Source organism: Leisingera sp. CC-HEC093, assembly GCF_059429195.1.
Genome location: NZ_JCAIJR010000001.1, coordinates 503,069 through 557,189, shown reverse-complemented (window position 1 = coordinate 557,189; position 54,121 = coordinate 503,069). Strand labels below are relative to the sequence as shown.

58 protein-coding genes and 1 pseudogene (2 of these 59 cut by a window edge) are annotated in these 54,121 nt (G+C 62.5%); 37 read left to right on the top strand and 22 right to left on the bottom strand.

Features of this window, described 5'->3' with window-relative positions; genetic code table 11:
• The 4 genes in view from AC5STB_RS02735 to AC5STB_RS02720 are tightly spaced (at most 58 nt apart) and all read left to right on the top strand, a layout consistent with a single transcriptional unit that may run on beyond the window.
• Positions 1-142, top strand: partial view of a PAAR domain-containing protein gene (locus AC5STB_RS02735; protein WP_495441455.1) — the 3' portion only. 116 nt of this gene lie to the left of the window's left edge; the window shows 142 of its 258 coding nt (coding positions 117-258); its start codon lies beyond the left edge, outside the window; the stop codon is at positions 140-142.
• 58 nt (positions 143-200) lie between these two features.
• Positions 201-1,301, top strand: a complete 1,101-nt coding sequence (locus AC5STB_RS02730; protein WP_495441453.1) for a DUF4123 domain-containing protein — start codon at positions 201-203, stop codon at positions 1,299-1,301.
• On the top strand, positions 1,298-2,215 hold the full coding sequence (locus tag AC5STB_RS02725) for a hypothetical protein (protein ID WP_495441452.1): 918 nt from the start codon (positions 1,298-1,300) through the stop codon (positions 2,213-2,215). Before AC5STB_RS02730 ends, AC5STB_RS02725 begins: the two co-directional genes overlap by 4 nt.
• 39 nt (positions 2,216-2,254) lie before the next feature.
• Positions 2,255-3,661, top strand: a complete 1,407-nt coding sequence (locus AC5STB_RS02720; RefSeq protein ID WP_495441451.1) for an esterase/lipase family protein — start codon at positions 2,255-2,257, stop codon at positions 3,659-3,661.
• 782 nt (positions 3,662-4,443) lie between these two features.
• Here AC5STB_RS02720 and AC5STB_RS02715 read toward each other — a convergent pair.
• Both AC5STB_RS02715 and AC5STB_RS02710 read right to left on the bottom strand, forming a co-directional pair.
• Positions 4,444-5,055, bottom strand: a complete 612-nt coding sequence (locus tag AC5STB_RS02715; RefSeq protein ID WP_495441450.1) for a hypothetical protein — start codon at positions 5,053-5,055, stop codon at positions 4,444-4,446.
• A 66-nt stretch (positions 5,056-5,121) separates the two neighbouring features.
• Positions 5,122-6,081 (bottom strand): L-malyl-CoA/beta-methylmalyl-CoA lyase, encoded by a 960-nt coding sequence (locus tag AC5STB_RS02710; protein WP_495441449.1) that lies wholly within the window; start codon positions 6,079-6,081, stop codon positions 5,122-5,124.
• A gap of 175 nt (positions 6,082-6,256) precedes the next feature.
• Between AC5STB_RS02710 and AC5STB_RS02705 the strand changes: the two genes are divergently transcribed.
• The 5 genes from AC5STB_RS02705 (at position 6,257) to AC5STB_RS02685 (ending at position 11,194) form a co-directional block, all read left to right on the top strand.
• Entirely contained in the window at positions 6,257-7,528 is a 1,272-nt protein-coding gene (locus AC5STB_RS02705; RefSeq protein ID WP_495441448.1) for an MFS transporter, read from the top strand.
• Positions 7,529-7,638: 110 nt separating this feature from the next.
• On the top strand, positions 7,639-8,640 hold the full coding sequence (gene dgcN / locus AC5STB_RS02700) for an N-acetyltransferase DgcN (RefSeq protein ID WP_495441447.1): 1,002 nt from the start codon (positions 7,639-7,641) through the stop codon (positions 8,638-8,640).
• Positions 8,641-8,793: 153 nt separating this feature from the next.
• Positions 8,794-9,759, top strand: coding sequence for an N-acetyl-D-Glu racemase DgcA (dgcA, locus tag AC5STB_RS02695; RefSeq protein WP_495441445.1), 966 nt, complete (start codon positions 8,794-8,796; stop codon positions 9,757-9,759).
• A gap of 10 nt (positions 9,760-9,769) precedes the next feature.
• The gene (locus AC5STB_RS02690) at positions 9,770-10,630 is read left to right on the top strand and encodes a D-amino-acid transaminase (RefSeq protein ID WP_495441444.1); all 861 of its coding nucleotides are present in this window, start codon (positions 9,770-9,772) and stop codon (positions 10,628-10,630) included.
• 327 nt (positions 10,631-10,957) lie between these two features.
• On the top strand, positions 10,958-11,194 hold the full coding sequence (locus tag AC5STB_RS02685; protein ID WP_495441443.1) for a hypothetical protein: 237 nt from the start codon (positions 10,958-10,960) through the stop codon (positions 11,192-11,194).
• Positions 11,195-11,715: 521 nt separating this feature from the next.
• On the opposite strand, the gene AC5STB_RS02680 is transcribed toward AC5STB_RS02685, so the two are convergent.
• Positions 11,716-12,525: a dienelactone hydrolase family protein gene (locus tag AC5STB_RS02680; RefSeq protein WP_495441442.1), complete on the bottom strand. Its 810-nt coding sequence runs from the start codon at positions 12,523-12,525 to the stop codon at positions 11,716-11,718.
• Positions 12,526-12,633: 108 nt separating this feature from the next.
• Here AC5STB_RS02680 and AC5STB_RS02675 point away from each other — a divergent pair, with 108 nt between their 5' ends.
• Positions 12,634-13,122 carry a winged helix-turn-helix transcriptional regulator gene (locus AC5STB_RS02675; protein WP_495441441.1) on the top strand — a complete coding sequence of 163 codons (489 nt, stop codon included), beginning with the start codon at positions 12,634-12,636 and terminating at the stop codon, positions 13,120-13,122.
• Between the two features lie 103 nt (positions 13,123-13,225).
• Here AC5STB_RS02675 and AC5STB_RS02670 read toward each other — a convergent pair whose 3' ends face one another.
• From AC5STB_RS02670 to AC5STB_RS02660, 3 genes are all read right to left on the bottom strand, one after another.
• Entirely contained in the window at positions 13,226-13,540 is a 315-nt protein-coding gene (locus AC5STB_RS02670; RefSeq protein WP_495441440.1) for a DUF1244 domain-containing protein, read from the bottom strand.
• A gap of 74 nt (positions 13,541-13,614) precedes the next feature.
• Positions 13,615-13,854, bottom strand: coding sequence for a DUF6868 family protein (locus AC5STB_RS02665; RefSeq protein ID WP_495441439.1), 240 nt, complete (start codon positions 13,852-13,854; stop codon positions 13,615-13,617).
• Between the two features lie 95 nt (positions 13,855-13,949).
• Entirely contained in the window at positions 13,950-14,687 is a 738-nt protein-coding gene (locus AC5STB_RS02660; RefSeq protein ID WP_495441438.1) for an N-formylglutamate amidohydrolase, read from the bottom strand.
• A 129-nt stretch (positions 14,688-14,816) separates the two neighbouring features.
• Here AC5STB_RS02660 and pyk point away from each other — a divergent pair, with 129 nt between their 5' ends.
• The 4 genes from pyk (at position 14,817) to rplT (ending at position 17,288) form a co-directional block, all read left to right on the top strand.
• Positions 14,817-16,262, top strand: coding sequence for a pyruvate kinase (gene pyk / locus AC5STB_RS02655; RefSeq protein ID WP_495441437.1), 1,446 nt, complete (start codon positions 14,817-14,819; stop codon positions 16,260-16,262).
• 106 nt (positions 16,263-16,368) lie between these two features.
• The gene (locus tag AC5STB_RS02650; protein ID WP_495441435.1) at positions 16,369-16,590 is read left to right on the top strand and encodes a hypothetical protein; all 222 of its coding nucleotides are present in this window, start codon (positions 16,369-16,371) and stop codon (positions 16,588-16,590) included.
• A gap of 116 nt (positions 16,591-16,706) precedes the next feature.
• Positions 16,707-16,907 carry a 50S ribosomal protein L35 gene (gene rpmI / locus AC5STB_RS02645; RefSeq protein ID WP_366661191.1) on the top strand — a complete coding sequence of 67 codons (201 nt, stop codon included), beginning with the start codon at positions 16,707-16,709 and terminating at the stop codon, positions 16,905-16,907.
• 15 nt (positions 16,908-16,922) lie between these two features.
• Positions 16,923-17,288, top strand: coding sequence for a 50S ribosomal protein L20 (gene rplT / locus AC5STB_RS02640; protein ID WP_008557989.1), 366 nt, complete (start codon positions 16,923-16,925; stop codon positions 17,286-17,288).
• 242 nt (positions 17,289-17,530) lie between these two features.
• On the opposite strand, the gene AC5STB_RS02635 is transcribed toward rplT, so the two are convergent.
• Positions 17,531-18,568 carry a PAS domain-containing sensor histidine kinase gene (locus AC5STB_RS02635; RefSeq protein WP_495441434.1) on the bottom strand — a complete coding sequence of 346 codons (1,038 nt, stop codon included), beginning with the start codon at positions 18,566-18,568 and terminating at the stop codon, positions 17,531-17,533.
• Between the two features lie 167 nt (positions 18,569-18,735).
• Entirely contained in the window at positions 18,736-19,338 is a 603-nt protein-coding gene (locus AC5STB_RS02630) for a pyridoxamine 5'-phosphate oxidase family protein (RefSeq protein WP_495441433.1), read from the bottom strand.
• A gap of 68 nt (positions 19,339-19,406) precedes the next feature.
• Here AC5STB_RS02630 and AC5STB_RS02625 point away from each other — a divergent pair, with 68 nt between their 5' ends.
• From AC5STB_RS02625 to AC5STB_RS02615, 3 genes are all read left to right on the top strand, one after another.
• Positions 19,407-20,174 (top strand): helix-turn-helix domain-containing protein, encoded by a 768-nt coding sequence (locus AC5STB_RS02625; protein ID WP_495441432.1) that lies wholly within the window; start codon positions 19,407-19,409, stop codon positions 20,172-20,174.
• A gap of 97 nt (positions 20,175-20,271) precedes the next feature.
• Positions 20,272-20,532: a hypothetical protein gene (locus AC5STB_RS02620; protein ID WP_495441431.1), complete on the top strand. Its 261-nt coding sequence runs from the start codon at positions 20,272-20,274 to the stop codon at positions 20,530-20,532.
• Complete coding sequence (locus AC5STB_RS02615; RefSeq protein ID WP_495441430.1) at positions 20,520-21,455, top strand: sterol desaturase family protein; 936 nt, start codon at positions 20,520-20,522, stop codon at positions 21,453-21,455. Before AC5STB_RS02620 ends, AC5STB_RS02615 begins: the two co-directional genes overlap by 13 nt.
• A gap of 3 nt (positions 21,456-21,458) precedes the next feature.
• On the opposite strand, the gene AC5STB_RS02610 is transcribed toward AC5STB_RS02615, so the two are convergent.
• Together AC5STB_RS02610 and AC5STB_RS02605 are read right to left on the bottom strand one after the other, a co-directional pair.
• Positions 21,459-21,812, bottom strand: a complete 354-nt coding sequence (locus tag AC5STB_RS02610; protein WP_495441429.1) for a GFA family protein — start codon at positions 21,810-21,812, stop codon at positions 21,459-21,461.
• Positions 21,813-21,905: 93 nt separating this feature from the next.
• Entirely contained in the window at positions 21,906-22,541 is a 636-nt protein-coding gene (locus AC5STB_RS02605) for a DUF1326 domain-containing protein (protein ID WP_495441428.1), read from the bottom strand.
• A 169-nt stretch (positions 22,542-22,710) separates the two neighbouring features.
• Here AC5STB_RS02605 and pheS point away from each other — a divergent pair, with 169 nt between their 5' ends.
• The 4 genes from pheS (at position 22,711) to pheT (ending at position 28,037) form a co-directional block, all read left to right on the top strand.
• Positions 22,711-23,784: a phenylalanine--tRNA ligase subunit alpha gene (gene pheS, locus AC5STB_RS02600; RefSeq protein WP_495441427.1), complete on the top strand. Its 1,074-nt coding sequence runs from the start codon at positions 22,711-22,713 to the stop codon at positions 23,782-23,784.
• A 337-nt stretch (positions 23,785-24,121) separates the two neighbouring features.
• Positions 24,122-24,496, top strand: coding sequence for a hypothetical protein (locus AC5STB_RS02595; RefSeq protein ID WP_495441426.1), 375 nt, complete (start codon positions 24,122-24,124; stop codon positions 24,494-24,496).
• A 239-nt stretch (positions 24,497-24,735) separates the two neighbouring features.
• Complete coding sequence (locus AC5STB_RS02590) at positions 24,736-25,551, top strand: CE1 family esterase (protein ID WP_495441425.1); 816 nt, start codon at positions 24,736-24,738, stop codon at positions 25,549-25,551.
• Positions 25,552-25,640: 89 nt separating this feature from the next.
• Complete coding sequence (pheT, locus tag AC5STB_RS02585) at positions 25,641-28,037, top strand: phenylalanine--tRNA ligase subunit beta (RefSeq protein WP_495441424.1); 2,397 nt, start codon at positions 25,641-25,643, stop codon at positions 28,035-28,037.
• 103 nt (positions 28,038-28,140) lie between these two features.
• Here pheT and AC5STB_RS02580 read toward each other — a convergent pair whose 3' ends face one another.
• Positions 28,141-29,034, bottom strand: coding sequence for a LysR family transcriptional regulator (locus AC5STB_RS02580; RefSeq protein ID WP_495441423.1), 894 nt, complete (start codon positions 29,032-29,034; stop codon positions 28,141-28,143).
• An 87-nt stretch (positions 29,035-29,121) separates the two neighbouring features.
• Between AC5STB_RS02580 and AC5STB_RS02575 the strand changes: the two genes are divergently transcribed.
• The 5 genes from AC5STB_RS02575 (at position 29,122) to AC5STB_RS02555 (ending at position 32,155) form a co-directional block, all read left to right on the top strand.
• Positions 29,122-29,757, top strand: a complete 636-nt coding sequence (locus AC5STB_RS02575; RefSeq protein WP_495441422.1) for a class I SAM-dependent methyltransferase — start codon at positions 29,122-29,124, stop codon at positions 29,755-29,757.
• A gap of 47 nt (positions 29,758-29,804) precedes the next feature.
• Positions 29,805-30,467: a phosphoribosyltransferase gene (locus AC5STB_RS02570; RefSeq protein ID WP_495441421.1), complete on the top strand. Its 663-nt coding sequence runs from the start codon at positions 29,805-29,807 to the stop codon at positions 30,465-30,467.
• On the top strand, positions 30,458-30,907 hold the full coding sequence (locus AC5STB_RS02565) for a YtoQ family protein (protein ID WP_495441420.1): 450 nt from the start codon (positions 30,458-30,460) through the stop codon (positions 30,905-30,907). Before AC5STB_RS02570 ends, AC5STB_RS02565 begins: the two co-directional genes overlap by 10 nt.
• On the top strand, positions 30,904-31,434 hold the full coding sequence (locus tag AC5STB_RS02560; RefSeq protein ID WP_495441419.1) for a GNAT family N-acetyltransferase: 531 nt from the start codon (positions 30,904-30,906) through the stop codon (positions 31,432-31,434). Before AC5STB_RS02565 ends, AC5STB_RS02560 begins: the two co-directional genes overlap by 4 nt.
• Before the next feature lie 184 nt (positions 31,435-31,618).
• Positions 31,619-32,155, top strand: coding sequence for a hypothetical protein (locus AC5STB_RS02555; RefSeq protein WP_495441418.1), 537 nt, complete (start codon positions 31,619-31,621; stop codon positions 32,153-32,155).
• Positions 32,156-32,279: 124 nt separating this feature from the next.
• On the opposite strand, the gene AC5STB_RS02550 is transcribed toward AC5STB_RS02555, so the two are convergent.
• The 4 genes from AC5STB_RS02550 to ald form a co-directional block, all read right to left on the bottom strand.
• Positions 32,280-33,086, bottom strand: coding sequence for a mechanosensitive ion channel family protein (locus AC5STB_RS02550; protein ID WP_495441417.1), 807 nt, complete (start codon positions 33,084-33,086; stop codon positions 32,280-32,282).
• 77 nt (positions 33,087-33,163) lie between these two features.
• Entirely contained in the window at positions 33,164-33,595 is a 432-nt protein-coding gene (gene mscL / locus AC5STB_RS02545) for a large conductance mechanosensitive channel protein MscL (protein ID WP_495441416.1), read from the bottom strand.
• Positions 33,596-33,755: 160 nt separating this feature from the next.
• Positions 33,756-34,352 carry a LysE family translocator gene (locus AC5STB_RS02540; RefSeq protein WP_495441415.1) on the bottom strand — a complete coding sequence of 199 codons (597 nt, stop codon included), beginning with the start codon at positions 34,350-34,352 and terminating at the stop codon, positions 33,756-33,758.
• Between the two features lie 158 nt (positions 34,353-34,510).
• The gene (gene ald / locus AC5STB_RS02535; RefSeq protein WP_495441414.1) at positions 34,511-35,629 is read right to left on the bottom strand and encodes an alanine dehydrogenase; all 1,119 of its coding nucleotides are present in this window, start codon (positions 35,627-35,629) and stop codon (positions 34,511-34,513) included.
• 138 nt (positions 35,630-35,767) lie between these two features.
• Here ald and AC5STB_RS02530 point away from each other — a divergent pair, with 138 nt between their 5' ends.
• Together AC5STB_RS02530 and ppk2 are read left to right on the top strand one after the other, a co-directional pair.
• Positions 35,768-36,226: an Lrp/AsnC family transcriptional regulator gene (locus AC5STB_RS02530; protein WP_495441413.1), complete on the top strand. Its 459-nt coding sequence runs from the start codon at positions 35,768-35,770 to the stop codon at positions 36,224-36,226.
• 356 nt (positions 36,227-36,582) lie between these two features.
• Positions 36,583-37,500 carry a polyphosphate kinase 2 gene (ppk2, locus tag AC5STB_RS02525; RefSeq protein ID WP_495441412.1) on the top strand — a complete coding sequence of 306 codons (918 nt, stop codon included), beginning with the start codon at positions 36,583-36,585 and terminating at the stop codon, positions 37,498-37,500.
• Positions 37,501-37,567: 67 nt separating this feature from the next.
• On the opposite strand, the gene AC5STB_RS02520 is transcribed toward ppk2, so the two are convergent.
• Entirely contained in the window at positions 37,568-38,665 is a 1,098-nt protein-coding gene (locus tag AC5STB_RS02520) for a CAP domain-containing protein (RefSeq protein ID WP_495441411.1), read from the bottom strand.
• Between the two features lie 734 nt (positions 38,666-39,399).
• Positions 39,400-39,606 carry a 30S ribosomal protein S21 gene (gene rpsU / locus AC5STB_RS02515; RefSeq protein WP_005614280.1) on the bottom strand — a complete coding sequence of 69 codons (207 nt, stop codon included), beginning with the start codon at positions 39,604-39,606 and terminating at the stop codon, positions 39,400-39,402.
• Positions 39,607-39,722: 116 nt separating this feature from the next.
• Between rpsU and AC5STB_RS02510 the strand changes: the two genes are divergently transcribed.
• Both AC5STB_RS02510 and AC5STB_RS02505 read left to right on the top strand, forming a co-directional pair.
• Positions 39,723-40,424 carry a COQ9 family protein gene (locus AC5STB_RS02510; protein ID WP_495441410.1) on the top strand — a complete coding sequence of 234 codons (702 nt, stop codon included), beginning with the start codon at positions 39,723-39,725 and terminating at the stop codon, positions 40,422-40,424.
• Between the two features lie 40 nt (positions 40,425-40,464).
• Positions 40,465-40,674: a hypothetical protein gene (locus tag AC5STB_RS02505; RefSeq protein WP_495441409.1), complete on the top strand. Its 210-nt coding sequence runs from the start codon at positions 40,465-40,467 to the stop codon at positions 40,672-40,674.
• A 151-nt stretch (positions 40,675-40,825) separates the two neighbouring features.
• Here AC5STB_RS02505 and hmpA read toward each other — a convergent pair whose 3' ends face one another.
• Complete coding sequence (gene hmpA / locus AC5STB_RS02500; RefSeq protein WP_495441408.1) at positions 40,826-42,016, bottom strand: NO-inducible flavohemoprotein; 1,191 nt, start codon at positions 42,014-42,016, stop codon at positions 40,826-40,828.
• Positions 42,017-42,161: 145 nt separating this feature from the next.
• Between hmpA and AC5STB_RS02495 the strand changes: the two genes are divergently transcribed.
• Together AC5STB_RS02495 and AC5STB_RS02490 are read left to right on the top strand one after the other, a co-directional pair.
• Positions 42,162-42,599: an Rrf2 family transcriptional regulator gene (locus AC5STB_RS02495; RefSeq protein WP_495441407.1), complete on the top strand. Its 438-nt coding sequence runs from the start codon at positions 42,162-42,164 to the stop codon at positions 42,597-42,599.
• Positions 42,600-42,988: 389 nt separating this feature from the next.
• Positions 42,989-44,101: an HPP family protein gene (locus tag AC5STB_RS02490; RefSeq protein ID WP_495441406.1), complete on the top strand. Its 1,113-nt coding sequence runs from the start codon at positions 42,989-42,991 to the stop codon at positions 44,099-44,101.
• Positions 44,102-44,176: 75 nt separating this feature from the next.
• Here AC5STB_RS02490 and AC5STB_RS02485 read toward each other — a convergent pair.
• Positions 44,177-44,500: pseudogene (locus AC5STB_RS02485) on the bottom strand (integrase core domain-containing protein); the annotation flags it as partial.
• A gap of 58 nt (positions 44,501-44,558) precedes the next feature.
• Between AC5STB_RS02485 and AC5STB_RS02480 the strand changes: the two are divergent.
• A protein-coding gene (locus tag AC5STB_RS02480) for an IS3 family transposase (RefSeq protein WP_495441158.1) occupies positions 44,559-45,685 on the top strand; the annotation gives its coding sequence in 2 pieces (ribosomal slippage) (positions 44,559-44,823 and positions 44,823-45,685; 1,128 coding nt in all).
• 118 nt (positions 45,686-45,803) lie between these two features.
• Here AC5STB_RS02480 and AC5STB_RS02475 read toward each other — a convergent pair.
• Positions 45,804-46,109 (bottom strand): ArsR/SmtB family transcription factor, encoded by a 306-nt coding sequence (locus AC5STB_RS02475; RefSeq protein ID WP_495441405.1) that lies wholly within the window; start codon positions 46,107-46,109, stop codon positions 45,804-45,806.
• A 617-nt stretch (positions 46,110-46,726) separates the two neighbouring features.
• Here AC5STB_RS02475 and AC5STB_RS02470 point away from each other — a divergent pair.
• A complete protein-coding gene (locus AC5STB_RS02470; protein ID WP_495444551.1) occupies positions 46,727-49,024 on the top strand; it encodes a DUF1963 domain-containing protein in 2,298 nt (765 codons plus the stop codon).
• Positions 49,025-49,276: 252 nt separating this feature from the next.
• Positions 49,277-50,260, top strand: coding sequence for an NAD(P)H-quinone oxidoreductase (locus AC5STB_RS02465; protein ID WP_495441403.1), 984 nt, complete (start codon positions 49,277-49,279; stop codon positions 50,258-50,260).
• Positions 50,261-50,327: 67 nt separating this feature from the next.
• Here AC5STB_RS02465 and AC5STB_RS02460 read toward each other — a convergent pair whose 3' ends face one another.
• Both AC5STB_RS02460 and AC5STB_RS02455 read right to left on the bottom strand, forming a co-directional pair.
• The gene (locus AC5STB_RS02460; protein ID WP_495441402.1) at positions 50,328-51,185 is read right to left on the bottom strand and encodes a DUF2189 domain-containing protein; all 858 of its coding nucleotides are present in this window, start codon (positions 51,183-51,185) and stop codon (positions 50,328-50,330) included.
• Positions 51,186-51,505: 320 nt separating this feature from the next.
• Positions 51,506-52,153, bottom strand: a complete 648-nt coding sequence (locus AC5STB_RS02455; protein WP_495441401.1) for a ribonuclease T2 family protein — start codon at positions 52,151-52,153, stop codon at positions 51,506-51,508.
• 145 nt (positions 52,154-52,298) lie between these two features.
• Here AC5STB_RS02455 and AC5STB_RS02450 point away from each other — a divergent pair, with 145 nt between their 5' ends.
• A complete protein-coding gene (locus tag AC5STB_RS02450) occupies positions 52,299-53,066 on the top strand; it encodes a DUF1013 domain-containing protein (protein WP_495441400.1) in 768 nt (255 codons plus the stop codon).
• 310 nt (positions 53,067-53,376) lie between these two features.
• Positions 53,377-54,121: the 5' end (the start) of an ATP-binding protein gene (locus tag AC5STB_RS02445; RefSeq protein ID WP_495441399.1), read on the top strand. Its footprint extends 1,394 nt past the window's final position; 745 of the gene's 2,139 nt are visible here — the first part of the coding sequence; its start codon is at positions 53,377-53,379; its stop codon lies beyond the right edge, outside the window.

The window sequence follows — 54,121 nt, the reverse complement described above, 5'->3', positions numbered from 1 at the left end:
CAAGACCAGCTGCGGCGCGGTGATCACCGCCGGGTCGTCCATGTCGACGGACGACGGCCGTCCCATCGCCTACGTGGGCTCCCCGACCTCCATCGGCGGCACCATCACCAGCGGGTCGCCAAACCACAAGGTCATGCCGTGAAGGGGCCCGCTCTCCGCACTGCAGCTGATGCCTCGATGATCAGACTTGGAAACCCGCGATGAACGAACCGCTAAAGCACCCGGACCTTCCGGCAGAAGACGACTACTGGCTGGGCATCGATGCCGCGGGCACAGCCTCCGCGGATCAAAGGCCTTACCTCCATATCGAGGGCATCCCGGGGGTCGCGCCTCTGGATGCTCAATTTGGAGCCTGGCCTCTCAAAACCGTGCCGGATGCCCTGCTTGAACCGCTGTTCGGCCAGCCGGAAGCCGGTCCAGCCGGGGCCGGCGGCAGCGGCGACGCCGATGAACCGGCGCTGTTGAAGACCTATGCTCTGATCGACGCCGCCAAACTGCACGCCGGGTTCGACGAGATCCAGACCTGCGGGCTGCCGTTCCGCTGCCTGTTCCAGGGCGAGGCCGCGGAGGAGCTGAAAGACGCCGCCCCTTATCTGGTCGAACTTGCCCCCGATGCCCGCTTCACCCGCGCCCTGTTCACCCATATCCCCGACGCCCCGGCCCATCTGTCCACCCTGCACCTGTGGCACAGGAACCCCGGCATCTTCCTCCGCTCCAGCGCGGATTTTGACGCGGTTTGGAAACACTTCAGGAAGTTCACCCGCATCCGCGACGAAAACGGAAAGTGGTTCTTCTTCAGGTTCTGGGAGGCTGCAACTGCGCATGCGTTTGCAGCCCAAGCAGACACAATTGAGCTGGCAGAGGCCATGCTGAATGACGGGAGCCGCCTGGGGCAAACATGGATCCTGATCTCGGCAGACACAGGCAAGGCAACCGTATGCAAATATTGCGCGGACCGCGGCGCTATTCCGGCCACGGCGCCAAGGCTGACATCAAAAGTTCTAGCAGCCTTTGACTGTGAAATTGAAGCACAGCAGGACGCACTGGACATCACTGCGGCGCTTGAGCTCGTGCCCTCGGGAACGGTATTGCCGAATAACGAAAGCTTGCGGTCTTCTCTCAGGGCATTGAGAAAAGTTGGCTTTTCCGCTGCCGGCAAACGGCAGCAAGCGCTCGGTCTTTTTGTCCGTGCGTCGCTCAGCGGAATGCACAGGGACGCATCAGAGATATTGCATAAAACGGAGCAAGGCCCGGCAATCCGCCTGTGGCATTTGAAAAATCTGGTTGAGGGAAATGAATGACAATTCAGCGCAGCGTATGGCCGCTTTTTCTGGCCGCGTTCACTCTATTGGGAAGCATGGCAATGGCTGAAACAGGAAAAACAAAAACACACTGCATCGGGCGCCTGCTGGTCGAAGTGCCGGAGGAGTTTGAAGTGCTGCGCCACGATGGAACGGTGCGTGCGCGGAGGGTCGAGCGTATCGGACCGGGGGACGAGCGGGATCTCCAGCATATTACAGCCGATAGAGTACGCGCCTTGCGGAACAAGGAGGTTATCGAGGCCGGCGACCCCAAAATTTTTCTTGGGACGGAAGATCTGAATGGTGTCACCATTATCAAGAGCATTCTGGATACTTCCGTTATGGGCGTACAAATGTCCGAACCCTGGGACGAAGAGGCTTTCGTTCTGTCTGAAGGGGTCATCTTTCGCCTGTCTGGAGTTGCTAGCGAGGAGAGACTTGCCAGCCACCGCCGGAGTTTGAGCTTGGTCGCCAACGCCATTCGTCCCCGGGCACAGGGTGAAATATCCGCTGGCGAGGGCACTTGCCTTGAAAACTCTTTCTTTGCGCTGGCGCCTGGAAACGAGCAAATCGGTGCAACCTTCGTTCACGCCTCCGAACGCGCGATTTTGCTGCGGGTCTCCACTTCGGTTCGCGATCCTGGCAACGGCGCCCTCGATTTCAGCGCCATCCAGGGAACAGACGGCGAACCGGTGCGTATCGCAGGATTTGAAGGCAAGGAGCTGAGGTTGTGGGACGGACCAATAAACCTCTCAGCCATAGTTGGACAGCAACCTGGTCCGGACCGTCCCGGGTACAAAATTACCCTGGAGTATTCTGACAGCCGGAAAGATGCCGGGTCACGGCCCTACACCCGTGAAGAAGCCCGCTCCTTTTGGGAGAGCTTTACCGGCAGCATTCAAGTGAAGAAATGATCAATGGCAAATTCATCTGTTCAAGCATGTCCGCCTCCGGTGGCTTTGCCAATTATCTTTGTGCCTGGCATTATGGGGAGCAGGTTACGCATTACGGGTACAGATACCGTTGTTTGGGAACCGCAGGACAGCCTTCAGAATGCTATGGGACTGGCGCGTAGAGGCCCTATAGGAAAGCGCGAACTTATGATCGGTCCTGATGGAGCGGCTTTCAATCCCAGCTACTTGGAAGTTGATCCCGGCACAATTGGCGGTGCGCTGACACAGGACCGTATCGACAGGGGCTGGGGCGGGCTGATGCAAGGCTCCTATGCAAGCTTCATGATGTGGCTGGATCTGACGGCGGAAACCCCCGCGGCCGGCCAGGTCCCGAAGGGCTGCTTCAACCTGCACTATGAGGCCTGGGCGCACCCTTACAACTGGTCAGACGACAATCTGAATTCAGGCAAAAAACTTGGCGAGACGGTCGATAGGGCAGTTGCGGAGACAGAACAGAAATACCAGGGCACAGATGTTCTTGTTCTGAAGCCTGTCATCGTGACCCACTCCATGGGCGGGCTTGTCTCAAGGGCCTATACCCAAATTCATGGCGGCGCCAGCAAGGTCCATGGCGTCATTCATGGGGCCTTGCCCTGCGAGGGCGCGCCGGCGGCCTACAAGCGCATTGTTGCCGGTTTCGAAGGCAGCGGAGTGCAGGGAACCGTTGAGCGCTGGGTGCTGGGCGCCAATCAGCAGGAAGCCACAGCAACTGCTGCGAATATGCCCGGTGTTCTGGAGCTTCTGCCCAATCAGTTTCACAAAGGCGCCGACGGCCGGACGGACTGGCTGCGTGTCACCAGCAGGACTGGTGCCAATATCTGTTCAAAACCGGCCTCCAATCCCTATGGTGAAATTTATCTCAACCAAAGCGATTGGTGGATGATGATTCATGAGGACTATCTGCGGCCGGGTTCTGATGACACAGAGCATCGGGAAGAGGCTTTCCGTGACTATACGAAACAGCTCCAAACCGCAGCTCGCTTCCACGCCAAGCTCGGCCCCAGTGCATTTCACCCGAACACCCGGATGTTTTACGCCAGCGATACCAGCCACCCGGCCTGGGATCACATCGAATGGAAACAGTCGGGACGGCAAGACACCCCTGCTTCCGATGCGATCAGGCAAAGCGATGGCCGCGGCCAGATCGAATGGGGGCAGTACTTTGTTCACCCTGCGCCGTTGTACGGTGGTACTGCGACCTTTGCTGCCGATACCCGGTACCAGCTCCAGCCGCCGGAAGCCGCCGGTGATGGGACCGTCCATGCCGGCTCCGGCCGCTATGTATCCGGCCCCATGTCAGTCGCGACAAACAGCGGATTTGAACACCAGGCGGCATATGATTTAACCGAAGCCCGCCGCCTGACCGCAGAATGGCTATTTGATATGGTTGAGGAGCAACTCCAATAGCTACAGCGGACCTCAGCCGCCTGCACGCAACGGTGCGCAAAATCACCCCCGGGGTTTGGCATGGGCGGCGGCGGATTCAGCGGCTCGGTTGTCCCGCCAACCAAACACTTCATAAACCCGGGACTTGTGCATCTGGTTCTGGAAGCTCCCCCTGTTTCCGAACAGGACCGCATGTCTGATCTGCGCGTGGATGCGTCTTCTAATGAACGACTACCCTTGCGGAAGTCGACCGGCTCCGAAGCAAGGTAAATCCGGAAGGTGCTGGCGGGAGAAATCATTGTGCCGCCCTCACGGCATGCAAAACTTCCGCCAAATGATCCGCAGGGTAGCCAGGAGGTATCTCGATGGCTGCCGCTCCGATACAGATCCGGCAGGAGGTGCTGCTTGCAGCCTCGGGTCCATTCTCGCGAGGAGACCCGGCCGGCCGCTGGGCCGCCGGAGCAACGACCTGGAAAGAAGCTGGGCTCTTCCCGGAAGTTCGGCCTTCTTGACCCAAAGAGCGACCAGAGATTTGTTGGCTCCGATCTCCTCGGCCGTCTCGCGGCTTCCGGCTCCAGCCAGGATCTTTTGAACAGCCTTGGCGCGGAGCGCATCAGGCCATTTGCGCCGCCCGGATGAGGAAGCGGGGATCGTGAACCCCCACACCTTCACCTCTTCCGGCATCATTCCATCCAGCATCACCAACTCCTTTCTTCAGGTGGTGCCAGTATCTCAAACCCCTTATTTTACTGAAACATGGGGTCTTTGCACCGCTTACCCTCAGGGGGCGGATCTGCCCAGCGTTACCTGTTGTGCAGCAGCGCTCGCACCGCAATCTCCGGCGCGGCCAGAACCGGCACCTCTGTCTGCTCGCGCAACAGCGCCGCCGCCCCGGCCATGGAAGCCTGCGCCAGCACCACGCAGGCAAAACCCATCGCCCCCATCGCCCCCATCGCCCCGGTCGCTTCTTCTGCGATGGCCGCGGCAAATCCGGCGGCATCCCCGGCTTTAAACAGCGGCCAGTGCTGGCCCAGTTCCAGACAGGTGAGTTCGGGATCGCGCGCCCCGAAGGCCCGCCGCAACAGCGCTTCCGACGGGGCCGCAGTGCTCTCCAGGCAATAGACCATAAGCACCGGCCCGCCTATGCGCGCGGCTTCCTGCATCATCGGCCAGTCGATGCGCGTGGCACCGGCTTCCTCAGCCACCGGCCCAAGGGTGGAGCAGGTGCAGACAACCGGACCACGTGCCGCAGCAATTGCAGCGGTGATCTCCGCCTCCAGATCTGCATCAATTCCGCCTCGTGCCCGCTCCAGCCAGCCGGCGTGCACCTGCTGATCCAGATCGGCCTCCGGCGCCAGCGCCCGAAAGGTTTCAACATGCACCGCAGCCGTATGCAGCAAGGTCAAATCCGGCATTCATATCTCCAATCAAAAAGGGCGCCCCGGCGGGACGCCCTTAAAATCTTCCCTCGCGGCCGGGCGTCAGCTGCCCGCGATCAGTTCGGCCTGCGCCACAATCACCTCTGCCTGCTTGATCGAGGCGATGTCGACAAGACGGCCCTTGTAAACGGTGGCCCCGGCGCCGGAGGCCTTGGCCTCTTCCATCGCCGCCAGGATCTCGCGGGCTTCTGCCACCGCTTCATCCGAAGGTGTGAACACCTGGTTGGCCAGAGCGATCTGGCTGGGGTGGATGGCCCATTTGCCGACCATGCCCAAAGTCGCAGAGCGTTTCGCCTGGGCGATGTAACCGTCCTCGTCCGAGAAGTCGCCGAACGGGCCGTCTACCGGCAGGATGCCATGGGTGCGGCAGGCGGCGACGATCGCCGCCTGGGCCCAGTGCCAGGGGTCGGACCAGTGCTTCTGGCCCTCGCGGACCATGTAGTAGTTCTCCTGAGTGCCGCCGATGCCGGTGGTCTGCATCCCCATCGAAGCGGCGAAATCCGCCGCGCCCAGGCTCATCGCCTGCAGCCGGGGGGAGGATTTGGCGATCTCCTCCACATGGGCAATGCCCGCGGCGGATTCGATGATCACCTCAAAGGACACCGGCTTGGTGCGGCCTTTGGCGCGTTCGATGGCAGTCACCAGCGCGTCCACCGCATAGACATCCTCGGCGCAGCCCACCTTGGGGATCATGATCTGGTCGAGCCGCTCACCGGCCTGCTCCAGGATGTCCACCACGTCGCGGTACCAGTAGGGGGTGTCGAGCCCGTTGATCCGCACCGACAGGTATTTGCTGCCCCAGTCAACGCTGTTGATCGCCTCGATCACATTGGCGCGGGCCTGGTCCTTGTCATCCGGTGCCACCGAATCTTCCAGGTCGAGGTTGATGACATCCGCCGCCGAGGCTGCCATCTTCTCGAACAGCTTGACCTTGGAGCCGGGGCCGAACAGCTGGCAGCGGTTGGGGCGCGCCGGGGCGGCGGGCTGGATGCGGAAGCTCATAGGGCAATCCTCCGGGTAATGACGTTTCAATTCTGCTGGTCTGAAGTGTTAGAAAGTTGCGTAGACATGTGCAAGGGAATTTTGCACATGCAGAAAATGCCGCTGCGCTGCGGCGCCGGAAACATTGCCGCAAACAGGCGCGCAAGCACCGCACGCCCATGCGAGCAACCTGGGCATGAGACGTGCATTCATTGAAAACTGGGCCCTGTTTCTGGGCATGCTGATGCTGATGGTGGCCAACGGGCTGCTGGTCACTCTGCTGACAATCCGGGGCGCGGGGCTTGGTTTTTCCGACCTCACCATTTCTATCATGCAGGCGGCCTATCCGGCCGGCGCCCTGCTGGGGACGGTGGTGGCGCCGGGGATGGTGGCTAAGGTCGGCCACATCCGGGCGTTTTCGGCGCTGGCGTCGCTGGTGTCGATCTCGGCGATCCTGCACCTTTTGACCTCAGACCCCTATTCCTGGTCGGCTATGCGGTTCCTGGCCGGGGTCTGTTATCCCGGCATGTATGTGATCACCGAAAGCTGGCTGCAGGCAAAGTCGGAAAACAGCAACCGGGCGCAGATCCTGTCGCTCTATTTCATGATCTGGATGGCAGGCCCGGCCATCGGCACCGCGCTGGTGGCGCTCCCTGACCCCAGCGGCAACCTCTTGTTCGGGGCGGTGTCGATCCTGATCTCCCTGTCGATCGTGCCGCTGCTGCTGTCGGGCATCAAGGCGCCGGAGTATCAAGTACCGGACCGGATGCCGGTGCGCAGGCTGTACCAAGTGTCGCCGATGGCGGTGCTCGGCAATCTGGTCAGTGCAACCGCCGTGGCAGGCTGGTTTATTGCGCTGCCGCTTTATGCGCTGTCGCGTGGCATGAGCCCGGCGGAGGCCTCTGGCGCGCTGGTGGTGGCGATGGTTGTCGGCGCGGTGGTGCAGTATCCCGTGGGCTGGATCAGCGACAAGACCGACCGGCGGCTGGTGCTGATGGGGCTTGGCGTGATCGGGGCTGCCGCCTGCCTTTGGATGCTCGTCACCCCCGCGCCGCAGGCGCTGGTGATCGGCTTTGCGGTGCTCGCAGGCGCCAGCCTGCCGATGTATGCGGTCTGCTCCGCCCACGCCAACGACCAGCTGAACCCCTCGCAGATCGTGCCTGCCAGCGGGGCGATGGTGTTCCTTTTGAACGTCGGCCAGTTCGGCGGCACGCTGGCGGCGCCAAATATGGTCAGCATTGCTGACGGAAATGGCTTGCTCATCCTGCTCGCAGCCCTGTGTTTTATGGTTGCAGGCGTTGCCGCGCTGCGGCGCACGCAGGCCGATGCGCCGGAGGAAACCGGCTCTCAGCAGGCGATTGCGGTGCTAGGCGCGCCCCAAACCGGGGTGCTTCAGGCCGAATCCTGGTTGGAGGAGGAAAATAATGTCAGCAACAGTGACATAATGCAGGAATCTCCGGAAAAGTGACAAAATTGCAGGAGAATCTTGCGCTGCATGGGCGCGCAACGGCGGAATAGGTATGAACTTGTGCGGGAATCTCCGCAAACTCACCGGCAAGAGTGAAGAGGAAACCCGCCATGATCGAAACCCCTTATCTGCTGTTCCTGGGCGACGCGCCCGACATGCTGGCTGCCAAGGTTGCCATCGGCATCCGCGACTGGCGCCCCGACCACGCCGTCGGCCAGATCACCCTGCCGGGCTGCGGCGCCGACCTGGGCCTGACCGAAATGACCTTGGCTGAGGCCAAGGAAGCCGGCGCCAAGACCCTGGTGATTGGCGTTGCCAACCGCGGCGGCGTGATCTCGCCCGCGTGGAAAGAGGTTCTGATCGCGGCGCTGGAAATGGGTTATGACCTGGCCTCCGGCCTGCATAACCTGCTGCGCGACGAAGGCGACCTGGTGGCCGCGGCCCAGACCCACGGCGGCACCCTGCACGACGTGCGCGTGCCCACCGTCGGCTATCCGATTGCAAACGGCAAAAAACGTACCGGCAAGCGTTGCCTGGCGGTTGGCACCGACTGCTCGGTCGGCAAGATGTACACCGCCCTGGCGATGGACGCAGAGATGCAGAAGCGCGGCATGAAGTCGACCTTCCGCGCCACCGGCCAGACCGGCATCCTGATCACCGGCCACGGCGTGCCGCTGGACGCGGTCATTGCTGACTTCATGGCGGGCTCGATCGAGTATCTGACCCCGGACAACGACGACGACCACTGGGACCTGATCGAGGGTCAGGGCTCGCTTTTTCACATTTCCTATTCGGGCGTCACCATGGCGCTGGTGCACGGCGGCCAGCCGGATGCGCTGATCCTGTGCCACGAGCCGACCCGCACCCATATGCGCGGCCTGCCGGACTATGACGTGCCGAGCCTGGAAGAGCTGCGCGAGGTGGCCATGCCGCTGGCGCAGCGGTCCAACCCGGCCTGCCAGATCGTCGGCATCTCGGTGAACACCCAGCACCTGTCCGAGGACGAGGCGGTGAAATACCTGGCCGAGGTCGAAGAGCGCATGGGCCTGCCCGCCGTCGACCCCTACCGTCACGGCGCCGGCCGCCTGGTGGACGCGCTGGCCGCGGTCTGATCTAACAGCCCCCGCCGGAGGTGTTCAGGCGCAGCCTGGGATGCCTCCGGCGGGAGTATTTTTGGAAAGATGAAAAGGCAGGTGCCAGAGATGCCGGGCATCGCGCCAAGGTCGGCCGCTCGCGCGTGCCGGGCCGCAGGAAAGGGCAGTTTCATGAACATCACCGTCACCCCGGACGTCTTCAAACTGGCGCAGGTCTTCACCATCTCGCGCGGTTCGCGCACTGAGGCTAAGGTGCTGACCGTGCGGGTGGAGAAGGACGGCGTCACTGGCTGGGGCGAATGCGTGCCTTATGCCCGCTATAACGAGACACTGGACAGCGTGACCGCCGAGATCGAGGGGTTGCCCGCAGAATTCACCCGCGTAGAGCTGCAATCGCTGCTGCCCGCCGGCGCCGCCCGCAATGCGGTTGATTGCGCGCTGTGGGATTTGGAGGCGAAACAGGCGGGTAAGCGGGTCTGGGAACTGGCGGGGCTGCCGATGCCTGGGCCGGAGATCACCGCCTATACTTTGTCGCTGGACACGCCCGAAAAGATGCAGGCGCAGGCGGCGGAAAACGCGCACCGGCCGCTGCTGAAGATCAAGCTTGGCACACCCGACGACATGCCGCGCCTGGAGGCGGTGCGGGCCGGCGCACCGGATGCCAAGATCATCATCGACGCAAACGAGGGCTGGTCGGCAGCGGTCTACGCCGAGTTGGCGCCGCATCTGGTGCGCCTGGGCGTGGAGCTGGTGGAGCAGCCGCTGCCCGCGGGCGAAGACGCGGCCCTTGTCGGCATGGAGCGCCCGGTGCCGGTCTGCGCCGACGAGAGCTGCCATGACCGCGAAAGCCTGCCGAAGCTCAAAGGCAAGTACGATGTGGTCAACATCAAGCTGGACAAGACCGGCGGCCTGACTGAAGCGCTGAAGCTGCGCGAGCAGGCGCTGGCCGAAGGCTATGAGGTGATGGTCGGCTGCATGGTCGGGTCTTCGCTGGCAATGGCGCCTGCGACGCTTGTGGCGCAGGGTGCGGCGGTAACGGATCTTGACGGGCCGCTGCTTCTGGCCGAAGACCGCGAGGAACCTTTGACATTTGATGCCGACGGCGTGCACCCGCCTGTGGCTGCACTTTGGGGCTGAGGAGAATACCATGACCCGTACCGTATATGTGAATGGCGAATACCTGCCCGAGGGTGAAGCCAAGGTTTCGATCTTTGACCGCGGCTTCCTGTTTGCTGATGCGGTTTATGAGGTGACCTCTGTCCTCGACGGCAAGCTGATCGACTTTGACGGCCACGCCGTGCGCCTGGACCGCTCGCTGAAGGAATTGGACATGGCCTCGCCCTGCTCCAAGGAGGAGCTGTTGGAGATCCACCGCAAGCTGGTGGAACTGAACGGCATTGAGGAAGGCCTGGTGTACCTGCAGGTCTCCCGCGGCTCTGACGGCGACCGGGATTTCGTGTTCCCGTCCGAGGACACCCCGCCGTCTCTGGTGTTGTTCACACAGAACAAGCCCGGCCTGGCCGACAGCCCGGCGGCGCAGAAGGGCGCCAAGGTGATTTCGATTGAGGACATCCGCTGGGGCCGCCGCGACATCAAAACCGTGCAGCTGCTGTACCCGTCAATGGGCAAGATGATGGCCAAGAAGGCCGGTGCCGACGATGCCTGGCTGGTCGAGGACGGTTATGTGACCGAAGGCACCTCCAACAACGCCTACTATGTCAAGAACGGCAAGATCGTGACCCGGCCGCTCAGCAACGATATCCTGCACGGCATTACCCGTGCCGCGGTGCTGCGGCTGGCGGCGGAAGCGCAGATGGAAATCGAGGAACGCCTGTTCACCATCGGGGAAGCCAAGGAGGCGGATGAAGCCTTCACCACCTCTGCCAGCGCCTTTGTGATGCCGGTGGTGGAGATTGATGGCGCGCAGCTGGGTGACGGTACCCCGGGACCGATCGCCAGGCGCCTGCGCGAGATCTACCTGGAGGAAAGCCGCAAGAAAGCGGTCTAAGGCTGCGGGCCGGACCGGATTGCAAGGCCGCCCTTGGAAGGCGGCCTTTTTTTGTTCGAATGAGAAACAATTCCGCCGTGCGGGCCCTGGCAGAAGGGCCTGAAAACCCCGGTGGAAAGGACCGTGAAAGAGCGTATTCTCCTGCCTTGGGCAACAATGACCCCTCGTATCGGCGGACTGTCCCGGAACCCCCCCCGTTTCAGCTCCGGATTTTAACTAATTTTATACAAAATGCGCCTGCAGACGGGTCGATAGGGTACTCTGGGTTCAGTTGATGGGGACGGGCCGGGGGGCCGCAGCCGAAACTTCAGACCTTGGAGGTGCCAGATGGAACAGTGTTATCAGCGGGAGATTGGGGAAGCCGTGAACAGCCGGGCGGGGGAGCCCAGCGATACGGAGATCCTGGCTGCTGTCCGCCAGGTGCTGACGGCTGAGGTGGTGGAGCATCCCGATTGCACCGGGGCGCCTGCCGGCCGGGGGTGGCTGGCAGGCAAGCTCCTGGGGCGGGAGCGCCCGGCATCGGGTGCGCTGGCAGCGCGGTTATTGGGCCGGTTCCGCGGCTAGGCGCGCCGTCCGGGGGGAGCGCGCCCTGCCGTGGAAACGCGGCCTGGGTATTTTCACAAGTGCATTGGTTGGAATGGCCGCCCAGAACGGGCGGCCTTTTTTACGTGTTGCAGTGGGCCGGTTCGGCTGCTGCAAATCCATGACCTTGCCGCCCCGCTGACCCTTGCCTCCTCTTTCGGTCCGCGGTCAGTGGCAGTGCACCCGGCCGGTTGCCGTTTCCATGTGGCAGCACTGGCCCGGAGGTGAGCTTTTTCGGCAGCCTCCGCCGTGCATCACTGTGTCTTGCTGAACAGCAGGTGTTAGCGCTGTTGCCGGGGTTGCAAATACGCTTGCAGGGGCCAGCAAGGCTGCAATGCACAGGGTCGTTCTTAGGGTCATCACTGGAGCTTCCGCTTGGGATGCGATACCGCGGTATTCTCCCTTTGAGCGGGTAGGTCAAGATGGATCTCGCCATTTGCGGGAGCGGTCTTTCGCGGGTGCACCTTCTGGAGAGGCCATTGCCAGCCCGCCGCCCTGTGTGATCAGCCGCCCTCTGTCAGCCGCTGCCTGAAGAACCCCAGGATCTCATCCCGTGCCGCCATTGTCGGGCTGCCTGCCTCATCCACCAGATGCGCGGTCACCACGCTGTGCGGGGTGGGGACGTGTTTGGCAAAAAACGGCGGCACCTCTGTGGTGGCGGCGCTGTCGGGCAGGGTGCGGGCGTCAAAGCGGTCTCCCAGAGCCTCGGCGTAAGCCGCAAAACGCTGGGCCTGGCAGAAGGCGTCGCCCTGGAACCGGTAGGCCAGCACGGTGAGATCTTCGCGCTCCAGCCGCTCGCGCACGGCGCTCAGTTCCTCAGCTGGGCTTTCGAGGCCTGCGGGATTGTCCAGCGGCAGCGAGGGCTGCGCCAGCACCGGTGCCAGCATGGCAGGCTCAAGCATCATCGACAGGGCAAAGTTGCCGGTGAAACACATGCCGATGGCGCCGGTGCCGGGACCGCCGCATTCGCTGTGCGCCAGACACGCCAGCGCCCGCAGCCATTGGGTGACCGGGCTGGCGCCACCACCTGCAAAGGCGCGGAACTCGGCGCTGACACAGGCGCGGCGGAACACTTCGGCTCCATCCTCTGCTGTGGCCACGGCGCCGTCACGGCCGAACAGCGAGGGCATGTAGACGGTGAACCCCGCATCGCGCACCCAGCGGGCAAAGCGGGTCGCATGCGGGCTGATCCCTGGCATTTCCGCCATCACGATCACCGCCGGGCCTTGGCCGGAGACATGCACGGTTTTCTCCGCATGGTTGAGAGTGATCCGGCGCGGCTCGAAATCTACGAGCGCGTCGTCGCTGTCCATAGGGCGCCGCTGGGTCATCGGGGCTGTCCTTTCAATTGCGAATCCGGCCTGTTTGCGAATCTGAGTCTTAATTTTGAACTCAGATAGAGATCCCCTATCTGAGTCCGCATGTCAAACTCAGCTTCTGATTCCCGTGAAACCCTGCCCGCCGTCCGCCGCCGCGCTCTGGTGCCCAAGGAGCAATGCCCGATGGCGCTGGCCGCCGAAGTTCTGGGCGACCGCTGGACGCTGCTGATCCTGCGCGAGGCGTTTTATGGGGTCTGCCGCTACGACGACATGCGCGAAGACCTGAAGGCGCCGCGCTCTACGCTGACCGACCGGCTGAACAGTCTGGTGGCGCAGGGGATACTGGAAAAACAGCCCTATCAGGAGGCGGGCGACAGGGTGCGCCAGGCCTATGTGCTGACAGCCGCTGGACGCGGGCTGGCGCTGACATTTCTGGCGCTGACGCAATGGGGGGAGGCACATGTGACCGGCGGCGCGGCGCCGGTCGGGGTGATGGACCGGGAGACCGGCGCGCCGCTGCAGGTCGCTCTGGTGGATGCAAATGGCGCGCGGGTTGATCCGGCGCGCGCAACCCTGCGGCTGAGGGGCTGAGACGGCGGCCCGCCCGGTTCTTTCACCTTTGGGCAAATACTCCGGGGTGAATTGGCCGCAAGGCCAAGAGGGGCAGCTCCCCTCCACCCCGGGCGGCTGACGCTTACTGCTTGTCGGTCACGTTTTCCTTGAACGCCACCTTGAATTTCGCCTGTTTTTCAGCGCTGGCCTCTGTCTGGTGGTTGGCTTTCCACTCATCCATGGTCATGCCGTAATAGATCTCGCGGGCCTCGGTCTTGTCCATCTCGATGCCGCGCTCATTGGCGGCCTCCTGGTACCAGCGCGCCAGGCAGTTGCGGCAGAAGCCGGCCATGTTCATCAGGTCGATGTTCTGAACATCGGTGCGGTCTTCCATCAGGTGCTTTTGCAGGCGGCGGAAGGCGGCGGCCTGGATTTCGATCTCGGTTTGCTTGTCCATGGCGGTGACTCCGGAGTTGTCTTGCGTCCCAGCAGGCCTAGCAGCCGCAGCAGGGGCGGGCAATGGGCGCGGGCTCAGACCAGCTGCAGCGCCAGCCATGGCCCCAGCGCAGTGGCAAGGATCACGATCTTGTAGGTGCCAAGCCAGCTGTAAATGGTGAGGCTGACATCCGCAGGCGCCAGCCCGAACATGCGGGCGTGCAAACTGGCCACCCAATCGCGCATCAGCATCAAAAGGATGGCGGAGAGGGTAAACAGGCCGAAATGTAAGACGGTCAGCCAGCCAAAAAAGGCGGAGAGAGTGTCCTGGGCCATGAAGGCTCCTTTCCCGTATCTGTACCGCGTTTCCGTTACAGATATGGGGATGAAGCGCCGGTACTGCAACAGCAGCACCGGCGCCCGGCGCCGTGTCAGAGACCGGAGGCGTCCAGTGCTTGGGGCAGGATACGGGCCAGGCGTTCGGCCCAGGCGTGCTGGCCTGTGTGATCGGCAATCAGGTCGTTGCGCAATTCGATCAGCGTATTGGGGCGGCCCGGTTTGGTGGCGTGGGTTTCGATAGCATCGCCAGGCAGATAGCCGGTGTAGGGCTCGTTGACGCCCACACACGGGCCGTCCTCGCGGTTCAGTGCGTCAACGACGAACGGCGAGAACCGCTCGCCCTCGGGGAACAGGATGCCGATCTCCCAGGGGCGCGGCGGGCGTCCGCGCAGCTGGCGGGTGAAGCTGTGGACCGAGACGATGACGGTGCGGGGGCGTTCCGCCAGCCTGGCCAGTGCCCGGTGGTAGGGCCGGTAACAGTTCTCCAGCCGTTCCTTAAGCTCTGCCTCGCCCGCGTGGCGGTTGGCGGGGATGATGGTGCCATCGTAAAGCTTCATCAGCAGGGTCGGGTCGTCTTCGCCGCGGTTGGGGTCGATCACCAGGCGGGAGAAGTTCGACGCCACCACCGGCGCATCCAGCATCTCGCCCAGCAGTTTCGACACCTCGTAGGCGCCGACGTCATAGGCGATGTGGCGTTCCATATCCTCGCGCGGGAGGCCCAGGTCGCCGCCGCCGGCAAAAGGCGGCACATGGTTGGTTGCGTGGTCGCAGGTGATCAGCCAGCGGGCGGGACGGTCTGCGCCGTGAACAAAAAAGGGAGTGTATGTCATGAGCCTGATATGTTTTGCCGCAATCTCTTTACGGGAGTTGCGCGGAAATGGGAATTGGGGGATAAGCACCCCAAGCTGTTTGCGGTAACATGCGGTAACTTAAAGTCAGGTCCGGAGGAGAAGACCCCTATGAAACGATCGCGCAATGTGAAGATTGTCGCCACTTTGGGGCCGGCCTCTGAGACATATGACACCATCCGCGCGCTGCATGAGGCGGGGGCCGATGTGTTCCGCCTGAACATGTCGCACGGCAGCCACCCGGAGATCGCCGAGAAGCACCGCATCATCCGTCAGGTGGAGCAGGATCTGGACAGCCCGATTGCAATTCTGGCCGACCTGCAAGGGCCGAAGCTGCGCGTCGGCGTCTTTGCCAATGGCGCCGAGGAGTTGGAGGAGGGGGCGAAGTTCCGTCTCGATCTGAATGAGGCGGAGGGGGATGTGTCCCGTGTCTGCCTGCCGCATCCGGAGATCTTCCAGGCGCTGGAGCCGGGCGCGCATCTTTTGGTCAACGACGGCAAGATCCGCCTGGTGGTCGATGCTTGCGGCCCGGATTTCGCCGACTGCACAGTAGAGACCGGCGGCACCATTTCCAACCGCAAGGGGGTGAACGTGCCGGACGTGGTGCTGCCGCTGGCCGCCTTGTCAGAGAAGGACCGGGCGGATCTGGAATTTGTCTGCGCCTTGGGCGTCGACTGGCTGGCGCTGTCGTTTGTGCAACGGGCCAAGGATGTTTATGAGGCCCGCGGGCTGGCTGATGGCCGCGCTGCAGTGCTGTCAAAGATCGAAAAGCCACAGGCGGTGGAGGATTTCGAGGCCATCCTGGATGCCTCTGACGGCATCATGGTGGCGCGCGGCGACCTGGGGGTGGAGCTGCCGGTGGCGGCGGTACCGCCGATCCAGAAGCGGCTGGTGCGCAAGTGCCGGGCGGCGGCCAAGCCGGTGATCGTGGCAACCCAGATGCTGGAAAGCATGATCGAAAGCCCGATGCCGACCCGCGCTGAGGTATCCGACGTGGCAACCGCCATCTATGAGGGCGCCGATGCAGTGATGCTGAGCGCCGAAAGCGCGGCTGGCCAGTACCCGGTGCAGGCGGTGCGGACCATGGACAAGGTGGCAGTCGAGGTCGAAGCCGACCCAACCTATACCCAGATCATCGCCGCGTCGCGTTCGGCCAAGGGCACCACCGTGGCCGACGGCATCGTCGCCGCCGCGCGGGAGATTGCGGAAAAGACCGACATCAAGGTGATCTGCTGCTTTACCCAGTCCGGCACCACCGCACTGCTGACCGCGCGCGAACGTCCCGGCGTGCCGATTATTGCGATGACCCCGGTCAGCGCCACCGCCCGCCGGCTGTGCCTGAGCTGGGGGTGCAAATGCGTGATGACGCCGGAGCTGGACCGTTTCAAGGGTGCGGTGGTCAGCGCCGCGCGGGCGGCGCGGTCGGGCGGCTATGCCAGCGAGGGCGACCAGATCGTGGTGACTGCGGGCGTGCCGTTCAACGTGCCTGGCACCACCAACATCCTGCGCATCGCGCCTTGTGATGAGCGGCTGATCTACAGCACTGATCCGGAGTGAGCCGGTCCGCCGCCCCGCACTGATGCGGCTGGGGCGGCAGTAAGATTGAAACCGCCTGGCCGCCGCCTACCATTCAGCAGGGCGGGGAGTGGACCGGGGGTAGGTCATGGATACGGATCTGGCGCTGATCCTGGGGCTGGCTGTGGCTGTGTTCACAGTGCCGTCGATCCTGTCGTCGATCAGCGAACGGCGGCCGCCGCGGGCATCGGCGATGACCGTCCTGATTGCCATTGTCCTGATTTCCTATGCCGTGACGGTGAACCCCGGCGGCTATAGGGTGGAGGAGATCCCTGACGTGTTTTTCCGGGTCATCGGCCGGTTTCTGTAGCGAATCCGCTTGCCCATTCCGCCAGCATTGCTTAAAGGGCAGCTCTGTTCCGCGCGGCCGGCCGTCGAGGCATGCCGAGTCGCGCGTCTAGCGAACCTGCATTGAAGGAGACGGAAATGCCCAAGATGAAGACAAAGTCGAGCGCCAAGAAGCGCTTCAAGGTGACCGCGACCGGCAAGGTCATGGCTGGTCAGGCCGGCAAACGCCACGGCATGATCAAACGCACCAAGAAATTCATCCGCGATGCCCGCGGCACCACCACCCTGTCGGCACCCGACGCAAAGATCGTCAAGGGCTTCATGCCCTACGACCGCTAAGAGGAGATTTGAGAGATGTCCCGCGTTAAAGGTGGTACCACAACTCACGCCCGTCACAAGAAGGTCATTAAGGCAGCTAAAGGTTACTATGGCCGCCGCAAGAACACCTTCAAGGTTGCCCGTCAGGCCGTCGACAAGGCGAACCAGTACGCAACCCGCGACCGTAAGAACCGCAAGCGCAACTTCCGCGCGCTGTGGATCCAGCGTATCAACGCCGCTGTGCGTTCGCACGACGAAGCGCTGACCTACTCCCGCTTCATCAACGGCCTGACCCTGGCCGGCATCGAAGTGGACCGTAAGGTTCTGGCCGATCTGGCCGTGCACGAGCCCGAAGCATTCGGCGCCATCGTGCGTCAGGCACAGGACGCGCTGGCGGCCTAAGGCTCCGGAGCTTTCGAGATCAGAGAAGGCCGCCCTGGACGGGGCGGCCTTTTTTGCTGTTGGAGGGCAAGCGCCGTTCGGGCAGCCCGGCCCTGCGGAGGCGCCTTGCAGCATATAGCGGGCGCCGGGTTCCGCAGCGCCGCGGCTGATGCCAACGGTCTGCCTCTTGCAGGTACAGGTGGAATGGTGTGCGGTCACCGGGAACCGGCGGGTTTTCGGCGATCCCGTGATAACGCCCGCGTTCAGCCCTGGCGCGGCATCCGCAGGGTGAAGACGGTCTGTGCTTCGTTCGACACCACGCTGAGCAAGCCGCCGTGGGCCTTGGCGATCTGCTGGGCGATGTAAAGGCCCAGGCCCAGGCCGTTCTGCGACTCGCGGGTGCCGGAGCGGGTGAAGGGTTCGAACAGCAGGGCCTTGGTCGCTTCCGGGATCGGCTCACCCTTGTTGGCGACGGACAGTATGAAATCGCTGCCGTCATCGCAGGCAGCCACGGCCACCGGTTTTCCCGGGGCGCCATGGGTCACTGCATTTGACAGCAGGTTTGAGACCAGCTGCGAGATGCGGTCCGTGTCGCAGCTCAGCGGATCGGTGAAGCTGTAGCTCTCGGTGATCGGGGTGCCCTGGTTTGCCAGCCGGATTTCCTCGACCATTTGCGCCAGCACCGGCCGCAGTTCCGCGCGCTCCGTGCGCACGACCTCGATGCCTTCGCCAAGCCGCGAGCGGGCAAAGTCGAGGATGTCGTTGATCAGCGCCGACATCCGGGTGACGGACTGGCGGCCCAGGGCCAGGATTTCCAGCGCCTTGGCCGATTGCGGTTCATTCTCCAACAGCCGCAGCGCAGCGCCGACCGCCGACAGCGGGTTGCGCAGGTCGTGGCCCAGCACCGCGATGAACTGTTCGCGGAAATGGGCCTCCTGCTCGCGCGAGGCCAAAGAGGCGGCGTTTTCCTTGGACTTGGTGACATCCCGCGCGCTGCAATAGAAGCGGTCGCCCTCCGGCACCGCGTTCCACGACAGCCAGCGGTAGCTGCCATCCTTGTGCCGGTAACGGTTTTCGAACTGCAGCACCGGCTTGCCCTGCTTGATCCGCTCAAAGGCGGCTTCGGTCCTGGACATGTCCTCGGGGTGGATGAATTCGAAGAACTGGCGGCTTTCGATCTCCCCGGGCAGCAGGCCCAGGGTGTCGAACCAGGCCGGATTGGTGTCCATGAAGACGCCGGATGCGTCAATCACCCCCAGCAGGTCGGGTGTGACCTTCCAAGTCAGGCTTGTGCGGTCCATCTGTGTCGGCACGACAGTATATCCATGTGAGGGCAGCAGTTATGCACTTTGCGCATTATGCGCAGGAATTGGCAATATCCAAGTTGCCGCAGCGCAGCCACGGAGCCGTCTATTTTACTGCGCTGCCGCATCGTGCGGCCTGGCGCGGGGCCGCACCGCCGTTTGCCTCACCACATCCGGGACTTTGCATAGTCCGCATAGCCGGCGTCATAGGCTTCGGCTTCAAAGCCCGCCTCCTGCTCCTTCAGGAACTGGCCGGCGGTGGGGACGGCGGGGCGGTCAGCCTCTGCATCCCACAGGCGGGAGCGCATCAGTGCCTTGGCGCATTGGAAGTAAAGCTCTTCGATGGTGATCACCGCCACCGTAGCCGGCAGCAGGGACTTGCGGGCGAAATGCGCGCGCAGGCTGTTGTCCGCGGTCAGCACGGCGGCGCCGTTCACCCGCACCACGTTGTTGCAACCCGGCACCATGAACATCAGGCTGACGCGCGGGTCGCGGACGATGTTGCGCAAGCTGTCGATGCGGTTGTTGCCGCGCCAGTCCGGCAGCCAGAGAGTGCGGTCGTCCGCCATATGCACGACAGAGCCGTCATCGCCGCGCGGGGTGGCGTCTGTGCCTTCGGGGCCCACGGTGGACAGCACCAGGAACCGCGCGGCGCCGATCCAGTCACGGTAGAGCGGCGTCAGATGGCTGGCGACTTTGGTCAGCGATTTCGGCACCGGCTCGCCGTAGATCTCTTCAAGCTCATTGGTGCTGGTGATTGCCTGCATGGGTAAGGACTCCTTTTGGTTGCGTTTTAGCTTGCCCTTTCGCAGCGATGGGGCCAGTTTTGGCGCAAATGGGCCAGAATGCGGATATCCGGCGGCGGGAGCCGTCCTCGTCCGATGCGGTGCAGATGCTGCCGCACGGGGTGGCGTCTTACGCGCGCGCCTACGCGGACGGCTATGTTTCCGCCTGGCATGACCATCCGCGCCATCAGCTGGTTTATGCGGTGGCGGGGCTGATGACCGCAGAGGCCGGCGGCACCAGCTGGGCGGTGCCCGCCGGGTCGGGGCTGATCGTGCCGGCCGGGGTGCTGCACGAGATCCGCATGGCGGGGCAGGTGCGGCTGCAATCGCTGTACATCGATCCGGCAGAGCCTGGGGCGGATGCGCTGGCGGCCTGCCGGGCGGTGACGGTCTCTCCGCTGCTGGCGGGGCTGATCGCGGCACTGTGCGGCATGAACAATCCCTGGCCGCAGCCCCCCCGGGCGCATCACCTGAGCCGGCTGATCCTGATTGAGCTAGGCGCGGCGCCAAAGTCGCCGCTGGCGCTGCCGTACCCGGCGGACGCGCGGCTGCGGAGGGTCTGCGATGCGCTTATGGAAAGCCCCGGCAGCGGTCAGACGATCGACCATTGGGCGGCGCTGGCGGGGATGAGCCGCCGCAGCTTCACCCGCCGGTTTCAGCAAGAGACCGGTTTCAGCTTTGGCGGCTGGCGGGACCGTTTGCGTTGTCAGATTGCGCTGCGGGCTGAGGCGCGCGGCGAGCGGATGGAGCAGGTGGCGCTACGGCTTGGCTACGCCAGTCGGCAGTCGTTGGTGGGGATGATGCGGCGGGTGGTCTGATGCGGGCACCGGCGGGTGGCTTTTGTAATGATTTCCGTAGTCGCGGGCCGCGGCCATCTGTGGCAGGTTGCGCCGGAAAATCGTCAATGAGGCAGGCATGAAATTCATCCCGGATGTGATCGCGCAACTGGAATCCCCGCGTGAGGCGCGGCCCTTGGGCAGCGGCTGGCTGTCGGGAACAATGGCGCTGCTGGCGGCGATCACCGGGCTGCTGCTGGTGTTGCTGCGCTGGTATCCGGAGACATTCTCCTATCCGCAGATCGCTCCTATCCGCAGATCGCCTTTGTGCATTCCAGCGGCTATGTCACCGCCTTTCTGCGGTTCGTTCTGCTGGCAGGTTATGCGTTGTCGCTGCTGAGACTGATCCTGAGCCGCGAGAAAAGCCTGGGCTGGGCGGCACTGGGCCTATCGGTGGCGGCCTCGCTGATGGCCACTGCGCAACCGCAGCACGCAGGAGACGTGCCGCAGAGCCTGTATTTCGGGCTCGACTACTTTGTCGTCAATGTGCTGCTGGTCGGGTTCCTGTTTGTGCCGCTGGAGCGGGTGTTTCCAGCGCGGCGCGAACAGACCGTGTTCCGAACCGAATGGCGCGAAGACATGTTCTATTACCTGATCAGCTCCATGCTGGTGCAGGTGCTGACCTTCCTGACCATGGCGCCCGCCAACTATGTGAACACCGAATTCGACCTGGAGGGCATCCGCGCCCATATCACCAATCTGCCTTTTGGCGTGCAGGTGCTGATCATCATGGCGGCGACGGATTTTGTGCAATACTGGGTGCACCGCGCGTTTCATACCTTTCCGGCGCTGTGGCATTTCCATGCGATCCACCACTCGGCCAAGAAAATGGACTGGCTGGCCGGCGCGCGGATGCACTTCATCGAGATCGCGGTGCTGCGCGGTCTGACGGCGGTGCCGATGTTCACGCTGGGCTTCAAGCCGGAGGCAATCCAGGGCTACCTGCTGATCGTCTATTTCTACTCCAGCTTCATCCACGCCAATATCGGCTGGAAGCTGGGCTTTCTGGAGCGGTTCCTGGTCACCCCGCGGTACCACCATTGGCATCATGGCAGCGAGCGGGCGGCGATCGACATCAACTATGCCTCGCATTTTCCGCTGTATGACTGGCTGTTCGGAACCCACCACCTGCCGGATAAGGACTGGCCGTCGAAATACGGCGTGGCCGGAGACACAGTGCCAAACGGCTACTGGCGGCAGTTCCTGTATCCGTTCAACCAGAAACGCTGGAAGAAGCTGCCGGAGGAGGGCGGCAAAGCCTGAGGTTCACAGGCTTTTGCCATCGAAGATTTCCGACGGCAGATGCAGGGCGTTGACCCCGCCGACGCAGCCCAGGTTGACGCGGAAAGTGCCAGGCGACAGGCGCGGCTCGACAAAGGTGTGGATTCCGCAGGTGCCGCAGAAATGGTGCTGGGCGGCCATTGTGCCGAACCGGTAGGTTTTCAGCGCGTCACCAGCTGCGGTGATTTCCATGGTATCCTTTGGCACCTTGAACGGCGTCAGATAAGCGGTCTTGCGGATGCAGATTGAGCAGTCGCATTGCATTGCGCTGGTGATTTCCTGCGCGCGGAAGGAAAAGCGGACAGCGCCGCAATGGCAGCTGCCTGAATAGGTTTGCATGGCTTGCCTCTGTTGATGCGGGGAACAGGGCAAGCTTGGCCGGGCAGCCCGGGCCTGCGCAAGCGGTTTGTGCGCCTTTGACGTTACTTGGCCTCAGGCGGCGATCCCGTGGGGGCCGTGGCGGATGATGGCCCATTGGCCATAGCTGTCATCCAGGTCCAGCTTGATCGCCGCGTCAGACTTAGTGCTGGCGCTGCCGATCTCGGCCAGGGTGAACTCAATGCCGCCGGGGGTGCCGATCTGCACCCGGTGCTCGCCGCCGCCATGCGGGGCCTGGATCGGCCGGCCGGTTGAGGTGACCAGCCCGTCGATGTCCAGTTTGGCAGTGCGGTTTTCGATGTCCACCTCATAGTCGATCCGCTTGATCAGTGTTTCGTGCACCGTCTCGCACATGGCGCGGAACACCCACCAGTGGGTGGCTTCTTCATCCGTCTCGCCGCCCAGAAGCACGGTTTCAAGTGCTGCGCGCTGATCCTCCGTGGCGCGGTCGTCGATAATCGCCTGCAACGCGCCCTTGCCTTCGAAAATCGGTCCGGGCCAAGCATAGAGCAGAGCTGAGCGGGTGCCGGTGAGGTCGGTTTCGCCGAAATGGCCCTTGTCGATATGCAGCACCTCGAACCCGGTGCAATTGCCGTGGGTGGGGAGATCCTCGAACTGGCAGGGGCAGCCGTAGTTGCAGTTGCAGTTCCCGAAGCTGCGTCCTTCGATATACCAATCCACATGTGCCATGGCTGTCCTCCGGCTGCTGCTGAATGAGATGCGGGGAGTCTATCATAATTAGGGCGTGATTGCAGGGCGGGCTTGCTGTCCGGCCATATCCGACCGCCTTCCGTCCCCGCCCTCTTGCTTTCAGCCGCCCTTGTGGTAGCAGGGCACAAGCAGAATTCGAGGGGCCGTGATGGACGATCTTAAAGCCAAATACCTGGGTCAGATTGCAGAAGCCGCGGACGAGTCCGCACTGGAAGCGATCCGCCTTGCCGCCGTTGGCAAGAAGGGCGAAGTGGCGCTGAAGATGCGCGAGCTGGGCAAGATGACCCCGGAAGAGCGCCAGGTGGCCGGCCCCGCGCTGAACGCGCTGAAGGATGAGATCAACTCGGCCCTGGCGGCCAAGAAAGCCGGGCTGGAAGATGCAGCACTTGATGAGCGCCTGCGCACCGAATGGCTGGATGTGACCCTGCCGTCACGCCCCCAGCGCCAGGGCAGCTTGCATCCGATCAGCCAGGTGCAGGAAGAGATCACCGCGATCTTTGCCGAGTTGGGCTTTTCCGTCGCCGAAGGTCCGCGGATCGACACCGACTGGTACAACTTCGATGCGCTGAACATCCCCGGCCACCATCCGGCACGCGCCGAAATGGACACCTTCTACATGCACCGCGCCGAGGGCGACAACCGCCCGCCGCATGTGCTGCGCACCCATACCAGCCCGGTGCAGATCCGCTCGATGGAGAAGATGGGCGCGCCCTTGCGCATCATCTGCCCGGGCGGAGTGTACCGCGCCGACTATGACCAGACCCACACGCCGATGTTCCACCAGGTCGAAGGCCTGGCGCTGGACAAGGATATCTCAATGGCGAACCTCAAGTGGGTGCTGGAGGAGTTTGTTAAATCCTTCTTCGAGGTGGACGACGTCGAGCTGCGCTTCCGCGCCTCGCACTTCCCCTTCACCGAGCCGTCGGCAGAGGTGGACATCCGCTGTTCCTGGGAGGGCGGTGCGCTGAAGATCGGCGAGGGCGACGACTGGATGGAAATCCTCGGCTCCGGCATGGTGCACCCCAAGGTGATCGCGGCGGGCGGCATCGACCCGGAGATCTACCAGGGCTTTGCCTTCGGCATCGGCATCGACCGTCTGGCGATGCTGAAATACGGCATCCCCGACCTGCGGGCCTTCTTCGACAGCGACCTGCGCTGGCTGCGCCATTACGGCTTCCGCAGCCTGGACGTGCCGGCGCTGCATGGTGGTTTGTCGCGGTAACGCCACCACAATTTCAGATATTACGCCCGGCCGGCAGGCCGGGCAGCGCCCGTCCCGCCCCCCACGGGGCGGGCGCTTCGCTTCCCACCCCGCCGGGCCGGGCGCTGCCCTGGGTGATACACAGCACAGGTATAGTTGTGCTTAGCGCGCAACGGGCGCTATGCTCCCCTCGATACTGCAAAACAGTTTGATTTGAGGGTTTTGAGCGAATGGCTTCTGCTGAAGTGATGACCGCCTGCGAGAATGTGTGCAGGGATTTTCATGGTTGTCTAGTTGGTTGCAAGAAGCGGCCGCTAACCCTGTTTGGGCGTTGGTGCTTGGGGGAGTAATCTCGTTAGTGATCTGGAGATTTCAAACAAAGCAGGCTTTTGATCTGGAGCTGAAACGTGAGAAAAGAAACCTCTATCGAGATTTTCTTCGCCAAATTGGTAAGGCCGCAGCTGTGAAGCATGAGGCCGGTTCTGGTGTGTGGGAACTGCATCCAGAGGTAAGAAGGCTTTGGGCTTTACAAAAGGAAATTGAGTTGGTTGGTTCCGCCAGATCTTGTGAAACCAGTTCCGGAGTTCTTGATGCTGTGCGAACCCTTTTTTCAGTAGAGGCGCATCTGGTCAAATCTTCCGATGGAGTTATGCGAAGCCTGGATGGCAACGTTTTCTTTGCTAGCGACCAAATGGTAGGTGCTATGAAAAGTGAACTGGGAAAGAACTCATAAGGAAGTTCTGCCGCGCGGAACAAGGCCGAGAGGCCGCCGCGCCATCGCCTGACCGCCCGCACGGGCAGGCGATTTGGGGCCGCAGGCGCACAGGCTGGAGGTTCTACGGGTTTGGCCGACATAAACTGCCACACACGCCGTTGGATCGCCTCCCCGCGGTCAGGCGATGGCGCAGCTTGGCATCCGGACCCACAAACTTGTGACGTGACAGCTGCCGCGCGGTGGCTACGCTCGCACATATGATCCGAGCAGCCCTTTCCCTGTCCGCCGCCCTTCTGTGGGCCTCTGCCGCTGCGGCTATGGGGCCGTCAAAATCCGCTGAATGCCATGGCGCAACGCAGTGCGCATTGGGGGACCGCTCCTATCACGTGATGGAGCCAGAAGGCTGGGACGGGGTCTCACCCCTGCCGGTGCTCTTGCATTTTCACGGCTGGTCCCGCACCGGGCGCCATGCGCAGAAAAGCGAACGGGTCGGGGCCTCTGCCAGGCGGCGCGGTGTGCTGCTGGTGACACCGAACGGGCGCAACAAGACCTGGGATTTTTGGTCCTCGGAAACAGAAGACGTGGGTTTCGCCGACGCGGTGCTGGCAGACCTCGCCCAACGCTATCCGGTTGATGCGGAACGGATCTATGTCTCTGGCTATTCCTATGGCTCTGCCATGGCTTGGCGCTATGTCTGCCACAGCGGCAATGATGTGGCGGCGCTCTTGGCGGTGGCCGGCACCATCCACCAAACTGAGAATTGCACTGAGGCCCCGCGCGAGGTGCGCCATGTGCACGGTTTGAAGGACACAGTAATGGATTTCCCCTATGGCCCTGGCGGCGAGCGGACCTATCCGGTGGCGCTGTGGCGGGCGCGGCTGGGCTGCGGTGCGGCGCGGGCGCTGGGGCAGTGGCAGGTGGTGGACTTCCTGAAGCTGGAGCGCACGGTCTGGGCAGGCTGTTCCCAGGGGCAGGTGGTGCTGGACACCCATCCCGGCGGGCATTTCATCCCGCATGGCTGGATCGGGCGGCAATTGGATGAGCTTTTGAACCTCACTCCCAGCTATCCTTGAAAGCAGGGGCGCAGAACCCTTGAACCTTGGCGCATTCTTTGCCATTGCCTCAGGTCAAACACGCATGTCTGCCAAGGGGTCCCCGACCGATGAAATTCACGCTTTCCTGGCTGAAAGACCACCTCGACACCGACGCTTCGGTGGAAGAGATCACTGAAGCCCTGACCGATCTGGGCCTTGAGGTCGAAGGGGTCGTAAATCCGGCGGACGCACTGAAGGATTTCAAGCTCGGCTATGTGAAGCATGCCGAGAAGCACCCGGATGCCGATAAGCTGCGGGTCTGCAAGGTGGACACCGACGAGGGTGAACTCCAGATCATCTGCGGCGCTCCGAATGCCCGTGAAGGCATCACCGTGGTGGTCTGCAAGCCGGGCATGTATATCCCCGGCCTCGACATCACCATCGGCGTTGGCAAGATCCGCGGCGTAGAGAGCTTTGGCATGATGGCCTCCGAGCGCGAGCTGGAACTGTCGGACGAGCATGACGGCATCATCGAGCTGCCTTCGGGCGCGGTGGGCGACAGGTTCGTGGACTGGCTGGCGGAAAACGATCCGGCCAAGGTCGATCCGGTGATCGAGATCGCCATCACCCCGAACCGCCCCGATGCGCTGGGCGTCTACGGCATTGCCCGCGACCTGGCGGCGCGCGGCCTCGGCACCCTCAAGACCCGCGCGTATGAGGCGATTCCGGGTGACTTCGCCAGCCCGATCAAGGTGACCATCGACGCCGACACGCTGGACGGCTGCCCGCTGTTTGCCGGCCGGGTGATCAAGGGCGTGAAGAACGGCCCCAGCCCGCAATGGCTGCAGGACCGGCTGAAGGCGATCGGCCTGCGCCCGATTTCGGCTCTGGTGGACATTACCAACTTCTTCACCTTCGACCAGAACCGCCCGCTGCATGTGTTCGACGCGGCCAAGGTCGCGGGCGATCTGCGGGTGCATCGCGCAGCTGGCGGTGAGACGCTGAAGGCGCTGGACGAAAAGGAATACACCTTTGGCGCGGGCCAGATGGTGATCTCCGACGCCAATGGCCCCGAGAGTATCGGCGGCATCATGGGCGGCGAAGAGACTGGCTGCACTGAGGAAACCGTGGATGTGTTCCTGGAAAGCGCGTTCTGGGATCACGTGCAGATCGCCATGGCGGGCCGCGCGCTCAAGATCAACTCCGACGCGCGCTACCGCTTTGAGCGCGGCGTTGATCCGGAATACACCATCGAGGGCCTGCACCGGGCGACCCAGATGATCCTGGACCTCTGCGGTGGCGAGCCGTCGGAGGTGGTGATCGCGGGCGATGTGCCGGATCATTCGCGTGCCTACAAGCTGGACGCGGACCGGGTGCAATCGCTGGTGGGCATGGAGATCCCGGAGAGCGATCAGCGTCAGACCCTGACCCGCCTGGGTTTCCGCCTGGAAGGCAGTATGGCGCATGTGCCCAGCTGGCGTCCGGATGTGCAGGGCGAGGCCGATCTGGTGGAAGAGGTGGCGCGGATCGCGTCGCTGACCAAGCTGCAGGGCAAGCCGCTGCCGCGGCTGACCGACGGCATCCCCAAGCCGGTGATGACCCCGCAGCAGCGGCGCCAGCAGATGGCGCGCCGCACCTGCGCCAGCCTCGGCTACAACGAAGTTGTCAGCTACAGCTTCATCGACAAGGCCTCGGCTGCGCTGTTCGGCGGCGGCGATGATGCCACCATGCTGGCCAACCCGATCTCCTCCGAGATGTCGCACATGCGCCCCGATCTGCTGGCAGGCCTGTTGCAGGCTGCGGCCCGCAACCAGGCGCGCGGCTTCATGGATCTGGCGCTGTTTGAGGCCGGCCCTGCCTTCACCGGCGGCGAACCGGGCGAGCAGGTCAACCAGATCGCAGGCTTGCTGGTGGGCCGCACCGGGCCGAAGGACGTGCACGGCGCCTCGCGCGCGGTGGATCTCTATGATTCCAAGGCTGATATTGAAGCGGTGCTGGCTGCCATTGGCGCACCGGCCAAAGTACAGGTCCTGCGTGAAGGTGCCGCCTGGTGGCACCCGGGCCGCCATGGCCGGATCTGCCTGGGCCCGAAGAAGACCCTCGGCGTCTTTGGCGAGCTGCACCCGAAGGTGCTGAAAGCGATGGGCATCAAGGGCGCGGCTGTTGCGTTCACTATCTTCCCGGATGAAATTCCGATGCCGCGCAAGTCCTCCGCCACCCGTCCGGCGCTGGCGATCAGCGATCTGCAGGCGGTGGAGCGGGACTTTGCTTTTGTCGTCGACGACAACGTTGAAGCGCTGACGCTGGTCAATGCCGCAGCCGGCGCCGACAAGGCACTGATCGAGGACGTGCGCGTCTTTGACGAGTTCATCGGCGGCTCACTGGGCGAGGGCAAGAAGTCGCTGGCAATCACCGTGCGGCTGCAGCCCAGCGACCAGACGCTGAAGGAAAAGGACATCGAAGCGGTGAGCGAAAAGATCATCGCCAAGGTGACCAAGGCAACCGGCGGCACCCTGCGGGGGTGACGGCTTGCCCAAGGCTTTTGAGAAAAGGCCTTGGCAAAAGTTTGCAGAAAACACTTGGGCGGCTCCCGGTTCCGGGGCCGCCCTTTTCCTTTGCGGTGGCGGTTCAGAACCGCATCTTCAGCCCGGTCAGGTAGTCGGCCAGGATGTCGAACACCAGGCGGATGCGGCGGCTGGTGTGCAGCTCGCGGTGGGTAGCCAGCCACAGCGGAAATTCCAGCGTTGGCATGTCCTCCAGGTCCAGTGGCTCCACGTCCGGGCTTTTGCGGGCGATGGCATCCAGCATCGGCACGATGCCGAACCCCTGCCGCACCAGCTCCCAGGCCGCCAGGCCGCTGGTGGAGCCAACGGGGAAGTTCTCTTCACTCAGCCGGATGCCAAGCGGCTCCATGTAGGCCAGGAACTGAGGAATGTCGCCGAAGGACACAAAATCATGCGCGTTGAGGTCGGCACGGCAGCGGGGCGTTCCCCGGCGTTCCAAGTAGCTGCGGGCGGCATAGAAGCGGGCGGTGGTGTCCTGCATCTTGCGGGCGATCAGCTCCGGCTGGTCCGGGCGGACGTGCCGGACAGCGATATCGGCCTCCCGCCGCTGCAGGTCGCGGATGTCGTCCGCCGCGACAATCTCAATCCGCAGCCGCGGCGCTTGCTGACGCAGCCGCTCCAGCACCCCGGGCAGTATATGGGCCGAGATGCCATCGCTGGCTGTGATGCGCACCAGCCCTTCGATGGTCTGCGCTTGTCCTGTTGCCGCCAGGGCTAGCCCATCAGCTGCCTCGCCCATCCTGCGGCTGTGCGCCAGCAGCTCCTGTCCCGCTTCCGTCAGCGCAAGTGCACGGCCAAGGCGCTCAAACAGCAGCACCCCCAGCTCTGCTTCCAGCGCCGCAACCTGGCGCGACAGCGTCGGCTGGGTGAGGCCAAGCTTGCGTGCCGCTGCAGAGAGGGAGCCGGTTTCAGCGGTGGCAAGGAAGGCGCGGATATGGTTCCAGTCGGGGCTCATCATGCAAATACGTATATCAACCTTGCGGATTTCGGCAATTTGTCCGTGGTTCCTGCATAGATAGGGTGCAGGCAGCCAAGGAGACCAGTTATGAACGCCGACGCCCGCTTTTGGAACAAGATCGCTCCCAAATACGCCAAATCCAAGATCCGCGACATGGACGCCTACCATTACTCGCTGGAGCGCACCCGGTCCTATCTGAAGGCGGATGATACCGTGCTGGAACTGGGCTGCGGCACCGGCTCCACTGCCATTGAACTGGCGCGCGGCGTGTCCAGGATTGTCGCAACCGACCTGTCGGAGGCCATGCTGGAGATTGGCCGCGAGCGCGCCTGGGATGCAGGTGCGGGCAACGTCGAATTTCTCTGCTGCAGCGCCGGGCAGGCGCCGGACGGCCCGTTTGACGCAGTGCTGGCGCACAACCTGCTGCATTTGCTGCCGGATCTGGAAGAGGTCCTGGGCGGCGTTGCGGCCAGGGTGAATCCAGGCGGGCTGTTCATCTCCAAGACCCCCTGCCTGGGCGAGATGCGGGGCGGCTGGAAGTATTGGATGTTTTCGGCGGCCATACCGCTGATGCGGCTGGCGGGGCAGGCGCCCAGCTATGTGGATTTCATCGGTATCCGCAGGCTGGAGGCTGCTGTGCAGAAGGCGGGGTTCGAGATCATCGAGACCGGCAACTACCCGGCGGACACGCCCGGGCGTTATCTGGTGGCGCGGCGGCGCTGATTTTTGCCTTTGGCCCTTCCGCGCTAGGTAACGGGGGGGAGGCCAATATGTTCGAGGACCGGAATGCTGCCGGGCTTCAGTTGGCCGGGAAACTGGCTGAACTGCCTATGACGGACCCCGTGGTGCTGGCGCTGCCGCGCGGCGGGGTACCTGTGGCGCTGCCGATCGCGCATAAACTGCAGGCGCCTTTGGACTTGATTCTGATCCGCAAGATCGGCATGCCGTCCAATCCTGAGCTGGCGGCAGGCGCCCTGGCGGAGGGCAGCAATCCCATTTTCAACGGCGCCTTGCTGCAGGCCTCTGGCATGAAACCGGAGGATTTTGCCCCCCAGGTTGCCCAGGCGCGGGAAGAGAATGCCGCCCGCCGCACCCGCTATCTGAAGGGGCATCCGCCGGTGGAGCTGGAAGGCCGCACGGTGATCGTGGTGGATGACGGGATTGCCACAGGCGCCACCTTTATGGCAGCGCATTTCTGGCTGAAGGAGCGCGCGCCTGCCCAAGTGATCCTGGCAGTGCCGGTTGCTCCGCCGGAAGCGGTGGACGAACTGCGCCCCTTGGTGGATACTCTGGTCTGTTTGCTGAGCCCCAGGGAGTTCTGGGCGGTCGGCGCGCATTACAGGGATTTTACGCAAACCAGCGATGACGAGGTCATGGCGGCCCTGGCCGCTGCCCCGCAGGCTGGCGCAGGAAAGGACAAGACGTGGCATTGAAAGTTTATCTCTCGGGCGAGATCCACACCGACTGGCGGGAACAGATTGTTGAGGGCGCCAAAGGGCTGGAAGTGAGCTTCAGCGCGCCGGTGACCGATCATGATGCCAGCGACGATTGCGGCGTTGCGGTGCTGGGGGCTGAGGAGAACAAGTACTGGCACGACCACAAGGGCGCGATGGTGAACGCGATCCGGACCCGCAAAGGCATCGCCGATGCCGACGTCGTGGTGGTGCGTTTTGGCGACAAGTACAAGCAGTGGAACGCGGCATTTGACGCGGGCTATGCCGCGGCGCTGGGCAAGTCGATCATCGTCCTCAGCCCGCCGGAGCATCAGCACGCTCTGAAAGAGGTGCACGCCGCGGCGCTGGCAGTGGTGGAAGAACCGCGCCAAGTGGTTGAAATCCTGACCTATGTTCTGACTGGCAAATTGCCCGCATGACGCCTCCCGTTTTGGAGACGGACCGTCTGATCCTGCGCCCGCATGGGGTGCAGGATTATGAGGCCGTGGCGGCGTTGTGGGCTGAGCCGGAAGTGGTGCGATTCATCTCTGGCACGCCCTCCACGCCAGAAGAAAGCTGGAGCCGCCTGCTGCGCTATATCGGTCATTGGCAGGCGCTGGGCTTTGGCTATTGGGCGGTGACCTTGCGCGAAAGCGGACGGTTCGCCGGTGAGGTGGGCTTTGCCGACTATCAGCGCAGCATGGAGCCGCCGCTGGCCGGGGTGCCCGAAGCGGGCTGGGTGCTGGCGCCTGAGGTGCACGGGCAGGGGATCGCAACCGAGGCGGTGGGGCGGATCCACCAATGGGCGGCAGAGGCGACGGACTGGGAAGAAACCGTCTGCATATTCGACCCGTCCCATACCGTATCGCACAGGGTGGCGCGCAAGCTGGGCTATGCGCCCGCTGGCGAGGCCGTGTACCGGGGCAATCCCACGCTGGTCATGAAACGGCCTGTTCCAAGGCGCTGAGGCTGCGGGCCGGGGCATCCGATTTGTGGTCCGCGGCCAGCGCGCCGCTTCAGGCTTTGCGATTATTTTGCGGTGAAAGTTGCGCCGAAACGGTTCCTTAACGCCGCTCAGCTACTTATGGGGTCCAGCACTATTTTCAAAGAACAGCCTTTGTCCGGCAGGATGGAGGCCCACGGAAATGCACATGACAAACCGCCGCAGACCTTTTACGCAAATCACGCCGCTGATTGAGGACACCGGGCTGTTCAAGCGCGAGGTGCGCGATGTGCCGGTGGAGCTGGTGCCGGTGTTGAACCGTAACAACCGCGGCGACCTGGTGGTGAAGGGGATTGTTCAGCCGGGCGCCGAGATCGAGGTGGTTTTTGCCGGCCGCCGCATGCGCGAGGCAGCAAGCCTGGTGGAGCGGATCCGGAAACTTCGGATGCAGGGCGCGCGCTCGGCGCTGAACGGTCATGAGGCGATGAACCAGATCAGCCGGCTGCGGCTGGCGGTGCAGGTGCGCGGAACCTGGCGGTTCCGGTTCCGGCCTGATGCCTCCGGCTGGGAGGTGAAGAGCTATCAGCTGATCGCGGCGCAATGGGCCTTTACCGACGAGGACGGGGTTACGGTGTTGTGCGGCTGGCCGCCGGCCGAACCCGACGACAGGCGGCAGGAGCGTGCCCGCGCCGCCCGCACCCGCCAGGCGGAGGCCAAAAGCAGGGCGGCCGCCAGGACACGCTGAACACAGCAGGTGCGAACCCCTGCCGGCCCGGGCCGCCCCGAAAGCCGCAACGCCCCGCCAAAGACGGGGCGCCAGGCGTCAGCCGTATGCAGTCCCCCAAGGGGCCAATACGGACAGACGCGTCTTAACCCGCTTTCTTGATTTCCACGGAATGCGGATAGGGGATCGAGATGCCCTTTGCATCAAAGGCCTCTTTCACCCCCTGTGTCAGGGCGAATTTCAGCTCCCAGTAATCCTCAGCCTTGCACCAAATCCGCGCGGTCAGATCGACCGAGCTGTCGCCCAGGTTGGTGACCCGGACCCAGGGTTCCGGGTTCTGCAGCACCCGCGCATCCGCATTCGCCGCCGCCAGAATGATCGCTTTGGCGGTCTCGGCATTGTCGCTGTAGTCGATGCCGAACACCATGTCGACGCGGCGTGTGGGGTGGTGCGAGAAGTTGGTTATGACCGAACCCCAGGCCTGGCCGTTGGGGACGATGATCTGCACATTGTCGGGTGTGGCCAGCTCGGTTACGAACAGGTTCACGTCCTTCACAGTGCCAGAGGTGCCGCCGATGTCCACATACTGGCCGATCTTGTAGGGGCGGAACAGGATCAGCATGAAACCCGCCGCCAGATCGCTGAGCGTGCCCTGCAGCGCCAGGCCGATGGCCAGGGTGGCCGCGCCCAGCATGGCGACCAGGCTGGTGGCCTGGATGCCGAAGATGCCGAGGATCGCAACCAGAACCACCGCCAGCAGCACCCAGCGGATCATGCTGGCAGCGAAGTTGCCCAGCGTCGGGTCAATCTGCGGCGTCCGGTTGATGCGGTTGCGCACAACGGCGCTGATCCAGCCGGCAGCAATCCAGCCAAGGATCAGCACCACCAGCGCCTTGACCCCTGCCACCAGCAGCGGCCACAGCGCGCCGGCCTGTTCGATCAGTTGTTCCATAAGCGTCGTGTCCCTTTCAAACGCTCAAGGGAGCGGTGGCCCGCCCCCTGTCTTTGTTTGGTGCCGCAATACCGGCGTTATTTTTTCAGCGAGTCGCGGATTTCCAGCAGCACGTCAAGCTCGGTCGGGCCTGCGGGCGCCTCTTCGGCCGGCGTCTCCTCCTGCCGTTCCATTGTATCGCGGGCGCGGTTTACGGCTTTGACCAGCAGGAACACCACCCAGGCGATGATCAGGAAGTTCAGCACCGCCATCAGGAAGGAGCCATAGGCAAAGACCGAAGCGCCGGCCTCGCGCGCGGCTTCCAGCGAACTGTAACTGGTGCCATCGCCGCCCAGCACCACGAAGTTGTTGGTGAAATCCACCCCGCCGGTGAACAGCCCGATGACCGGGTTGATCAAATCATCGACCATGGATTTAACAATCGCGGTGAAGGCGGCACCGATGATGATCCCCACCGCCATGTCCATTACATTGCCCTTGGCAATGAAGGCCTTAAACTCGTCCAGCATGTCCGTTTCCTTTCCATCCCTGTCGCCTTTTTTATAGGCAGCAGGCTAGGAACGGTGTTTCAGCCTGTAAACGGGGAATATGCCGGCGGTAACGGCCTGCCAGCAGTAACCCAGCCGGTTTCTGTCCATCGGCACAGAGCCGATGGCCGGTCTCCGGGCCTCAGGACAGCAGCATCCAGACCGCAACCCCGGCCAGCACGGCGCCGAACAGCAGGTTCAGGCTGCGGGCACCCCCGGAAGACCGGAACAGATTTGCGAGGGCGCCGCCGGCCAAGGCCCAGACCGTGAAGGCCAGCAGGTTGTTAAGGGTAAAGACAGTGGTGATCCACAGAACCGGCATTCCCGTCGCCAGGGTCTCCGGATCCAGGAATTGCGAAAACATCAGGGCGATGATCACATAGGCCTTGGGATTCAGCATCAGCAGCGCGGCACCGCTGGCAAAACTGGCAGGCCGTGCCACTGGCGCACCCTCAAACACCCCGGCCCGCAGCAGTTTCCAGGCCAGCCACAGGACATAAAGGGAGCCCGCGGCTTTGAGCACCGCAAAGAGCTGCGGCGCCTGGTCCAGCGCGGCGGCAAAGCCAAAGCCGATCGCTGCCGTCACGATCCAGGTTGCCAGATGGTAGCCTGCATTGGCGGGCACGGTGGCAGCAAATCCGAAACGCGCGGCATTGGCGGCAAAGAACATGTTGCCGGGGCCGGGGCTGTAGGCGAGCGGGAACAGAAATACGATCAGCGCGGCGGTTGCCTGGAACATCCGGAACTCCGTTTTGGGGCCGGTCCAGAAACGCCATTGCCGCGGCTCCGGTCGATCCGTTTCTTGCGGAAAGAGGCCGGGCGGCGGGCTGCGCGCAAAGAAAAAGCCCCGCCGGATTGGCGGGGCTTCCCTTGGTTTTCCTGCTATGCAGCGGGCAGTTACATCTTCATTGCGTCTTCCGGAGAGATGCAGTCCAGGCCCAGGGCCTCGCCGACCGCGGCGTAGGTCAGCTTGCCCGCGTGCACGTTCAGGCCGTTCAGCAGGTGACGGTCGTCCGCACAGGCCTGGCGCCAGCCCTTGTTGGCCAGGTTCAGCATAAAGGGCAGGGTGGCGTTGCCCAGGGCCTGGGTCGAGGTGCGCGCCACAGCGCCCGGCATGTTGGCCACGCAGTAGTGCATGATGCCGTCGACCTCATAGATCGGGTCGGCGTGAGTGGTGGCTTTGGAGGTCTCAAAGCAGCCGCCCTGGTCGATGGCGACGTCCACCAGTACCGCGCCCGGTTTCATCTCGGACAGCTGCGCGCGGGACACCAGCTTCGGCGCTGCCGCACCGGGGACCAGAACCGCACCGATCACCATGTCGGCTTCGCGCACCAGCTCAGCAGTTGCACCGGCGGTGGAGTACTGGTTCTTGAAGGAGCGGCCGAAGACATCGTCCAGATACTTCAAGCGGGTCAGCGAGCGGTCGAGGATGGTGACATCCGCACCCATGCCGGCTGCGATCTTGGCTGCGTGGGTGCCGACGACGCCGCCGCCGATCACCACGACCTTGGCCGGAGCCACGCCAGGGACGCCGCCCATCAGCACGCCGCGGCCGCCGTTGGCCTTTTGCAGGGTGTAGGCGCCGACCTGCGGGGCCAGGCGGCCGGCCACTTCCGACATCGGCGCCAGCAGCGGCAGGCCGCCGCGGTCGTCGGTGACGGTCTCGTAAGCAATTGCAGTACAACCGCTTTCCAGAAGGTCCTTGGTCTGCTCCGGATCGGGTGCCAGGTGCAGGTAAGTGAACAGCAGCTGGTTTTCACGCAGCATCTTGCGCTCAACCGCCTGGGGTTCCTTCACCTTGACGATCATGTCGGCGGTTGCAAAGATTTCCTCGGCGGTGTCCAGGATCACGGCACCGGCAGAGACATAGTCCTCATCGGTGAAGCCTGCGCCCATTCCGGCGCCTTGCTGGATAACAACCTCATGGCCGCGCAGGACGGCCTCGCGGGCGGCGTCCGGGGTCATGCCGACGCGGAATTCCTGCGGTTTGATTTCGGTGGGGCAGCCGATTTTCATGTGAGCATCTCCTCAAACTCTCTGCGGTCATTTTGACGCAGGCGGCGTAAAATGTGCTGCTTATTTGGGCGGAATAAAAACATGCGTTTCGAAGAATCTTCGCGTAATATGTCAGAATACAGCAAGGATCTTCGCTAAATGTCGCTGGACGAAACAGATCGTCGCATTCTCTCAGTGCTTCAAAAGCAGGGCCGCATCTCTAATGCGGACCTGTCGGAGCGGGTGAACCTGTCGGCCTCAGCCTGCCACCGCCGGGTGCAGCGGCTGGAGGCGGAGGGCTATATCCGCGACTATGTCGCGCTCTTGGATGCGCGCAAGATGAACGTGCCGTCGACGGTGTTTGTGGAGATCACCCTGTCCGGCCAGGCGGATGAGGTGCTGGATGCGTTTGAGAAGGCGGTGTCACGGATACCGGATGTGTTGGAGTGCCACCTGATGGCGGGCACCGCGGATTACATTCTCAAGGTGGTGTCGGAGAACACGGAGGACTTCGCCCGTATCCACCGCCAGCATCTGGCGCGGCTGCCTGGGGTGGCGCAGATGCAGTCGAGCTTTGCTTTACGCACAGTGTTCAAGACCACGGCGCTGCCGGTCTGAGGCGGTTTTGCGGGGGTGTCAGGCGTGCACCCCCCGGTACACCCCCTGTGCAGCGGCATGGCAGAATGTCAGCCAGGGCCAAGTCTGGGGCGGGGAGGTCAGGACAAAGCTCATGGCCTGCACATAATCCGCCCATCCACCGGTTTTCCAGCGGGCTGTGCAGGCGGACAGCGGCTTTTGCGCTTGAAACCGGACGGGAATTCCGCTTGCCTTGGGGCAGGATGCTGCCGCCGGGTCATCACGCCGGGGTTGCGGATGCAGCCGCCAGCCGCCCGGCCCTCCGCGTGGCATCTCTCTGTCATATGGCGCTGTTGGACGGCACCGTTTGCATCACCTGACAAGGAAGGAACCTGCCTGTGACCCGCGAATATGAGAGCGCCTCACTGGACTGGCTGGAAGCGGAGCTGCAGGACACGCTGGACGAAGACATCGAGATCGAGTTTTCCGAGCCGATGCTGAGCCAGGAGATCCGCAAGATCTATCGCGAGCAACACCCGGAGATGCTCGACCGGCAGGTCTATTTCCGCAATCTTTTGCGGCTGCAGGCAGAGCTGATCAAGGTGCAGGACTGGGTGCAGCACACCGGCGCCAAGGTTTGCATTCTGTTCGAAGGCCGCGACGCCGCAGGCAAGGGCGGGGTGATCAAGCGGATCACCCAGCGGCTGGACCCGCGGGTGGCGCGGGTGGTTGCGCTGCCGGCGCCGAACCGCCGCGAGCAGAGCCAGTGGTATTTCCAGCGCTATGTGCCGCATCTGCCCGCGGGGGGAGAGATCGTGCTGTTTGACCGGTCCTGGTACAACCGGGCCGGGGTCGAGCGGGTGATGGGCTTTGCCAGCGATGACCAGGTGGAACAGTTCTTTCAGGATATTCCGGAATTTGAACGGATGCTGGTGCGGTCGGGGATCATCCTGCTGAAATACTGGTTCTCGATCACGGACGAGGAACAGCAGCTGCGGTTCATGATGCGCATTCACGACCCGATGAAGCAGTGGAAGTTGTCACCGATGGACCTGGAGAGCCGGATCCGATGGGAGCAGTACACCAAGGCCAAGGAAGAGATGTTCGAGCGCACCAATATCTCCGAGGCGCCCTGGTACATCGTCGAGGGCAACGACAAGAAGCGCGAGCGGCTGAACTGCATTGAGCACCTGCTGACCAAGATCCCCTATGAGGAAGTTCTGGGCGAAAAGGTGGAGCTGCCGGACCGCAAGTACAACCCGGATTACGAGCGCCAGGTGCTGCCGGACGAATTGTATGTGCCGAAGATTTACTGAGGGCTGATGGAAATGCAAAAAAGGGCGTGCCGCGGCACGCCCTTTTCCTGTTTGCCCGGCGGGGAGCTCAGAACAGGAAGTCGCCGGAGTTCAGCTGCTGCTCGGTGATGCCGGCCAGCAGCATGCTGTCGCCGTCGCCATCGGTGATCAGTACGCCGTCGGAGGTCTGGCGGGTGTGGTTGTTCATCAGGTCGCTGTAGCTGCTGATGCCATTGGCCGCGCCGAGGTCGATGCGTTCGCCGCTGGCAGACAGGTTGAAGTCGGTGACGGTGTCGTTGCCGGCGCTGAAGACAAACAGGTCGCTGCCGGCCTTGCCGGTCAGGATGTCGTTGTGGGCCCCGCCGTCCAGGGTGTCGCTGCCGCCGCCGCCCCAGAGTTTGTCCTTGCCGTTGCCGCCATTCAGCTGGTCATTGCCGCCATTGCCGCGCAGCCGGTCATGGCCGCCGCCGCCGTTCAGCACGTCATTGCCACCGCCGCCGGTCAGCAGGTCGCCCTGGCCGCCGCCGTTCAGCTGGTCGTTGCCGCCCATGCCTTTCAGGTGATCGCGGCCATCGCTGCCGTCGAGACGGTCGCCGCCGCTGCTGCCGGTCAGGGTGTCATTGCCGGCCAGCCCGTCGAGGCTTCCGGCGCTGCCGAGGCTCAGCACATCGTCGCCCATGGTGGCCTTCGGGCTGCTGCCGCCGCCGTTGCCGCCGCCCGAGCCGCCGGTGTCGAGTTGCAAGGGGGCGCTGGTGCGGGCGAAGTTCTGGGTCACCATAACCGCGTCCCAGCCGTTGAAGTTGCCCTGTTCGATGCCGATGCCGATCACCTCGACGTTGGCGTTCAGGATATTGGCGCGGTGGCCGGGGCTGTTCATCAGCGAGTTGTGCAGGTCGATGACATCATCGGACAGGCCGGGGGCGCCGCGCTCGCTTTGCCAGGCGATGTTTTCCGCCCAGGTCCAGCTGCCGGAAAAGACGAAGTCTGCGTCTTTCATGCGGTCGCCTGCGCTGGAGCCGCCGGCGCCGGTGTGGGAGAACACATCCTGCTGCAGCATCCATTCGCTGTGGTCTTCGGCGGAATCATTCAGCCGCAGCTCCAGCTGCACCGGGTTCAGCCCGCGTGAGGTGCGTTCTGCATTGATCAGCTCGAGCATCTGCCGCTCGAGATCGCTTGCCTGTGACATTGTTTACTGCTCCGTGAGTGTTGCGCAGTCCGGTTACCGGAAACTGGCAGCGCCGGAAGCGCAGGGACGGCAATTGGCGGATTTGCGGCAAAGCTCTGCCCGAAGTGCGGGGGCGGGTACGCGGATTCCTGCGCGTTGCGGCCCGCCGGCTGCCGCAAACCGGCGGCGGGGCCGGCCGGGCGGAAGACCGCCGCAGGGCGCGGCAGGCGCGGCGGCAGGGATTCGGCCGCGGGAGGGCAATCTGGCGGGGCGCGGGGCTGGAAAAGCGGCCCGGACGCCGCCGGGGGGATGGCGGCGTCCGGAAGAAAGGGAAACCCGGGAGGCGTGCCTTGTTTGCAGGGACCAAGACCAGCGCGGGTAATCGGGGGGAAGCGCCGCCCGCCCAGGGTTTCAGGAAACCGGGTGTTCCAAGCCCGGCCGGCGGGGGCAGGGGTTAGGGAATCGCAACCGGCCTGCCCGGCCGTTCTCACTTTATAGCAGAGGCTGATTGCGAAATACACCCTAAAGATGTAATTCGAATTAATATGCAACCGTATCCTCTGCGCTTTAAGGCGCAGCCAGCTGCGGCAGGCAGGTGCAGACCTATCCGAACGGGGCCTATCTGAACGGGGCCTATCCGAAAGAGGGGCTGAAAATGACAAACCCCCGGGCAGGGCCGCGGGGGTCGTCTGATCTTGTGCGGCCGGTCCAGAGACCTGCCATAGTGCTGTCCAAAGCTGGAGAGCCAGGTGTGCTTAGAGCAGACCTTCGCGCTGGGCTTTCTTGCGCGCCAGTTTCCGGGCACGGCGGATCGCTTCAGCTTTCTCGCGCGCTTTCTTCTCGGACGGCTTTTCGAAATGTTGCTTGAGCTTCATTTCGCGGAAGACGCCTTCACGCTGCAGCTTTTTCTTCAGGGCACGGAGCGCCTGATCGACGTTGTTGTCGCGAACACTAACCTGCATGTGGTTTTCACCACCTTTCTAAGTTGAGTTGCAAGGATTTGCAGGAAGTGGCCGTATAGCAAAGCGCGATTATTTTGTCTAGTAGGGTGTCAGGACGCTGCCAGCGGGAGGCTGAGATGAGTGAAAACAACGATCACGCACAGGATGGCATCAAGGAAAAGCTGCTGGATGCGGCGCTGATGCATGTACCGTTTGACGGCTGGTCGGAGGTGACATTCCGCGCCGCCTGCCAGGATGCGGATGTGCCGGAGGTGCTGGCCCATGCGGTGTGCCCGCGCGGCGGCGTCGATCTGGCGCTGGCCTATCACGCGCGCGGCGATTCGCGGATGCTGGAGCGCTTGAAGACTGATGATCTGACCGGTCTGCGGTTCCGGGATAAGATCGCCGCCGCCGTGCGGTTCCGGCTGGAAGCGGTTGACGACAAGGAGGCGGTGCGCCGCGGCACCACGCTGCTGACACTGCCGCAATATGCGGGCGATGGCGTCAAGGCGGTCTGGCACACTTGCGATCTGATCTGGGACGCGCTGGGCGACGGATCCGACGATTTCAATTGGTACACCAAGCGCGCGTCGCTGGCCGGCGTCTATTCCGCCACCGTTCTTTACTGGCTGGGCGACGACAGCCTGGAGCACCAGGCGACCTGGGAGTTTCTGGACCGGCGCATTGATAATGTGATGGACTTCGAGAAGCTGAAGGCGGGGCTGCAGAAGAACCCGCTGCTGAAGCCGCTCTTGGCAGGGCCGAATTGGCTGGCCGAACAGATCAAGCCGCCAAAGGACCGCGACGGCCTGCCGGGCTCGCTGAACCCGCGGCGCTGAAAGGGCCAGGCCGGAGGACGGACGTCTGCCCGCCGGAGGCATGAGCCTTGCCGTCAGCCAAAGCGCACATTCGCGCATCTTGCAGCGGAAGGCGGCTATCGAGCCCATTTCGGAAGCGTCAAGTTTGTTCTGCGCGCGCACGCAGCATGTAAACCTGCTGCACCGCTACGAAACCACTGCTGCATTGCAGAGGCGAAAGCAGTCACTCAAGCAGCTTGCAGCAAGTCTGCAGCGCCACCATATGGATTGAGCTGTTTATTGAACTTCTGATAGCCATTCGCCGCCTTGGCCACGGCCAACCGCGAGGCAGATGCGGTTGGCTTTGTGTCACAAGGCTATCGGCGATCGTGTGGTCCACCCGATACGGTTTTCCCGGCTGCGAAACCGTTCTTCTTTTGCTGCTACGCGACGTCCAGTTCCTGCGCTGGCCCGAAAAACTCGTAGAAGATACGGTTTTCGTCAACGCCAGCCGCCCTCAGGCCGTTCACAGCCATCGCCATGAAACCCTTTGGACCGCATATGTAGTATTCAGCCTGATCTGTATTGGTGTTCCGGGTCAGCCACTCCGGAGTGATGCGGCCTTCCACATCAAAGTTCGCTTCAGCCCGGTCTTCGGAACTGGGATCCTCAAAAAATGTGACGCACCGGCGGGACAGCGATCGCGCGATATCCGGCATGACGTGATGCCTGCTGTTTTGTGTGGCATGCAAGTAGGTCGCAGAGCGATCGTTTGCGGCCAGAACCTCAAGCATGGAAATCATCGGCGTCAGCCCGACACCGGCCGACAGCAGGACAACATCAGCCTCCTGGCCACTTTTCAGGAAAAACTCTCCAGCCGGTGCAGCAACATTAACCATGGTGCCTTCGACTGCCTGCTCATGCAGCCAGGTGCTGGCCTGGCCGCCTTTCTGGTGCTTGACCGTGATCCGGTAAAACTCATTCGATGGCCCTGAGGAAATCGAATAATTGCGGCGCAGCTTGCCTGCCCCGGGCACATCAAGATCGAAGGACAGATATTGTCCCGGCTTGTGCTTCAGCAGGGGCTTGCCATCGACGGGTTTCAGGACAAAAGACATGACGTCAGCACTCTCCTGGATCCGCCTGTCGATCCGGAACTCCCGCCAGCCGCGCCAGCCGCCCTCTGCCGCTGCGGTGTCCTGGTAAAGCTGCTCTTCGCGGCCAATCAGGATATTGGCCAGGAACCAATAGGCTTCACCCCAGGCGCGGATCACCTCCTCGGTCGCCGCATCTTTAAGAACTGCCTTGATCGCGCCCAACAGGGCGCTGGCGACATGATCATAATGGCGGGGTTCGATTTGCAGGCCCACATGCTTGTTTGCAATACGCTCCACCGCTGCGGCCATCACCGGGAGGTTTTCGATGTTCTGAGCATAGGCCAGAATCGCGTTGGTCAATGCTGCGTGCTGCGGGGAGTCGCCGTTCTGGTGCGACTGGTTGAACAGTGTGCGGATTTCCGGATCGGCCAGCAGCCTGTCGTACATCTCTGCTACGATCTCGCGCCCATGCTGCGCCAGCGCCGGAACAGTCGCCTTTACGGTGTCGATGGTGGTTTGGCTGAGTGGCTGTGCCATTGCACGCTCCTGATTTGTCTGTTGGCAGGTCTGCGGCCTGCGTCGTGAGTTTCATCGCCTGAAACATTCAAGCTGGATGCATGTATGATTGCAGGATTGAAAGATGCAACCCAAATGAATATTAAAAGCGTGATCGGAGCCCCGCATGAAGCTGAACCTGACAACAGATTACGCGTTGAGAATTCTTATTTTTCTGGCGTCCAAGCCCGAAGAGCTGCACTCGATTGAGACATTGAGCCGCATCTACCGTCTGCCGCACAGCTCTTTGATGAAGATCGTCAGCGAACTGGTCCGGCAAGGCTACGTCATGAGCGTTCGCGGCCGCTACGGCGGCATCAAGCTCGGACAGGCAGCCAGTGCAATCAATGTGGGGCAAGTTGTACGAAGCATGGAGGAAAGCTTCGAAGTTGCCAATTGCGGAGAATGCGTGATCCAGCCCCAATGCGGGCTCCGGGGGGTCTTTGCCGAAGCGGTCGATGCGTTTCTGGGCGTTCTCGACCGCAGCACCGTCGCCGATCTGATCAGAGACAAGTCGGGTCTGGTTCCGTTGCTGACTTTGTCAGAGGCGGCAGATAATCCGTGAGCCCGCCTGATTTAAGGCTGCGGCCGGAGTCCTGGCATGCGTTAATCGCAGTTGTCCCTGCTTGAGGCGCCTGCAACGATCTTTCGACGCATTGCAGGGAGCAGACTGAAATTTGCGATGGCGTCCCAGTCAGGCCTTCCAACTGCAAGACACCCGGACTTTGGGCAAGTGAACAAGGACGAATCGCGGCTCACTATGTCTTCTTTTCGCCTCGGGTTCCGGATAACCGCGGTTGCCAGCGATGGCGTCAGCGGTGTTGCTATTCTGGAAGAACATCTTTGTGCCGCACCGTGTGCCACCGCAGAGTTTCCGGGCTATGCAACGTTTTCAAAGTGACTGTTTTCTGCGCAGCTTGCCGTCGGGTGATTCAATTTCGGGCAGGCGGAGCCATGCAGCTAAAGTCAAATCTCTTGCGCCATCTCTCTCCGGCACTGCCGCCAGCACAGATGCGGGAAACCCTGCGCGCAGCGGTGGGCGCGGTGGCCGGGATTGGTGTTTGCGCGTTGTTCGCGCTTGTCTGGCCGGAAATCGCAGGGATTCCCATGCGTCTGCTTGCCCCCTTGGGCGCCTCCGCGGTGTTGATCTACGCAGTCCCGAATTCCCCGCTGGCGCAGCCCTGGTCGGCAATCTGCGGCAATATTGTTTCCGCCGCGGCGGCGGTTGCAGTCTTGCAAACCGTGCCCATGCCCTGGGGACCGGCATTGGCTGTGGCAGCCGCGATCGTTGCAATGATGATCGCGCGGGCCCTGCATCCTCCGGGCGGGGCAATTGCCTTGCTGGCAGCACTGGACCCGGTGCCGGTCCTTGATGCAGGTTTTGTCTTTGCGATCGTGCCTGTTGGCCTTCTGACGGCCGCTTTAGTCCTGACGGGTGTTCTGTTTAACCGGGTCACAGGCCGTAAGTACCCGTTCCGCCAATCCGTAGAGATGCCTGTGCAGCCGCAAGAGATCCGCCTCGGGCTCGGCAGCGAGGAACTGGAGGCGTTGCTGGAGCGCTTCCATCAATCCGCCAACATCGGTGCGGCAGATCTGGGGCGGCTTCTTGCCGCCGCAGAGGGGGAAGCCGCGCAGCACCGGTTTGATGGTGTAACCTGCGGCAGCATCATGACACAGAACCTGATCACTGTAACGCCCGATGTGCCACTATCGCAGATTGCGCAGTTGTTCCGCCGCCATTCCGTCAAGAGTCTTCCCGTTGTGGACACCAACGAAAACTTCGTGGGGCTCATCCTGCAAAGTGATCTGATCGATGCGCTGGTACGAGGCGGCGGCCGAGAGTTCCGCCCGATGCGCCAAGGCAAACTGAGGGCGAAGCATGTGATGCAGCCGCCCGCCGGCAGTGTACCGCATGACCTTCCGGTCGGCATTCTCCTGAACCGGCTTTCGCAGCATGGGGTGCAAACCGTGCCGGTAACGCAGGATGGCCGCCTGGCAGGCATTCTCACGCGCACTGACATTATCGGTCTGCTTCTGCGAGGCGCGCAAAACCGATTGGCCACGTAAGTTAGAAGCCGGATTGGGGCACCTGGAGACGCCCAGGCTGGTGAGTAGCCCCACTTAAGTGGTCCGAATTGAAAGTTAGTGCATGGTTGGCCTTTGGTCCATCAGGACGATGGCCTCTGGCGCAGGTGGGCGGTAGCCCAGAGCACTGTGGGGCCGTTTAGTGTTGTAGTGTTTTCTCCAGCTTTCGATAATGATCTGAGCCTCGCGCAGCGAATAGAAGATGTCACCGTTCAGCAATTCATCCCGCATCCGCCCATTGAAGCTCTCGCAGTATCCGTTCTCCCAGGGTGATCCAGGCTCAATGTATGCGGTTTTGGCCCCGACAGCTTTGATCCAGCCTCTGACGGCCTCAGCAATGAACTCAGGGCCATTGTCCGACCGAATGTATGCTGGCACGCCACTGGAGTGCCCCATCTGAACTGGTCCACCGTTATGTTTAGGAAACGGAGGACAGAGAATGGCGAACAAGCGGCACAAGCCAGAGGAAATAGTTCAGAAGCTGCGGCAGGTTGATGTGCTTGTCGGGCAAGGAATGGCGCGGGTTGATGCAGTCCGGGAGGTTCGCATCACGGAGCAGACCTACTACCGCTGGCGCAAGCAGTATGGTGGGATGGGAACCGACCAACTGAAGGAACTCAAGCGTCTCCAGAAGGAGAACGAGCGGCTGAGAAAGGCCGTGTCGGATCTGACACTGGACAAGCTCATCCTGAAGGAAGCCGCACGGGGAAACTTCTGAGCCCCGCTCGTCGCCGAGCCTGCATCCAGCTGATCCGTAGCGGGATGAAGGTATCGGAGCGTCGGATCTGCCGCGTGCTCGGGCAACATCGCTCGACACAGCGGCATCATCCAAGGGGCCGGGAAGACGAGGAACGGCTGGTTGCCGACATGACCGGATTGGCCAGGCAATACGGCAGCTACGGCTACCGGCGCGTTGCTGTGCTGCTGAGGGATTCAGGCTGGCAGGTCAGTGATGGCCGGATTGAGCGGCTGTGGCGACGAGAGGGGCTGAAGGTGCCACCGAAGCAACCGAAGAAAGGAAGGCTTTGGCTGAACGATGGGTCATGCATCCGGTTGCGCCCCGAGTATCGCAACCATGTCTGGTCGTATGACTTCGTGCATTGCCGAACCGACGATGGGAAAGCGTTCCGCACACTGAACATCTTGGATGAGTTCAGCCGTGAATGCCTGGCGATCCGAGTGAAGCGGAAACTCAACTCGACCGACGTGATTGATGCCCTGACGGACTTGTTCATCCTGCGGGGGCCGCCAGCTTACGTTCGAAGCGACAACGGGCCGGAGTTTGTTGCCAATGACGTGCGGGCCTGGATTGAGGCTGTCGGGGCTAAGACCGCTTTCATCGAACCCGGAAGCCCCTGGGAGAACGGCTACGTCGAGAGCTTCAACGCCCGGATGCGGGACGAACTGCTCAACCGTGAGATATTCTATTCGGTGAAGGAGGCTCAAATCATCATCGAAGGCTGGAGGAAACACTACAACACAAAGAGACCCCACAGTGCATTGGGCTACAGGCCCCCGGCTCCAGAAGCCATCATCCCGATGGAACCGAGGCCAATGATGCACTAACAATCAAACTGGACCAGTCAGATCAGGCCACCCACCAGTACCAATTGCGAACAGAGGGACAGCGCCGAACAGATATCGGGCGTTCCAAGCATGCGCACCGAATGCGCTCTGATTGCGATCAGTCATCGTGCAATTGTGTCGTCACCTCAAATCCAGCCAGACATTCCGAAACAGTCTGACGCAATATACCAATTGCCTGTGCATTCACGCAGTAGCATGATCGAGGCCCATCAATTGTACCTTCAAGCAGCCCCGCTTCTTTGAGAATTTTCAGATGTTGCGAAACAGTAGACTGAGAGAGAGGCAGAACCTCAACAATCTCTCCACAAATGCACTTTCCACGGTCAGTCAATACTTGGAGGATCTTCAGCCTGGCCGGGTGAGCTATGGCTTTTAACTGTATGATCAGGCGATCGTCGTTCAAAACGGGTCGCATCCGGGCTTCCTTAATCGTCAATCGACGATTAAGGATTAATTGCTAGTGGCAACAGTTGTCAACGTAACGTTACCAACCTCGAACGCTGGCCCAACTAGGCGCGTAAGGGAAATTGCCGCCGTTCGTGCGGATTGCAGCCTTACGTACTTTTGGGCTCTCAGCCGCCGAATGCTTGTGCAGCTGGGCCCGTGTCGTGCTTGGTCAGGAACCGGCCATCGACAGGCGTGGCCAAGAGACTGATCCTTCGGCGTTTCTGACGATGCGCTGCCACCCGTTTTCCAATTGCCGCGGTTCGGCCTGGTAGCGGCGAACTCGTCGTGAGAGCCCATACTGCTGAATGCTGCACCTGATCTCTGCGGCAGAGGTGCCATGAAGCTGCCCTTCACCGAAAGTGCTGTCTGATCGGCTCGGCATGTTGGGATGATTTTGAAGCGGACATTGATGCATTGATTTTGGAACACGCAACATAGAAAAGCACCTATCCGTGGTCTTTCAGGTAAGTGGAGGTTGTTCCCGGCAGCACTACCGCGCCTTTCAGGCGTCAAACTTTCGCCACTTACCTTTCGAATAAGGTGACGGCCATCTTGATTTGACCGGTGTTTGAAATGCTATTTGATCGATATTTTTTTTTAGGCGGCTTGTGTGCCGTCTTTCTTGTCTCAAGGGACATTTTCTTTTCGCTAGTGATCGTCTTTCTGCTCGCGCTCCTGCTCCTTATTGCTGCTTCGTTTCCTTTTTTGCTGTGGCAATCTGCAGCCCAGATTGCGGGGCCCAAAGTGCTGCGTGCTTTGGCCACTCTCCGTTGGGACCAAGCTTTCCCGAAAAGCTTCGGCGCAAAACGGCACCGCGCGCGTGCCGTTAGGCTTCTGAAGGAGACTTTCCCCCTCTCCGCGGATCTGTTTGCGGAACAGAACAAAGCTCCGCTGCAGGCAATTCTAAAGCGCGCCTGGGCGATGGACGCCTGGGTTCCTCCGGTTTTTCAGCGCCCGCTCACGGCACGCCGTCTCGCAACAGTGTTGGGCAGTGATGCGAATTTTGATGAGGCAAGGATCCAAGAATTCGGAAACTATCTGGAAACGTTGAGTCCGCAAAAACCTCATGCTGGCTGGTTCCTGCGCCTGCGTTGGGCGCGCAACATAGTGTTGTCCTTCCTGGTTGCTCCTCCAAGAGATTATAAGCGTTTTGGCCGCACTTACGCGGAGTGGTTCGCAAAGCAGCCGGACGCCAACCGAGGCATCTCTGAATCGCTTGGTGTTTCGCTTCGCTCGCGCCGGTTAGGCGCCGGGCTCGCGGCGGTAGCATCACCGGAGCTGGTATTGCGCCAGATACGTCCGGCTGCGCAACGGGATCTGATCGTCATGGCAAGGATCCTGCACAAGGAGACGACGTTTGCTCGGGTGTTCTGGACCGATCCGGCCAGATACAAGAAGATGCGGCAAATGCTCGGCTGGTTTTGCGAGTTCCCTGAACTGCAAGACTTGCTTTCTTCTGCAGCGACACAGCCCTCTCGCCGCTCGGAGAAGCCATCTGCACCAGAGGCCGCTTCCAATTCCGTTGTGAAGACGCCTGACGAGATCCGGGCAGAGATCGAAGGCCAGGCGGCAGAGGCTGTTTACCTCCGGCGGCATTGGCCCCTGAACGATCAGATCGCAGGGGGTAGCCATTTGGGCGGCCTGCCGTCTTTGCCTGCGCATATCGAGTGGCCGCGTTCCAAAAATCTTGATCAGCCACTGCATTTCCTCGCGCAAATCGACTGTGCTGAAATGCCAACCATTGAAACAGACACGCCGTTGCCGACGGACGGGCTGCTTTTGTTCTTTGCTGATCTTGATGAGGAACTCATGTGGGATGAGGATACGAATGCCACCCGGGTCCTTTATGTGCCTGCTGAAGAGCAAGTGAGAGAAAAGAGACCGCTTCCGGAGGATATGTCTGACATCGGCCATGACCTTGGAAAACCCAGCGGAGGGTACGCGCGCTATGGCATTAAATCCTATCCGGCATGGCCGGTTTCCGGCGAAATAATCCGCTCGTTCCCCTTGCGACAGTACGAATGCAAATTGGATTACTATCGCCCTGGGCTTGAGCTGCATCTTGCCGAACTTCAGGCGAAACTTCCCCCTAAAGCGGAGAGGCGTTCATTTAAACTGATTGACCGCGAACTTGTTCGTGATCCGGAAACTGGCCAGCCGGAATTGAGTCCTGAAGGAAAGGTTGTTCGCCGCAATACCATAACCCCACACATTGACAGAGACACCACATTTCCTTGGTGCGGCGCGGTCATGTCTGCCTTTGCTGATGCCTCGTTGATCAAATGGCAAAGTGAGCTTGCAAGCAAAGGCTATTTTCTGGAGTACTGCCACCAGCGCCTGGAGGCTGGTGGCGACAGAGATAACTATGAAGAGCTGCTCGCACGCACGCAGGCCGAGATTGCCTCTGTGGAAGAGAAGCTGGCAATTGCCAGGGCCTTTGAGCCAGTGCTGCGCTCACTGCCGGATTTAGAGATTCCGTCTCAGGAGCTCTCCAGGAAGATCAAAGACAGGATGCTTGCAGTTTCGGATAAACTGAACGTGAATGCAGATATGCACCGTGCAATCAAAACTGTCGCACAAAGGGCGGTCTCGGAGGCGGCTTTGAGGGAATTGCTTCCCGCAGCAGCTTGGGAGGCGGTTGAGTACCAATTGCTCCCGTCAGTCAAACAATCTGAGCATATTCTTCTTGGCTATCCACAGGTGAAAACCAACCCGACAACCGGGAAAGGAGTTCGCCTGCTCGTCTTGGACAGCGATTACGGCACGGACTTCATGTTCTGTGATTGCGGGGTGGTTGAGTTCTATATTCAACCTGCCGATCTGGCGGCAAAGGACTTCAGTAAGGCATATGCCCTGACAGCAGGAGGTTAACCGGCTAGGTGGTCGATGGCCGCTATGGGGCGGCCCGCAGTCATTGCCTCCGGTGACGGGAGCGGCTGCCCTGTCCCGCACTGTTACTCCAAAACCAGCCAAAATTCTGTGTCAGCTTTGTAATGCTGCTCGGGCAGTAGCCTGCCGCCATAGCCGGCAGTCCGCAAACTGCCCGGGCTGCGGCGCCTTTGCTGTTTGCGCTCACCCTGCCGGATGCTAGGCAAGAGGCAAGGATCAGGAGGATATCAGCCGATGACAGAGATGATGCGCGCGGTGGAAATCAGTAAACCCGGCGGACCGGAGGTGCTGCAGCTGTGCCAGCGCCCGGTGCCGCAGCCGGGCCATGGCGAGGTGGTGATCAAGGTGGCCTATGCCGGCGTGAACCGCCCCGATGCGCTGCAGCGCGCGGGTGCCTATGACCCGCCCAAGGGCGCCAGCGACCTGCCGGGGCTGGAGGCCTCGGGCGAAGTGGTTGCCGTGGGCACGGGCGTCAGCGGCCTGGCAGCAGGCGATCAGGTCTGCGCCCTGCTGCCCGGCGGCGGCTATGCGGAATATGCGGCAACCCCTGCGGCGCATTGCTTGCCCGTACCGGAAGGGCTGGACCTGAAACAGGCCGCGTGTTTGCCGGAGACCTTCTTTACCGTCTGGTCCAATGTTTTCACCCGCGGCGGGCTGAAGGCCGGGGAGCGGTTCCTGGTGCATGGCGGCTCTTCCGGGATCGGCACCACCGCAATCCAGCTGGCCAAGGCGTTCGGGGCACGGGTGTTCGCGACCGCCGGGTCGGACGGGAAATGCCAGGCCTGCCTGGATCTGGGCGCCGAGCGGGCGATCAACTACCGCGACGAGGATTTCGTCAAGGTGCTGCGGGACGCGGGCGGTGCCGATCTGGTGCTGGACATGGTTGGCGGCGATTACATCCCGCGCAACATCAAGGCGATGGCCGAGGACGGGCGGCTGGTGCAGATCGCCTTTTTGCAGGGCCCGAAGGTGGAGCTGAACTTTGCCCTGATGATGGTCAAGCGGCTGACGCTGACCGGCTCCACCCTGCGCCCGCAAAGCGATCTGGCCAAGGCGCAGATTGCCCGGGACCTGGCGGAGGCGGTCTGGCCGCTGATCGAGGCGGGCAAGGTGGCACCGGTGATCGACAGCGAGTTTGCGCTGGAGGACGCGGCAGCGGCCCATGCCCGGATGGAAAGCTCCGGCCATATCGGCAAGATCGTTCTGAAGGCCGGCTGATCGTCAGGCGGCGGTCAAAAAGGGCCGGCACAGGTGCCGGCCTTTTTCCGTGTCAGCCGCCGCAGTCTCAATCGACGGCGCGCCGGTACAGATGCCAGGTCGCGTGGCCCAGCACCGGCACGACGATGATCAGCCCGGCCAGGAAGGGGATCGATCCGATGGCTATTGAGGTGCCGACAATGACGCCCCAGGTCATGCAGATCACCGGGTTCTTGCGCAGCACCTGGATCGAGGTCGCCACCGCCACCGGCAGGCCCACATGGCGGTCCAGCAGCAGCGGGAAGGACACCAGGCTCATCGCCAGTGCGGCAAAGGCAAAGACAGCGCCCACGATGCCGCCTGCAATGGCCATGATCCAGCCTTCGCGGGTGGTGACCACTTTGCCGGCGAAGCTGGCGATTGAGGCCGGCGGTTCCGGGCCCAGGGTGCGGCTGTAGATCATGTCAGCCGCCACCAGCCAGATAATGAACAGCACCGCCAGGTAAAGGCCCAGCACCAGAATGGCGCCGAATGCGGGCGAGCGGATGACGCCAAAGGCATCCATCCAGCGCGGTTCGAACCCGGCTTCGCGGCGCGACGACATCTCATAGAGGCCGACCGCGGCGACCGGGCCGAGAATGGCAAAGCCCATGATCATCGGCACTATGAGCGGCAGCAGGTTCATCGACAGGCTCATCACGATCAGCGCAATGCCGATGATCGGGTAGAACAGCACCAGGAACATGGCGTCGCTGCGGCAGGCGGCAAAATCTTCCAGCCCTGCAGCCAGGGAGTGGATGATGTCGTCCATCGTCAGCTTGCGTGCCTTGGGCAGCTCCTTGACGCCGTCGCTGCCCATTTCGCCAACGGTTTCGCTGATATGATGCCCGGTGGTCTCTGCACCCTGCAGAAGCCAGCTGAGCGGGTTACCGATTGTCTTAGCCATGCGCTTCCTCCTTTTCGCTGGCCAGCAGGCAAGTGCCGTTCAGGCAGGACCGGTTGCGGCACATGGGGTTATTGTAGCACGAAACACCGCAAAGTCCGCTTCACAGGCCATTTACCGCCGGCTGACCGGGCGGTATCCGGCGCGCGGGCCTTTGCGCCGGCAAGCGGCGGCGCCTGCCGCGCCGGGGAATGGGTGATGCGGCAAAGAAGAAGCCCGGGGTCCCTTGTTCTTCTGGCCGTAAATATCCCGGGGTGAATTGGCCGTGAGGCCAAGAGGGGCAGCGCCCCTGTTCCGGCACGCCTGCGGAACAGCCCTGCGCCCTAGCGGATCGGCGCGAAACGGGCGTCCTTCAATGTGCAGTCCTTGATCACGTCCCGCCCGCAAGGCACCGGCTCCAGGGCTTTAGACAGGCAGATGCGCGCCTCCTGGATGGCGCCGCCGCGGCAAGTGATGGTCAGGCCGTCGCGGGTAAGGTCCGGGTTCTCCTGCAGGAACGCCTGCTCGATCACTGCGGCGGGCAGGGTGACGGGTTTGCCGAGCTTGCGGAACACTGCGGGGCGGGTGATGCGTGCATAAGCTTGGCGCATGGCCGTGTAATAGCCGCGGGCGCTGAGGCCGGAGCAGGTGCCGTGTTTCTTCCACTGGTGCCAGGCGAGGCCGGCGCTGCCCATGATGTCCGCCATGCCGCGGCTCATCGCACGGCTCGGCGGGGCCTCTGCCGTGCGGCAGTAGCTGGGCCAGCCGCGGTGGTACTGGGGCCACAGCCCGTGCAGGGTCCAGCCGTGATCATGGCGGGCATCGCATTGGTCTGCGCCCCTGGCGTCGCCTTCCTGCGCGCACCAGTTCGGCGACCAGCTGAGCGACAGCACGTAATAATCGAAGTCGCCCGCAGGTTCCCCGTCTGCCGCGGCAAGGGCGGGCAGCAAGGCCAGAACGGCCGCGAAAACACCTGTGAACAACTTGCGCATTGGCCTCTTTCCTTATGCATCGATGCCGACTATATAGGGCGGAAGTTCCCCGACAACGGAAACCTGCCCCGGAACGCCGGGGACGCCATTTCAGGCGGCGGGAGAGATGTATCCGGGGATCAAAGGTGTTTTAAGGAGATGACACATGGCAAAACCGTTGATGGCCAAGGCAACCGCCGTGTGGCTGGTGGACAATACCACAATCAGCTTCAAGCAGATCGCCGATTTCGTAGGCATGCATGAACTGGAAATCCAGGGCATCGCCGACGGCGAAGTGGCCGTGGGCGTCAAAGGGTTCGACCCGATGGCGAACAACCAGCTGACTCAGGATGAGATCGACAGGGCGCAGGCAAACCCGCTGCACAAGCTGAAGCTCAAGTTCAACCCGGCTGCGGCCGGCGAGGAAAAACGCCGCGGCCCGCGCTATACTCCGCTGTCCAAGCGCCAGGACCGTCCCAACTCGATCCTGTGGCTGGTCAAGTTCCACCCGGAACTGTCGGACGGTCAGATCGCCAAGCTGGTGGGCACCACCAAGCCGACCATCCAGTCGATCCGCGAGCGCACCCACTGGAACATCGCCAACATGCAGCCGATCGACCCGGTGGCGCTGGGCCTGTGCAGACAGTCCGAGCTGGATGCCGCGGTGCAGAAGGCGGCCGCCAAGAAAGCGGCCGAAGGCGGCGTGATGAGCGACGACGAGCGGCGCAAGCTGGTCTCCACCGAGCAGTCGCTGGAGATGGAGGCGGAGCCGAAAATCCCGACCGCCATCGAAGGCCTGGAAACCTTCACTCTCGGCGGCGGCTCCGGCGCGGACGAAGAGAAGAAAGAAGACGAAATCCTGGATGCGGACAGCTTCTTCAACCTGCCCGCCGGCAGCGATGACGACGAGGAAGAAGAAGACAGCCGGTACTGATCCGGGGCCTGCCGGCTGGGCAGGCAAGCATTAAATCATTAAAAAGCCGCAAATCCGACACTCCGGATTTGCGGCTTTTTCTGTTATAATTGAGTCTCAACCTTACAATATGTTGACTGCGCGCCGGTGTTTCGCGCAGCATGATGTTACGGTGCAGCCGTGTTCCTGGCTGCGCGCAGGGCCGGTCGTGCGAAAAATGCCCCTGGCAGACAGGGGCGGAACCGCGCTGCGGCGGGACAGTAGTTACAGAGTATTGCCAGCGGTCCCGCCCGGGAAGCGGGTCCGCACAGGGGTGGCAGGAGTATTGGTTATGGACGCATCGGGGGCGGCGGCGCTTGGCGAAAGCGGCCGCTTGGATCTGGAAGAGCTGGCAGCCTTAAGCGGGCGGCAATTCTGTCAGGCATTTGTGGATCAGCTGGCACGGGGCTTTGGTGCCGATCTTGTCACTGCAGGGGCGCTTCAGCCAGGCGCGGGCGGCAGCATCCGGGTGCTGGCCAGCTGGTTCGACGGACAGCAGCTGGGGGATTTCGAATACGCTACGCAGGCGACGCCCTGCCACGATGCGGTGCAGAGCGGCGGCACGCAGATATTCCTGCGGCGGGTGCAGGAACAGTATCCGGAAAGCGGAATGTTTGCAGAGGAAGGCTTTCAGGCCTTCGCCGGTGTCGCTGTGAGGGACGCCGCGGGCCGCACCGCCGGCCTGGTGCAGGCGGCCTGGCGCCGCGAAATCAGCGCCGGGCTGGCAGAAGGGATTACCGCCCTGATGCAGCAGTTTGCCCCGCGCCTGGGGGCGGAGATTGCCGGGCTGCAGACGCTGGCCGCGCTGACGGCACTGGCCAAGGGGGCGGGCAGCCCCTCGCCCCGCGCGGCCTTCCGCCAGCTGGCGGCACAGCTGCAGGGCGCGCTGGGCGTGCGCACCGCCTTCATCGCCGAAGGCACTGCGGAGGCTCCGGACAGTTTCAGGATCCTGGCCTGCTGCACGGACGGGCAGGCGCTGGCGGCGCTGGAGGACAGCGAAGTGCCTTATGCGGGCAGCCCCTGCGCCTTTCTGAGAG

Coding starts and splice junctions, on each gene's coding strand:
- AC5STB_RS02670 (WP_495441440.1), bottom strand. CDS start 13,540: ATGGACAAGCAAACCGAGATCGAAATCCAGGCCGCCGCCTTCCGCCGC.
- AC5STB_RS02630 (WP_495441433.1), bottom strand. CDS start 19,338: ATGCAGGCAATCACCAGCACCAATGAGCTTGAAGAGATCTACGGCGAG.
- dgcA (WP_495441445.1), top strand. CDS start 8,794: ATGAACATCACCGTCACCCCGGACGTCTTCAAACTGGCGCAGGTCTTC.
- AC5STB_RS02705 (WP_495441448.1), top strand. CDS start 6,257: ATGAGACGTGCATTCATTGAAAACTGGGCCCTGTTTCTGGGCATGCTG.
- pyk (WP_495441437.1), top strand. CDS start 14,817: ATGAAACGATCGCGCAATGTGAAGATTGTCGCCACTTTGGGGCCGGCC.
- AC5STB_RS02725 (WP_495441452.1), top strand. CDS start 1,298: ATGACAATTCAGCGCAGCGTATGGCCGCTTTTTCTGGCCGCGTTCACT.
- dgcN (WP_495441447.1), top strand. CDS start 7,639: ATGATCGAAACCCCTTATCTGCTGTTCCTGGGCGACGCGCCCGACATG.
- AC5STB_RS02490 (WP_495441406.1), top strand. CDS start 42,989: ATGCAGCTAAAGTCAAATCTCTTGCGCCATCTCTCTCCGGCACTGCCG.
- pheT (WP_495441424.1), top strand. CDS start 25,641: ATGAAATTCACGCTTTCCTGGCTGAAAGACCACCTCGACACCGACGCT.
- AC5STB_RS02635 (WP_495441434.1), bottom strand. CDS start 18,568: ATGGACCGCACAAGCCTGACTTGGAAGGTCACACCCGACCTGCTGGGG.
- AC5STB_RS02575 (WP_495441422.1), top strand. CDS start 29,122: ATGAACGCCGACGCCCGCTTTTGGAACAAGATCGCTCCCAAATACGCC.
- AC5STB_RS02470 (WP_495444551.1), top strand. CDS start 46,727: ATGCTATTTGATCGATATTTTTTTTTAGGCGGCTTGTGTGCCGTCTTT.
- AC5STB_RS02465 (WP_495441403.1), top strand. CDS start 49,277: ATGACAGAGATGATGCGCGCGGTGGAAATCAGTAAACCCGGCGGACCG.
- AC5STB_RS02675 (WP_495441441.1), top strand. CDS start 12,634: ATGTCAAACTCAGCTTCTGATTCCCGTGAAACCCTGCCCGCCGTCCGC.
- rpmI (WP_366661191.1), top strand. CDS start 16,707: ATGCCCAAGATGAAGACAAAGTCGAGCGCCAAGAAGCGCTTCAAGGTG.
- AC5STB_RS02540 (WP_495441415.1), bottom strand. CDS start 34,352: ATGTTCCAGGCAACCGCCGCGCTGATCGTATTTCTGTTCCCGCTCGCC.
- pheS (WP_495441427.1), top strand. CDS start 22,711: ATGGACGATCTTAAAGCCAAATACCTGGGTCAGATTGCAGAAGCCGCG.
- AC5STB_RS02495 (WP_495441407.1), top strand. CDS start 42,162: ATGAAGCTGAACCTGACAACAGATTACGCGTTGAGAATTCTTATTTTT.
- ald (WP_495441414.1), bottom strand. CDS start 35,629: ATGAAAATCGGCTGCCCCACCGAAATCAAACCGCAGGAATTCCGCGTC.
- AC5STB_RS02625 (WP_495441432.1), top strand. CDS start 19,407: ATGGGCCAGAATGCGGATATCCGGCGGCGGGAGCCGTCCTCGTCCGAT.
- AC5STB_RS02560 (WP_495441419.1), top strand. CDS start 30,904: ATGACGCCTCCCGTTTTGGAGACGGACCGTCTGATCCTGCGCCCGCAT.
- AC5STB_RS02620 (WP_495441431.1), top strand. CDS start 20,272: ATGAAATTCATCCCGGATGTGATCGCGCAACTGGAATCCCCGCGTGAG.
- AC5STB_RS02710 (WP_495441449.1), bottom strand. CDS start 6,081: ATGAGCTTCCGCATCCAGCCCGCCGCCCCGGCGCGCCCCAACCGCTGC.
- AC5STB_RS02580 (WP_495441423.1), bottom strand. CDS start 29,034: ATGATGAGCCCCGACTGGAACCATATCCGCGCCTTCCTTGCCACCGCT.
- AC5STB_RS02510 (WP_495441410.1), top strand. CDS start 39,723: ATGAGTGAAAACAACGATCACGCACAGGATGGCATCAAGGAAAAGCTG.
- AC5STB_RS02730 (WP_495441453.1), top strand. CDS start 201: ATGAACGAACCGCTAAAGCACCCGGACCTTCCGGCAGAAGACGACTAC.
- AC5STB_RS02610 (WP_495441429.1), bottom strand. CDS start 21,812: ATGCAAACCTATTCAGGCAGCTGCCATTGCGGCGCTGTCCGCTTTTCC.
- AC5STB_RS02665 (WP_495441439.1), bottom strand. CDS start 13,854: ATGGCCCAGGACACTCTCTCCGCCTTTTTTGGCTGGCTGACCGTCTTA.
- AC5STB_RS02570 (WP_495441421.1), top strand. CDS start 29,805: ATGTTCGAGGACCGGAATGCTGCCGGGCTTCAGTTGGCCGGGAAACTG.
- AC5STB_RS02455 (WP_495441401.1), bottom strand. CDS start 52,153: ATGCGCAAGTTGTTCACAGGTGTTTTCGCGGCCGTTCTGGCCTTGCTG.
- AC5STB_RS02680 (WP_495441442.1), bottom strand. CDS start 12,525: ATGGACAGCGACGACGCGCTCGTAGATTTCGAGCCGCGCCGGATCACT.
- rplT (WP_008557989.1), top strand. CDS start 16,923: ATGTCCCGCGTTAAAGGTGGTACCACAACTCACGCCCGTCACAAGAAG.
- AC5STB_RS02690 (WP_495441444.1), top strand. CDS start 9,770: ATGACCCGTACCGTATATGTGAATGGCGAATACCTGCCCGAGGGTGAA.
- AC5STB_RS02685 (WP_495441443.1), top strand. CDS start 10,958: ATGGAACAGTGTTATCAGCGGGAGATTGGGGAAGCCGTGAACAGCCGG.
- AC5STB_RS02505 (WP_495441409.1), top strand. CDS start 40,465: ATGAGCCTTGCCGTCAGCCAAAGCGCACATTCGCGCATCTTGCAGCGG.
- AC5STB_RS02555 (WP_495441418.1), top strand. CDS start 31,619: ATGACAAACCGCCGCAGACCTTTTACGCAAATCACGCCGCTGATTGAG.
- AC5STB_RS02450 (WP_495441400.1), top strand. CDS start 52,299: ATGGCAAAACCGTTGATGGCCAAGGCAACCGCCGTGTGGCTGGTGGAC.
- AC5STB_RS02520 (WP_495441411.1), bottom strand. CDS start 38,665: ATGTCACAGGCAAGCGATCTCGAGCGGCAGATGCTCGAGCTGATCAAT.
- mscL (WP_495441416.1), bottom strand. CDS start 33,595: ATGCTGGACGAGTTTAAGGCCTTCATTGCCAAGGGCAATGTAATGGAC.
- AC5STB_RS02530 (WP_495441413.1), top strand. CDS start 35,768: ATGTCGCTGGACGAAACAGATCGTCGCATTCTCTCAGTGCTTCAAAAG.
- AC5STB_RS02650 (WP_495441435.1), top strand. CDS start 16,369: ATGGATACGGATCTGGCGCTGATCCTGGGGCTGGCTGTGGCTGTGTTC.
- AC5STB_RS02550 (WP_495441417.1), bottom strand. CDS start 33,086: ATGGAACAACTGATCGAACAGGCCGGCGCGCTGTGGCCGCTGCTGGTG.
- hmpA (WP_495441408.1), bottom strand. CDS start 42,016: ATGGCACAGCCACTCAGCCAAACCACCATCGACACCGTAAAGGCGACT.
- AC5STB_RS02590 (WP_495441425.1), top strand. CDS start 24,736: ATGATCCGAGCAGCCCTTTCCCTGTCCGCCGCCCTTCTGTGGGCCTCT.
- AC5STB_RS02660 (WP_495441438.1), bottom strand. CDS start 14,687: ATGACATACACTCCCTTTTTTGTTCACGGCGCAGACCGTCCCGCCCGC.
- AC5STB_RS02605 (WP_495441428.1), bottom strand. CDS start 22,541: ATGGCACATGTGGATTGGTATATCGAAGGACGCAGCTTCGGGAACTGC.
- rpsU (WP_005614280.1), bottom strand. CDS start 39,606: ATGCAGGTTAGTGTTCGCGACAACAACGTCGATCAGGCGCTCCGTGCC.
- AC5STB_RS02715 (WP_495441450.1), bottom strand. CDS start 5,055: ATGCCGGATTTGACCTTGCTGCATACGGCTGCGGTGCATGTTGAAACC.
- AC5STB_RS02460 (WP_495441402.1), bottom strand. CDS start 51,185: ATGGCTAAGACAATCGGTAACCCGCTCAGCTGGCTTCTGCAGGGTGCA.